Annotated in this window: 61 protein-coding genes, 1 tRNA gene, 1 other RNA gene and 1 other annotated feature (2 of these 64 cut by a window edge); of the genes, 53 read left to right on the top strand and 10 right to left on the bottom strand. The window is 43.4% G+C overall.

Going from position 1 to position 57,671, the window contains the following annotated elements:
• From IWT5_RS09100 to IWT5_RS09060, 9 genes are all read left to right on the top strand, one after another.
• On the top strand, positions 1-663 hold the 3' portion of the coding sequence (locus IWT5_RS09100) for a cation-translocating P-type ATPase (protein WP_089109643.1). 1,989 nt of this gene lie to the left of the window's left edge; the window shows 663 of its 2,652 coding nt (coding positions 1,990-2,652); its start codon lies off the left edge, out of view; its stop codon occupies positions 661-663.
• A 12-nt stretch (positions 664-675) separates the two neighbouring features.
• On the top strand, positions 676-1,110 hold the full coding sequence (locus tag IWT5_RS09095) for a hypothetical protein (RefSeq protein WP_089109642.1): 435 nt from the start codon (positions 676-678) through the stop codon (positions 1,108-1,110).
• A gap of 121 nt (positions 1,111-1,231) precedes the next feature.
• Complete coding sequence (locus IWT5_RS09090) at positions 1,232-3,397, top strand: Tex family protein (RefSeq protein WP_089109641.1); 2,166 nt, start codon at positions 1,232-1,234, stop codon at positions 3,395-3,397.
• Positions 3,390-3,854 carry a SprT family protein gene (locus IWT5_RS09085; RefSeq protein ID WP_089109640.1) on the top strand — a complete coding sequence of 155 codons (465 nt, stop codon included), beginning with the start codon at positions 3,390-3,392 and terminating at the stop codon, positions 3,852-3,854. The genes IWT5_RS09090 and IWT5_RS09085 overlap by 8 nt, the downstream gene beginning before the upstream one ends.
• Positions 3,855-3,965: 111 nt before the next feature.
• Entirely contained in the window at positions 3,966-4,847 is an 882-nt protein-coding gene (gene thrB, locus IWT5_RS09080; protein WP_089109639.1) for a homoserine kinase, read from the top strand.
• Between the two features lie 66 nt (positions 4,848-4,913).
• Positions 4,914-4,998 (top strand) — tRNA-Leu (locus tag IWT5_RS09075).
• Between the two features lie 82 nt (positions 4,999-5,080).
• Positions 5,081-5,707, top strand: a complete 627-nt coding sequence (locus IWT5_RS09070; protein WP_089109638.1) for an HAD family hydrolase — start codon at positions 5,081-5,083, stop codon at positions 5,705-5,707.
• 106 nt (positions 5,708-5,813) lie between these two features.
• Entirely contained in the window at positions 5,814-6,221 is a 408-nt protein-coding gene (locus tag IWT5_RS09065) for a PTS sugar transporter subunit IIA (protein WP_089109637.1), read from the top strand.
• A gap of 5 nt (positions 6,222-6,226) precedes the next feature.
• Positions 6,227-6,730: a PTS sugar transporter subunit IIB gene (locus tag IWT5_RS09060; protein ID WP_089109636.1), complete on the top strand. Its 504-nt coding sequence runs from the start codon at positions 6,227-6,229 to the stop codon at positions 6,728-6,730.
• A gap of 58 nt (positions 6,731-6,788) precedes the next feature.
• Here the strand turns inward: IWT5_RS09060 and IWT5_RS09055 are convergent, their stop codons facing one another.
• A complete protein-coding gene (locus IWT5_RS09055; RefSeq protein ID WP_089109635.1) occupies positions 6,789-7,862 on the bottom strand; it encodes an LCP family glycopolymer transferase in 1,074 nt (357 codons plus the stop codon).
• A 354-nt stretch (positions 7,863-8,216) separates the two neighbouring features.
• Here IWT5_RS09055 and IWT5_RS09050 point away from each other — a divergent pair, with 354 nt between their 5' ends.
• Together IWT5_RS09050 and IWT5_RS09045 are read left to right on the top strand one after the other, a co-directional pair.
• Positions 8,217-9,164 carry an AEC family transporter gene (locus IWT5_RS09050; RefSeq protein ID WP_089109634.1) on the top strand — a complete coding sequence of 316 codons (948 nt, stop codon included), beginning with the start codon at positions 8,217-8,219 and terminating at the stop codon, positions 9,162-9,164.
• 112 nt (positions 9,165-9,276) lie between these two features.
• Positions 9,277-9,948, top strand: a complete 672-nt coding sequence (locus IWT5_RS09045; protein WP_089109633.1) for a 2,3-bisphosphoglycerate-dependent phosphoglycerate mutase — start codon at positions 9,277-9,279, stop codon at positions 9,946-9,948.
• 89 nt (positions 9,949-10,037) lie between these two features.
• Here IWT5_RS09045 and IWT5_RS09040 read toward each other — a convergent pair whose 3' ends face one another.
• A complete protein-coding gene (locus IWT5_RS09040; RefSeq protein ID WP_439959097.1) occupies positions 10,038-11,357 on the bottom strand; it encodes a C1 family peptidase in 1,320 nt (439 codons plus the stop codon).
• Positions 11,358-11,524: 167 nt separating this feature from the next.
• Here IWT5_RS09040 and IWT5_RS09035 point away from each other — a divergent pair, with 167 nt between their 5' ends.
• The 16 genes from IWT5_RS09035 (at position 11,525) to rplL (ending at position 24,056) form a co-directional block, all read left to right on the top strand.
• Positions 11,525-12,061, top strand: coding sequence for a dCTP deaminase/dUTPase family protein (locus IWT5_RS09035; RefSeq protein WP_089109631.1), 537 nt, complete (start codon positions 11,525-11,527; stop codon positions 12,059-12,061).
• Positions 12,062-12,169: 108 nt separating this feature from the next.
• Positions 12,170-13,543 (top strand): DNA repair protein RadA, encoded by a 1,374-nt coding sequence (radA, locus tag IWT5_RS09030; protein ID WP_089109630.1) that lies wholly within the window; start codon positions 12,170-12,172, stop codon positions 13,541-13,543.
• 20 nt (positions 13,544-13,563) lie between these two features.
• The gene (locus IWT5_RS09025; protein WP_089109629.1) at positions 13,564-14,739 is read left to right on the top strand and encodes a PIN/TRAM domain-containing protein; all 1,176 of its coding nucleotides are present in this window, start codon (positions 13,564-13,566) and stop codon (positions 14,737-14,739) included.
• Positions 14,740-14,903: 164 nt separating this feature from the next.
• Complete coding sequence (gene gltX, locus IWT5_RS09020) at positions 14,904-16,391, top strand: glutamate--tRNA ligase (protein WP_089109628.1); 1,488 nt, start codon at positions 14,904-14,906, stop codon at positions 16,389-16,391.
• A gap of 172 nt (positions 16,392-16,563) precedes the next feature.
• Positions 16,564-17,988: a cysteine--tRNA ligase gene (gene cysS, locus IWT5_RS09015; protein WP_089109627.1), complete on the top strand. Its 1,425-nt coding sequence runs from the start codon at positions 16,564-16,566 to the stop codon at positions 17,986-17,988.
• Positions 17,985-18,407, top strand: coding sequence for a Mini-ribonuclease 3 (locus IWT5_RS09010; RefSeq protein WP_089109626.1), 423 nt, complete (start codon positions 17,985-17,987; stop codon positions 18,405-18,407). The genes cysS and IWT5_RS09010 overlap by 4 nt, the downstream gene beginning before the upstream one ends.
• Complete coding sequence (gene rlmB, locus IWT5_RS09005; protein ID WP_089109625.1) at positions 18,397-19,164, top strand: 23S rRNA (guanosine(2251)-2'-O)-methyltransferase RlmB; 768 nt, start codon at positions 18,397-18,399, stop codon at positions 19,162-19,164. Before IWT5_RS09010 ends, rlmB begins: the two co-directional genes overlap by 11 nt.
• An 18-nt stretch (positions 19,165-19,182) precedes the next feature.
• A complete protein-coding gene (locus tag IWT5_RS09000; protein ID WP_089109624.1) occupies positions 19,183-19,722 on the top strand; it encodes an NYN domain-containing protein in 540 nt (179 codons plus the stop codon).
• A gap of 199 nt (positions 19,723-19,921) precedes the next feature.
• Positions 19,922-20,503 carry a sigma factor gene (locus IWT5_RS08995; RefSeq protein ID WP_089109623.1) on the top strand — a complete coding sequence of 194 codons (582 nt, stop codon included), beginning with the start codon at positions 19,922-19,924 and terminating at the stop codon, positions 20,501-20,503.
• A gap of 71 nt (positions 20,504-20,574) precedes the next feature.
• On the top strand, positions 20,575-20,724 hold the full coding sequence (gene rpmG / locus IWT5_RS08990) for a 50S ribosomal protein L33 (RefSeq protein WP_089088234.1): 150 nt from the start codon (positions 20,575-20,577) through the stop codon (positions 20,722-20,724).
• Positions 20,725-20,754: 30 nt separating this feature from the next.
• On the top strand, positions 20,755-20,931 hold the full coding sequence (gene secE, locus IWT5_RS08985; RefSeq protein WP_089109622.1) for a preprotein translocase subunit SecE: 177 nt from the start codon (positions 20,755-20,757) through the stop codon (positions 20,929-20,931).
• A gap of 116 nt (positions 20,932-21,047) precedes the next feature.
• Positions 21,048-21,596 (top strand): transcription termination/antitermination protein NusG, encoded by a 549-nt coding sequence (gene nusG, locus IWT5_RS08980; RefSeq protein ID WP_089109621.1) that lies wholly within the window; start codon positions 21,048-21,050, stop codon positions 21,594-21,596.
• Positions 21,597-21,725: 129 nt separating this feature from the next.
• Positions 21,726-22,151 (top strand): 50S ribosomal protein L11, encoded by a 426-nt coding sequence (gene rplK / locus IWT5_RS08975; protein WP_089109620.1) that lies wholly within the window; start codon positions 21,726-21,728, stop codon positions 22,149-22,151.
• 96 nt (positions 22,152-22,247) lie between these two features.
• Entirely contained in the window at positions 22,248-22,940 is a 693-nt protein-coding gene (gene rplA / locus IWT5_RS08970) for a 50S ribosomal protein L1 (protein ID WP_089109619.1), read from the top strand.
• Positions 22,941-22,992: 52 nt separating this feature from the next.
• Positions 22,993-23,118 (top strand) — a sequence feature (ribosomal protein L10 leader region).
• Between the two features lie 21 nt (positions 23,119-23,139).
• On the top strand, positions 23,140-23,643 hold the full coding sequence (rplJ, locus tag IWT5_RS08965; protein WP_089109618.1) for a 50S ribosomal protein L10: 504 nt from the start codon (positions 23,140-23,142) through the stop codon (positions 23,641-23,643).
• 47 nt (positions 23,644-23,690) lie between these two features.
• Positions 23,691-24,056 carry a 50S ribosomal protein L7/L12 gene (gene rplL / locus IWT5_RS08960; protein ID WP_089088228.1) on the top strand — a complete coding sequence of 122 codons (366 nt, stop codon included), beginning with the start codon at positions 23,691-23,693 and terminating at the stop codon, positions 24,054-24,056.
• A 284-nt stretch (positions 24,057-24,340) separates the two neighbouring features.
• Here rplL and nrdF read toward each other — a convergent pair whose 3' ends face one another.
• The 3 genes from nrdF to nrdH form a co-directional block, all read right to left on the bottom strand.
• Entirely contained in the window at positions 24,341-25,297 is a 957-nt protein-coding gene (gene nrdF / locus IWT5_RS08955; protein ID WP_089109617.1) for a class 1b ribonucleoside-diphosphate reductase subunit beta, read from the bottom strand.
• Between the two features lie 50 nt (positions 25,298-25,347).
• Complete coding sequence (nrdE, locus tag IWT5_RS08950; RefSeq protein WP_089109616.1) at positions 25,348-27,519, bottom strand: class 1b ribonucleoside-diphosphate reductase subunit alpha; 2,172 nt, start codon at positions 27,517-27,519, stop codon at positions 25,348-25,350.
• Positions 27,520-27,617: 98 nt separating this feature from the next.
• Positions 27,618-27,845, bottom strand: coding sequence for a glutaredoxin-like protein NrdH (gene nrdH, locus IWT5_RS08945; protein ID WP_089109615.1), 228 nt, complete (start codon positions 27,843-27,845; stop codon positions 27,618-27,620).
• Positions 27,846-28,040: 195 nt separating this feature from the next.
• On the opposite strand from nrdH, the gene tadA reads away from it, so the two are divergent.
• The 16 genes from tadA to tsaD all read left to right on the top strand — a co-directional run bounded on the left by tadA (position 28,041) and on the right by tsaD (position 38,973).
• Positions 28,041-28,538: a tRNA adenosine(34) deaminase TadA gene (gene tadA / locus IWT5_RS08940; protein ID WP_089109614.1), complete on the top strand. Its 498-nt coding sequence runs from the start codon at positions 28,041-28,043 to the stop codon at positions 28,536-28,538.
• Between the two features lie 62 nt (positions 28,539-28,600).
• Positions 28,601-28,687, top strand: an RNA gene (gene ffs, locus IWT5_RS08935) — signal recognition particle sRNA small type.
• A 161-nt stretch (positions 28,688-28,848) separates the two neighbouring features.
• Positions 28,849-30,591, top strand: coding sequence for a DNA polymerase III subunit gamma/tau (gene dnaX, locus IWT5_RS08930; RefSeq protein WP_089109613.1), 1,743 nt, complete (start codon positions 28,849-28,851; stop codon positions 30,589-30,591).
• Between the two features lie 24 nt (positions 30,592-30,615).
• Positions 30,616-30,930 carry a YbaB/EbfC family nucleoid-associated protein gene (locus IWT5_RS08925; protein WP_191981303.1) on the top strand — a complete coding sequence of 105 codons (315 nt, stop codon included), beginning with the start codon at positions 30,616-30,618 and terminating at the stop codon, positions 30,928-30,930.
• A gap of 26 nt (positions 30,931-30,956) precedes the next feature.
• Positions 30,957-31,556, top strand: coding sequence for a recombination mediator RecR (recR, locus tag IWT5_RS08920; protein WP_089109612.1), 600 nt, complete (start codon positions 30,957-30,959; stop codon positions 31,554-31,556).
• Positions 31,557-31,568: 12 nt separating this feature from the next.
• Positions 31,569-31,811, top strand: coding sequence for a YaaL family protein (locus IWT5_RS08915; protein ID WP_089109611.1), 243 nt, complete (start codon positions 31,569-31,571; stop codon positions 31,809-31,811).
• 205 nt (positions 31,812-32,016) lie between these two features.
• On the top strand, positions 32,017-32,649 hold the full coding sequence (tmk, locus tag IWT5_RS08910; protein WP_089109610.1) for a dTMP kinase: 633 nt from the start codon (positions 32,017-32,019) through the stop codon (positions 32,647-32,649).
• A 23-nt stretch (positions 32,650-32,672) separates the two neighbouring features.
• The gene (gene darA, locus IWT5_RS08905) at positions 32,673-33,002 is read left to right on the top strand and encodes a cyclic di-AMP receptor DarA (protein WP_089109609.1); all 330 of its coding nucleotides are present in this window, start codon (positions 32,673-32,675) and stop codon (positions 33,000-33,002) included.
• 18 nt (positions 33,003-33,020) lie between these two features.
• Positions 33,021-34,040, top strand: a complete 1,020-nt coding sequence (gene holB, locus IWT5_RS08900) for a DNA polymerase III subunit delta' (protein ID WP_089109608.1) — start codon at positions 33,021-33,023, stop codon at positions 34,038-34,040.
• Between the two features lie 63 nt (positions 34,041-34,103).
• Positions 34,104-34,439, top strand: a complete 336-nt coding sequence (locus IWT5_RS08895) for a DNA replication initiation control protein YabA (RefSeq protein ID WP_089109607.1) — start codon at positions 34,104-34,106, stop codon at positions 34,437-34,439.
• A 14-nt stretch (positions 34,440-34,453) separates the two neighbouring features.
• Positions 34,454-35,341, top strand: a complete 888-nt coding sequence (rsmI, locus tag IWT5_RS08890; protein ID WP_089109606.1) for a 16S rRNA (cytidine(1402)-2'-O)-methyltransferase — start codon at positions 34,454-34,456, stop codon at positions 35,339-35,341.
• Positions 35,342-35,361: 20 nt separating this feature from the next.
• Positions 35,362-36,126 (top strand): acyl-[acyl-carrier-protein] thioesterase, encoded by a 765-nt coding sequence (locus IWT5_RS08885; RefSeq protein WP_089109605.1) that lies wholly within the window; start codon positions 35,362-35,364, stop codon positions 36,124-36,126.
• 68 nt (positions 36,127-36,194) lie between these two features.
• Entirely contained in the window at positions 36,195-36,917 is a 723-nt protein-coding gene (gene tsaB, locus IWT5_RS08880) for a tRNA (adenosine(37)-N6)-threonylcarbamoyltransferase complex dimerization subunit type 1 TsaB (RefSeq protein WP_089109604.1), read from the top strand.
• On the top strand, positions 36,901-37,485 hold the full coding sequence (gene rimI / locus IWT5_RS08875) for a ribosomal protein S18-alanine N-acetyltransferase (protein ID WP_089109603.1): 585 nt from the start codon (positions 36,901-36,903) through the stop codon (positions 37,483-37,485). Before tsaB ends, rimI (IWT5_RS08875) begins: the two co-directional genes overlap by 17 nt.
• The gene (gene rimI, locus IWT5_RS08870) at positions 37,472-37,948 is read left to right on the top strand and encodes a ribosomal protein S18-alanine N-acetyltransferase (protein ID WP_159459314.1); all 477 of its coding nucleotides are present in this window, start codon (positions 37,472-37,474) and stop codon (positions 37,946-37,948) included. The genes rimI (IWT5_RS08875) and rimI (IWT5_RS08870) overlap by 14 nt, the downstream gene beginning before the upstream one ends.
• Positions 37,945-38,973, top strand: a complete 1,029-nt coding sequence (gene tsaD, locus IWT5_RS08865) for a tRNA (adenosine(37)-N6)-threonylcarbamoyltransferase complex transferase subunit TsaD (RefSeq protein WP_089109601.1) — start codon at positions 37,945-37,947, stop codon at positions 38,971-38,973. Before rimI (IWT5_RS08870) ends, tsaD begins: the two co-directional genes overlap by 4 nt.
• A 74-nt stretch (positions 38,974-39,047) precedes the next feature.
• On the opposite strand, the gene IWT5_RS08860 is transcribed toward tsaD, so the two are convergent.
• A complete protein-coding gene (locus IWT5_RS08860) occupies positions 39,048-41,006 on the bottom strand; it encodes an ABC-F family ATP-binding cassette domain-containing protein (protein ID WP_089109600.1) in 1,959 nt (652 codons plus the stop codon).
• A 247-nt stretch (positions 41,007-41,253) separates the two neighbouring features.
• Here IWT5_RS08860 and IWT5_RS08855 point away from each other — a divergent pair, with 247 nt between their 5' ends.
• From IWT5_RS08855 to kimA, 4 genes are all read left to right on the top strand, one after another.
• On the top strand, positions 41,254-41,892 hold the full coding sequence (locus IWT5_RS08855; protein ID WP_089109599.1) for a redox-sensing transcriptional repressor Rex: 639 nt from the start codon (positions 41,254-41,256) through the stop codon (positions 41,890-41,892).
• A gap of 257 nt (positions 41,893-42,149) precedes the next feature.
• The gene (gene groES, locus IWT5_RS08850) at positions 42,150-42,434 is read left to right on the top strand and encodes a co-chaperone GroES (protein ID WP_089109598.1); all 285 of its coding nucleotides are present in this window, start codon (positions 42,150-42,152) and stop codon (positions 42,432-42,434) included.
• 60 nt (positions 42,435-42,494) lie between these two features.
• Positions 42,495-44,123 carry a chaperonin GroEL gene (gene groL, locus IWT5_RS08845; protein WP_089109597.1) on the top strand — a complete coding sequence of 543 codons (1,629 nt, stop codon included), beginning with the start codon at positions 42,495-42,497 and terminating at the stop codon, positions 44,121-44,123.
• 326 nt (positions 44,124-44,449) lie between these two features.
• Positions 44,450-46,285 carry a potassium transporter KimA gene (gene kimA, locus IWT5_RS08840; protein WP_089109596.1) on the top strand — a complete coding sequence of 612 codons (1,836 nt, stop codon included), beginning with the start codon at positions 44,450-44,452 and terminating at the stop codon, positions 46,283-46,285.
• 421 nt (positions 46,286-46,706) lie between these two features.
• Here the strand turns inward: kimA and lrgB are convergent, their stop codons facing one another.
• Together lrgB and IWT5_RS08830 are read right to left on the bottom strand one after the other, a co-directional pair.
• Positions 46,707-47,471 carry an antiholin-like protein LrgB gene (gene lrgB / locus IWT5_RS08835; RefSeq protein ID WP_089109595.1) on the bottom strand — a complete coding sequence of 255 codons (765 nt, stop codon included), beginning with the start codon at positions 47,469-47,471 and terminating at the stop codon, positions 46,707-46,709.
• Positions 47,472-47,508: 37 nt separating this feature from the next.
• Positions 47,509-47,952 carry a CidA/LrgA family protein gene (locus IWT5_RS08830; protein ID WP_089109594.1) on the bottom strand — a complete coding sequence of 148 codons (444 nt, stop codon included), beginning with the start codon at positions 47,950-47,952 and terminating at the stop codon, positions 47,509-47,511.
• Between the two features lie 277 nt (positions 47,953-48,229).
• Between IWT5_RS08830 and IWT5_RS08825 the strand changes: the two genes are divergently transcribed.
• Positions 48,230-49,324 (top strand): glycosyltransferase family 4 protein, encoded by a 1,095-nt coding sequence (locus IWT5_RS08825; RefSeq protein ID WP_089109593.1) that lies wholly within the window; start codon positions 48,230-48,232, stop codon positions 49,322-49,324.
• A gap of 72 nt (positions 49,325-49,396) precedes the next feature.
• Here the strand turns inward: IWT5_RS08825 and IWT5_RS08820 are convergent, their stop codons facing one another.
• Positions 49,397-50,455, bottom strand: a complete 1,059-nt coding sequence (locus IWT5_RS08820) for an acyltransferase family protein (protein WP_089109592.1) — start codon at positions 50,453-50,455, stop codon at positions 49,397-49,399.
• A 58-nt stretch (positions 50,456-50,513) separates the two neighbouring features.
• On the bottom strand, positions 50,514-51,170 hold the full coding sequence (locus IWT5_RS08815) for a YigZ family protein (protein ID WP_089109591.1): 657 nt from the start codon (positions 51,168-51,170) through the stop codon (positions 50,514-50,516).
• 54 nt (positions 51,171-51,224) lie between these two features.
• Between IWT5_RS08815 and IWT5_RS08810 the strand changes: the two genes are divergently transcribed.
• The 5 genes from IWT5_RS08810 to prfB all read left to right on the top strand — a co-directional run.
• The gene (locus IWT5_RS08810; protein ID WP_089109590.1) at positions 51,225-52,571 is read left to right on the top strand and encodes an ATP-dependent helicase ComFA; all 1,347 of its coding nucleotides are present in this window, start codon (positions 51,225-51,227) and stop codon (positions 52,569-52,571) included.
• A 196-nt stretch (positions 52,572-52,767) separates the two neighbouring features.
• Positions 52,768-53,244 carry a ComF family protein gene (locus IWT5_RS08805; protein WP_159459313.1) on the top strand — a complete coding sequence of 159 codons (477 nt, stop codon included), beginning with the start codon at positions 52,768-52,770 and terminating at the stop codon, positions 53,242-53,244.
• Between the two features lie 158 nt (positions 53,245-53,402).
• Positions 53,403-53,960 carry a ribosome hibernation-promoting factor, HPF/YfiA family gene (gene hpf, locus IWT5_RS08800; protein ID WP_089109588.1) on the top strand — a complete coding sequence of 186 codons (558 nt, stop codon included), beginning with the start codon at positions 53,403-53,405 and terminating at the stop codon, positions 53,958-53,960.
• Between the two features lie 213 nt (positions 53,961-54,173).
• Complete coding sequence (secA, locus tag IWT5_RS08795) at positions 54,174-56,537, top strand: preprotein translocase subunit SecA (RefSeq protein WP_089109587.1); 2,364 nt, start codon at positions 54,174-54,176, stop codon at positions 56,535-56,537.
• A gap of 113 nt (positions 56,538-56,650) precedes the next feature.
• A protein-coding gene (prfB, locus tag IWT5_RS08790; RefSeq protein ID WP_143443097.1) for a peptide chain release factor 2 occupies positions 56,651-57,671 on the top strand; the annotation gives its coding sequence in 2 pieces (ribosomal slippage) (positions 56,651-56,710 and positions 56,712-57,671; 1,116 coding nt in all); it runs 96 nt beyond the window's last position.

Genomic DNA, 57,671 nt, shown 5'->3' with positions numbered 1-57,671 from the left:
GAAGAGGGACGTAAGGTTTTCGCTAATATTCAAAAAGCATTGCAGTATCTCCTGTCTGCTAACATTGGTGAAGTGTTAACGCTGTTTGTCATGACCTTGTTAGGCTGGCAAATTTTAGCGCCCGTACAGATTCTTTGGATCAACCTGGTGACGGATACTTTCCCAGCCATTGCCTTAGGCCTAGAACCTGCAGAGCCTAACATCATGAAGCGTAAACCAAGAGGACGGACATCCAACTTCTTTTCTGGAGGCGTCTTTGGCAATGTCATTTATCAAGGGCTATTAGAAGGGCTGATTACGCTTGGCGTATATGGTTTGTCTATTCAGTTCCCAGTACATGCCAACCCTCAATTAGCTCACGCGGATGCTTTAACCATGGCCTTTGCGACACTGGGACTAATTCAGTTGTTCCATGCTTTTAACTCTAAGTCGATCCACGAATCAATTTTTAAAATTGGTCTCTTCAAAAATCGGGCACTTAATTGGGCGGTCTTAACGGCATTTTTATTATTGGCAGTCACAATTGTTGTTCCTGGTTTTAATACCGTTTTCCACTTAACAGAGCTTAATATACTCCAGTGGGGGATTGTATTTGGTGCTGGTATTTTGATGATTGCGCTTGTCGAAATCGTCAAGTTAGTGCAACGACGGATTGAGAAATAGGAGGAATCTTTTATGAAACCCAAAACGATGGCAAGTTATTTACCCGCTTTAAGTAAAGTGATCGAAGATACGGAAAAAACCGGTTCAGATATGAATCCGGATTTTGAAAAACTTCGCCAAGCAATTGATGACAATGCAGTTGCTGATTTAGGAACAGCTACATTGGCAGCCACAAAGGCAACCTTCCAAAAGGGAACGGACGCTTACACCGAAAACTTAAATCGGTTGCAGCAGGCCTCTGTGCCCGTTCGAATCCTTGGTCGGCACAAGCAATTAGTTGCGGCCTATCGGAATTACTCACAAGCTTGTCAGGCAATGGTGGATTCAATTGATCCAGAAAACCAGACAGTGGACGTCGAAACTTTTAACGATTCTGAACATGAACAAGAAAACATGATGGAAAAAATCACTTCAGCAGCGCAACGCATTATGTCGATGGTGATGTAGTTAATCAATTTGAAAATAGAGCATGTAGCGGTCTTTTGACGTTTACGTGCTCTATTTTTCTGGCGTTGATTTAGTGGCTGCATGGTATAATAAACACACTGATACGTAAGGATGTTGAGAAATGGATAATGAAACGTTAACACTGATTAAACGGGCACTTCCAGCCTATAAGGGCCGTCAAATTGACGTCACCTTAGATTTGTTAAATGACAATAACACGGTGCCTTTTATTGCGCGCTACCGAAAAGAAATGACTGGCAATCTTGATGAAGTTGAAATCCGGGAAATTCAGGATGAAGCTCATCGAATCAGCAAATTACAGCAACGAAAACAAGAAGTTTTGAACCAAATTTCAGAACAGGGTAAATTAACAGCGCAGTTGTCTTCAGCCATCAAAGCTGCCACTCAATTACAGCAGGTCGAAGATTTATATCTGCCTTATAAGCAGAAACGGCGGACAAAGGCAACGATTGCTAAGGATGCGGGATTGTTTCCACTTGCTCAGTGGGTCATGCAATTTAAACAGGAACCGTTTGAAACAGTAGCCAAACAGTATGTTAATGATCAGGTTCCTGATCTTCAAAGTGCACGTGAAGGTGTCCATGAAATTTTAGCCGAAGCGATTGGCGAGCGGGCGGAGTTTCGTGAATGGATTCGCCGTTATACTCAACGCAATGGTATCTTGACCAGTAAATTAAAACGCAATGGTCAGGAAAAAGATGATCAGCAAATTTATAAGATCTACTACGATTTTCAGTCTGCCTTCAAAAAAGTGAGTCCCTATCAGACGTTGGCCATCAACCGTGGCGAAAAAGCGGGCATCCTAACCGTTAAAATTGGGGTTGATGATTCGGCCATCGAGCGCTACCTCAAGTTTCAACTGATTGCGCAACATCAAGGTCCTGCAGTGGAAATCGTGGAATCCGCTTATCAGGATGCATACAAGCGGTTTATTGGACCGGCTATTGAGCGTGAATTAAGAAAGGCGCTGACTGAGACGGCACAGGATCACGCTATCCAAGTTTTTGGCAACAACCTTTATCACCTATTGATGCAGGCACCCTTAAAAAATCACATTGTCATGGGCTTTGATCCGGCTTATCGGACGGGCTGTAAATTAGCGATTATGGACGGTAACGGTAAGTTTTTAGCGAAGCAGGTCATTTACCCACATCAGCCAGCTTCGGAGGCTAAACGGCAACAGGCCATGCCAGCGTTCATCAAATTGCTGAACGATTATCAAGTCGATATGATTGCCATTGGTAATGGAACCGCCAGTCGTGAATCCGAACAGTTTGTGGCTGAAGCAATCAAGCAGATCAATCGGGATGTTAGGTACACGATCGTCAATGAAGCTGGTGCGTCCGTTTATTCTGCCAGTGCGGTAGCCCGAGCCGAGTTCCCTGATTTTAACGTTGAGGAGCGGTCAGCTGTCAGCATTGGTCGACGGCTGCAAGACCCACTCGCTGAACTGGTAAAAATTGATCCCAAGTCAGTCGGTGTTGGTCAATATCAGCACGATGTCCCTGAAAGCGGCTTAGACGAACAGCTAGACCGGGTAGTTGAGACAGCGGTTAACCAAGTAGGGGTAGATTTAAACCGCGCAAGTATTGAACTATTAGCTCATATTTCTGGTTTATCTAAACAAACCGCTATTAATATTGTGACTTATCGGGAAAAACACGGCAGCTTTAATAGTCGGCCGGAATTAAAAAAGGTGCCCCGGTTAGGACCAAAAGCTTACGAACAGTCCGTTGGTTTTTTACGGATCATTAATGGCAAAAATGTTTTGGACAATACGGATATTCATCCCGAAAGTTATCCGGTAGCCAAAAAAATTTTGGCGAGTCTCGACCTGAAACTAACCCAGGTGGGCACGCCAGCAGTTGCCAGTGCACTTGAAAAGCTCAATGTTGACAGGCTCAGTGGCCAGTTGAATGTGGGCAAGTCAACACTGCAAGATATTCTTAACAGTTTGCAACGACCAGGGCGTGACCGCCGTGATGAGATGCCCGCTCCAATTTTACGTACGGATGTCTTGCAGATGAGCGATTTGAAACCGGGAATGAAATTACAAGGAACGGTTAGAAACGTTGTGGATTTCGGCGTGTTTGTTGACATTGGTGTCAAACAAGATGGTCTGGTCCATATCTCGCACCTGTCTAAGTCTTACGTTAGCAGACCAGCTACAGCTGTTTCGGTGGGTGATATCGTGACTGTCTGGGTTTTAGAAGTTGACGAACAACGCCATCGTATTCAGCTAACCATGGTGTCGCCTAATGACTGACAGAGAACTCCAGCACTTAGTAGAGCGTGTTTCGCTTCAATCCTTTGGCAAGCCGTTCAAACATCAAGCTTTTTTTAATGCGCGCCTTAGAACCACTGGTGGGCGCTATCACCTAAAAGATCATCATATTGATATTAACCCACGGATGCTCACAATGTTTGGCGAAGAAACGCTGATTGGCGTGATTAAACATGAGTTAGTGCATTATCACCTGCACTTAGCGGGACAGTCCGGCCAGCATAGGACAAAGGCGTTTAAACAGCTGCTACAGGCGGTTGGTGGTCTTCGTTATGCACCGAGTCAACCGCAGCAAACTAAGCCGACCAAAGTGCTGGTTTATCGCTGTCAGCAGTGTGGCCAGCTATACCGGCGTAAACGACGAATTAATACAGCCAAGTTTGTCTGTGGGAAATGTCACGGCAAATTGGTTTTTCAGAAAAGTGAACGTGTATCATGACATTTGAGGGTATCCGTGGCATTGAATTTTGCGTGAAGGTACTTGATAATGGTTAAGGACAACTGAGCTTGTTTCTATGAGCGTTACAATTCCGTATTGGAGGATAAACTTATGGGTAAAATTGTGATTCGAGTTCCAGCGACATCAGCCAATCTAGGACCAGGATTTGATTCGCTTGGTGTTGCACTGCATTTATATCTGACAGTAATCGTAGAAGAAAAGACGGAACGGTGGCGGGTTAACCACGCATTAGGTCCAGATGTGCCAACGGATGAGCAAAATTTAATTGTTCAGTCGGCCTTGAAGGTGAACCCTAATCTGCAGCCCCACCAGTTAACGGTGATGTCAGATATTCCGGTCGCCCGCGGTTTAGGCAGTTCATCCACCGCGGTAGTAGCTGGGGTCAAGATCGCTAACGAATTAGGTGAGATGGATCTTACTTTAGCTGATCAAGTGACCGCGGCTGCCAAAATTGAAGGCCACCCCGATAATGTGGCGCCAGCGCTGTTAGGCGATGTCGTCGTTGCAGATTATGACGGTGAAACGGCTACGACAGTTAAGCTTGCTATGCCGGAGGGATTGAAGATGCTGGCGTTCATTAAAAACCAGCCGTTGCTGACTTCGGAAAGCCGGAACGTTTTATCTAAAGAGCTACCTCGTAAACAAGCAATCATTGGTAGCAGTGTGGCTAACGTGATGATTGCTGCTTTGGCCACTAATAATTGGCAATTAGTGACACACATGATGGAACGCGACCAATTTCATGAAACTGCCCGGACAAAACTAGTACCAGAACTGCCAATGATCCGCGAAACCGCCCATCAATTTGGTATCTACGGCACCTATCTAAGTGGTGCTGGGCCTACGATTGGCACCTTTGGTACTGAACCGCAGCTGATTGTTTTACGTCAGAAATTAATGGATCTAGATGTGAAGGGTAGCCTGCGGATTTTTGATATCGACCGGCAAGGTGCAACGGTAAATGCAGAGTAAATATGAATATTTTACAAATAACCATTGAAAACAAGTTATAATTCTGGTATATTATTTCTTGTTGATGCGGCCATGGCGGAACTGGCAGACGCGCAAGATTAAGGATCTTGTCGGGGTTTTCCCGGTGGAGGTTCGAGTCCTCTTGGCCGCATACGTAAACTCGGAATGTTTGACCAGTTTTGGTTGAATGTTGCGAGTTTTTTTGTTGAATAATGATTTGGAGGTCGGGTTTGATGAAAAATTTTATTTTCGATGTAGACGGTACCTTGCTTGATACGGAAGCAATGTATATGAAGGCCTTGGACAAGGTCCTTCGTCAGCACGATATTAAGCACCCTTACGATGAGTTAACGAAAACCTTTGGAATTACTAGTCTCGACGCGTTAAAGCAGCTAAAAGTGCCAGCAAGCCTTATACAGGTGATTTTGAACGAATGGGCTGAAACCATCCCAGAGTTTCAATCAATGGTTCACGTTTATGACGGTGTCGAGACGATGTTGAAGAAACTCGATCAGCATCCAGGGACTCAGCAAGCCATTATGACTTCCAAGCAAACCTATGAGTTTAAGCGGGATGTAACGCCACTTGGATTAGACCAATATTTTAGTCAGTTTGTTTTCTTTGAGGATGCCAAGCGTGGTAAGCCAGCACCAGACCCAATTTTAGTGGCTATGGATCGCTTGAAGGCGGATCCGGCTTCAACGGTTTACATTGGTGATACGACCTACGATCTTCAGGCAGCGCATGCTGCGGGAGTTAAGTTTGGTTTAGTCGCTTGGGGAAACAGTCATTTAACAGAGAAGGTAGCGGCCGATTATACGTTTAAAGCACCGGCCGATATTTTAACCTTGGTCCGTTAATCTTTCCAAATGTAAAGGCAAGAGCTGAATGGGTGTGCTAAGATGAAAGCAGTTAAGAGTCGCTAATGACCAGAATTTATTTTGTTAATAATGAGGAGGCAATGTCGTGATTGCCATTGTGATTGCTAGTCATGGAGATTTAGCCAAGGGGTTGTTACAGTCTGCAACGATGATTTTTGGCAAGCAGGCTAATATTGCCACCGTGACGTTTAATGACCATGAAACATCGGATGACTTGATGATTAAATATCAAACTGCCCTGAGTAAATTGGATGCTCCAGATGCCGTGCTTTTTTTGGTGGATCTTTGGGGCGGTTCGCCATTTACCGTTGCCAGTCAAATTGTCAGCCAGCAGCCTGAAACGATGGCCATGATATCGGGGGTCAACCTGCCGATTATTATGGACGCATTTACGATTCGGGATCAGCCATTAGATAAAGTTGTCGAACATTTAAAAAGAAGCGGCCAAAAGGGCATCCGGAGTTTTGAACCGGAACATGACGAAAGAGATTAACCGTTATGACAATGCATATTCAGTTTGCACGAATTGGGAGTCGCGTGTTACCTCGCCAGGTTGTGACCGGTTGGGTAAAAACGACTATGCCAAACCAAATCTTAGTTGTCTCAAATCGGCTGGTTAAAGATCCTCTAAGGCAGACGTTAATCTTGCAGTCGGCACCTTCAGGGGTCGAGGCTAACGTCCTTACGGTCAAAAAAATGATCTCGATTTATCACGATCCGCATTTTGAAACCTATCGGCCGTTACTGCTGACCGAAACCGCCAAAGATATGGCCAAACTGGTGAAGGGCGGCATTGATTTAACTGAAATCGGCGTCAATATAGGCCTCCTTGCTTATCAAGACGGGATGAAGATGCTGACGGACGGTGTGGCAGTGGATGAATCTGAAGCCGAAGCGCTGCGTTATTTAATCCATGGTGCTGGGTTAAAAGTGGCCATCCAGGAATTGCCAACTGACCGAAAAAAAGACATTGAACCATTTTTGAACAAACTTACTTTTTAAAACGGCAAAAAAGAGCTTAACGCTGATCAGCGTTAAGCTCTTTTGATTAGTTTTTAAATTAATAACTGCTGCTTGATGAAGCATAGTTGCTGTCATCACCCGTACCTGTAGAACTTGGTGATAATTTAGTTGAGTCACTAAGACCTAATGTACGACGAATGTTATTGGAAACTTTCTGCAGTTCTGAAAGTGGTGCCACTTGATAAGAAACACCATCAATCATTGCGTCTTGCCCCTGTAACGTTTGCGATTTAATGTGGTGACTGGCATCGCCGTATTTAGTGCGGATGGCAAGCATATCATTAAAAGTCATATCGGTTTTCATATTGCCATTTAGCGAAGTCAAAATTTGCTTGTAACGAGGGATAGAAGTGATTCCTACACCCTTAACGACCAGTTTTTGCAGGACTTGCCGCTGCCGCTTTTGCCGGCCGTAGTCACCCAGTGGATCTTCTTCACGCATCCGTGAGTAATCTAAAGCCTGCTTACCGTTCAAGTGAATCTTTTGCCCCTTGACGACATTAGCATGACCATATTGGAAGGTCATTGGCGGCACAACGTCAACGCCACCCACGGCATTGACCATTCGCTCTAAGCCACCCATGTTGACAATGGCATAGAAATCGATTGGAATATCAAGCAAGTTTTCAACGGTAGAAACCGAACCTGCTGCACCACCAATGGTATAAGCCGCGTTGATTTTTTCGTATGGCTGCGAGTCACCCTTAACTTGTACTCGGGTATCACGTGGAATACTGGTCAAGTAAGCGGTCTGCTTCTTGGGGTTGACAGTCGCAACGATCATCGTATCTGTTCGACCCACGTCGTTTCTGCCAAGGGCACCAGTATCAGTCCCTAATAACAGGATTGAAAACGGCTTTCCCTGTCTAATGACGTCATCGACGTTTCTCAGCTTATTGGTTTGACCAGCTTGGAAGGTACTGTCGAACGTTTTTTTAGCTTCGTTATAAGCATGGTAGCCATAAGCAACGCCACCCGTGAGTAATATCAACACGATAATCAGAATGCTCCAAAGCAAGCCATGGTGCTTTTTTCGGGTTTTAAAGTGTGAATAATCACTACGCCGTGTTGGTTGGTTATTTTGATTTGGATCGAAATTATTTGATGCCATAAGTTTCCCTCGCCTCTGTAAAATCTCTATGAATTATAAGTCTATTGGTTTAGATTGTGTGTTTTTTCAATGAAGTTTAAGTCGAATTTAAGAAAAAAAGTGAGCTTCGTTTCTCTGTCTAACTGTACTATTACATCACAAATTGTAGTTCTCGTAAACCATGTAATGAAGAAAGCCACTCTAGCCGTGGAAAAAGTGCCTAAAAAAACGATGCCAAAATGGCTAAACTTCTGAGACGGATGGCGTTAGTCTCTATTTCAATTGAGGACAAGTTAATGATGTTGTAAAGTCAACGTTTGAGAACTATGCTATAATGAATATTAATTTTTGATGTGAAAGAAGGGTTAACACACAATGTTGCTATTATTCGCCCGAAGCGTTGCGGGCGTCGTTGAAATTTTACTCATGATTGCCTTGGGCTATTTATTAACTAACCTTGGCTGGTTTAATGAATCGGCCAGTAAGCTGATTGCACGGTTAGTCACTCAAGTGGCCCTGCCAGCTTACATGGCGTATACGATCATCAGCAAGTTTACGTTTAAGCGTTTAATCGAAACGCTTCCTGACTTACGTTTCCCGGTGGTTTCAATGATGGTGTTATTTGGTGTTTCAATCATCGTTGCCAAAGTTCTACATATTAAGAAAAGTCATCGCGGGCTTTTCGAATCCATGTTTTTTAATTCAAATACCGTGTTTGTCGGTTTACCCGTTAATGTGGCACTGTTTGGTGCTGCTAAAAGTCTGCCCTATGTGCTGGTTTATTACATGGCTAACACGACGATTTTTTGGACGTTAGGGGTTTACCTGATTCAGCGCGACGGTCAAGGTGACTATCATTTTAGTTTGGGTCAAACGCTCAAAAAGGTATTTTCACCGCCATTGCTGGGCTTTATGGTCGGTGTCGTTCTGGTGTTACTCAAAATTCAGTTGCCGAAATTTATTATGGCAGACTTAAATTATATTGGTGGTTTGACCGTGCCACTTTCCATGATTTTTATTGGGATTGCCATTGCTAACGTTGATCTCCACGATTTAACCATTAATCGAGGTAGTTTAGGGATCCTTTTCGGCCGGTTTATTCTTGCACCAGCACTGATGGCGCTTCTGGTTCTGCCGACCGCAATGCCCATTATGATGAAACAGGTCTTCATTATTCAATCAGCAATGCCCGTTATGACGAATGCGCCCGTTGTGTCGAAACTCTATGGTGCTGATTCCAGCTTTGCTGCCGTCATGGTCACGGAATCGACTTTGCTTAGTTTGCTTGTGATTCCAATTCTGATGTTGTTGCTGAACGCTTAGTTTTGAATTCAATAAAGGGACTTCGTCGTAATGACGGGGTCCCTTTATTGAATGAAGTACCGGTGATATACTGTTATGTGAATAAAAGAGCATGAGAAGAGAGGGTTATTTTATGGTTAAATTAGTCATTTTGCGTCACGGTGAAAGTCAGGCCAATCGAGATGGCGTTTTTACTGGCTGGAGTGATGTGCCGCTCACTGAAAGGGGAATTGCTCAAGCCCACCAAGCAGGTAGAGCAATCAAACAGACAGGGCTGCAGTTTGACCATCTGCATACCTCTATGTTAAAGCGAGCGATTATGACAGCAAACATTGTTCTGGCGGAAGCTGACCAGCTTTATATTCCAGTGACTAAATCCTGGCGCTTGAACGAGCGTCACTACGGGGCGTTGCGGGGCAAGAAAAAAGCGGCGGTGAAAGCCAAGGTCGGTGAGAAACAGTTTAAGCTGTGGCGCCGTAGTTATCATACAGTACCGCCGCTGTTAGACAAACCCGATCAGGACCGAAGATACGAACCATTGGGCGTTACCGAACCTAAAGGTGAAAGTTTGGAGATGGCGTATGATCGGCTGATGCCATACTGGCAGGATCAAATTGCACCACGGCTGTTAGATGGCCATAATCAATTGGTGGTCGCTCATGGTAGCACCTTAAGGGCGCTAATCAAGTATATTGATCGAATCAGTGATTCAGATATCGATCATTTGGAAGTGCCAAACGGCATCCCGATTGTTTATGATTTTGATGGTCAGCTAAACGTACAGCATAAAAAAACGTTAGATTAGCTCTGAATGGGTAAATCATTCTAATTCAAAAACAGCCTAATGATTAGTCAGCTAAGACCGATCATTAGGCTGTTTAACTATTTTAATCGTTAAGCTAAGGCTCCCATTGGATCCCAAGGTGCTAATACAGTTGGTGTCTCTTCTTGTGCCTTGCGCAGTTCAAGGCTAAGGTACTTCTTGTTCACAACAACTTGATAACAGTATTCTTCCATCCAGCTGTCGCTCATGACGAAGTAGCCTTTAGTGCCGACTTTTTCACCCCAGCTGTTCTCGACTTTCCATTTGGTTGGTTTGCCGTCAACTAAGTCAACACCAGTAATAACCATGGCGTGAGTCATTAGACTTTCAGCGTAATCTAGTCGTTCTGCTTTTGTCATGGATAAGTCCATGTCCAATAACTCGTTTTTGTTATAGGCGTTGGTGTCCATGATGCCTTTTTGACGGTCTGAACTTTGGCCAACATCACAGCCGAACCAAACGCTTTGACCGTCCTTTAACTGAGCAATGGCCAGTTGCTTGAAATCGTCCATGGTGACGTTTAAATGCTTGACGGCTCGGCCACCCAGCACGTTACCTAGCATTTCAATGGTATAAGTCTTGTTGTAAGGCTTGTCATTCGTTGGTGCGTTGATGACCGAAACGTAGTCGTCTAAGTTCCAGCCAACGTACTTATCATAAAATGATTTTGGCGTTAAGCCACGATCAATATGGTAGTTTTTGTTATCATCACGGTATTCAAAATCAAATTTTTGCGCAGGTTCACCAAGTGTGTAGCAAAGCAAGCGGTAAACTTCACCTAGCATTTTATCACGGGCAGCAGCAATGTCATCGCTGCTGGCGTTCTTAGCCGCTAAGTCACGAAGGGTAACGGCATCTTTACGTAATTTTTTGTTCAAGGTACCGTTTAATTCGCTAGATTTTGAACTGCTGTAAGTTTCAGGCATGACTGACTTTGGCACGATGCCGTACTTTTCAATGATCGCACAGAGCATGTCCCACTGGCCACCATCCTGTTGCGGTGTGGTCATGAGAAAGGCAACTTTTCGGCTGTCTAACGGCTGGTCCGCCGTGTTGAGGACGTTTTGATAAAAGTAGTTGGCTTTTTCAAACTTATCCCAAAAATAGGTGTAGTTTTGGGATAGTTCAAAGTCACTGAGCTTAAACAGGTCAGCTAAGTGATGCCGCATGGTGTTTAAGGCAGCAAACATCCAGCAACGGCCACTCTGTTTTTGATTAGAGACCTTACCAGTATCCAAGTCAATTGAAAAAACGGGGGTCATATCTGTGTCGGAAGCAAAATCAGCGCTGGTCGCCAGAATTCCTTGATGGGTCACTGCACGCTCAACTACCTTGGCATCTTTTCGGTCGTTAAATAAAGTCTGATAACGGGTAATTTGATCGCTGCTGATAGCAGCTTTAGTTTCATTACTCAAATGGATCACACTCCTTCTCGTTCGATAGTCATTATTGTACAACATTTTGACGTTTAAAGTGAGTCACTAAGTGTCACTTTTGGGGTGTTTTAAAACGGGCTTATAGTGTAAGATAAAACACATGCATGAAAGGGGAGAATCAAATGACACGAGGATTTGAAGTTGTTTCTTCATATGCTGATAAGGGCCTTCATTTACCGTACCGAACCACCAAAAGAGCGGCGGGGTATGATTTTGAAAGCGCCGTTGATTTTACGGTGCCAAGTATTTGGAAATTAGATTTCTTAAGAATTTTGTGGGCGATCAGACACCAGGAAAACGTACCCGAGGAAACACAGGCAAAAGCCAAAAAGATACTAAAACCCTTCTTAATTCCAACTGGAATCAAGGCTTACATGGGTGATGATGAGGTACTGATTTTAGCTAATCGGTCGAGTAATCCGCTAAAACGAAGCTTAGTCATTCCCAATGGAATTGGCGTTATCGATGCTGATTATTATAATAATGACAGTAACGAAGGCGAGATTTTCATGCAAGTGCTTAACTTTGGTCTAACGGATGCTAAAATCGCCAAGGGTGATCGCATCGGCCAGGGGATTTTCATGCCTTACTTAACTGCTGATAACGAACGGAAACCACAACAGAAACGACAGGGTGGTTTTGGTTCTTCGGGCAAGTAATTTAAAAAGAATTAAAGGTCACTAGTCTAAGACATCAGAAGTCCTAGACTATGCTAAAATAAGATTGGTTAGTAATAGTCAGAGCATCATTGGGAAGGATTGAATCGATTGGCTAAAGAAAAGACACAGTTTGTCTGTCAGGAATGCGGTTATCAAGCACCGAGATTTTTAGGCCGCTGTCCCAACTGCGGCAAGTGGAATACTTTCGTTGAAGAAGTGATCGCACCGGCAACTACGCCAGCTAAAACGGCAACTAGTTTGAGCGGTGGTATCGTCACTAAGCCTGAAAAATTGGCTGAAGTCTCAATGAAGAAAGAACCGCGAGTCAAAACGCAGCTGGGTGAGCTTAACCGTGTTCTAGGAGGCGGTGTCGTGCCGGGCTCTTTAGTCCTGATTGGTGGGGATCCCGGTATCGGTAAATCGACGTTACTTCTCCAAGTCTCTGGTCAGTTGAGTCAAACTGGCGGTAAAGTGCTCTACGTTTCTGGCGAGGAAAGTGCTAACCAGATTAAAATGCGGGCTAACCGTTTAGGCGTTGCTAGTGAGAACCTTTACTTATATCCTGAAACCGATATGAGCCGGATTCGGGCTAATATTAATGAAATGAAACCCGATTATGTAGTGATTGATTCTGTGCAGACCATGTCCGAACCTGAAATTACATCGGCGATCGGCTCGGTTTCACAAATTCGCCAGGTCACTGCAGAACTCATGCGGATCGCTAAGTCACAGGGTGTGACGATTTTTGTTGTGGGCCACGTGACTAAGGGCGGCGCAATTGCTGGTCCTAAAGTTTTGGAGCACATGGTGGATACTGTCCTTTATTTTGAAGGAGACCTGCACCATACGTATCGAATCCTGAGAGCTGTCAAAAATCGGTTTGGTTCAACTAATGAACTGGGAATTTTTGAGATGCAGGAAACGGGATTAAAGGAAGTTAAGAATCCTTCGGAAATTTTTCTTGAAGAACGCTTGAAGGACGCGACTGGTTCCGCAATCGTGGTCTCAATGGAGGGATCAAGGCCGATTTTGGTTGAAATTCAGGCTTTACTGACACCTTCCGTGTTTGGCAATGCGCAACGGACAGCTTCCGGACTCGACCGAAACCGAGTATCATTGATCATGGCAGTCCTGGAAAAGCGCGCTAATTTGATGCTTCAAAATCAAGATGCCTATCTGAAAGCGGCTGGCGGTGTTAAGCTGGACGAGCCAGCAATTGATCTCGCTTTAGCTATTAGCATTGCTAGTTCTTACCGGGATAAAGGGACGAACCCCAATGAATGCTACGTCGGCGAAATTGGCTTAACCGGTGAAGTTCGCCGGGTCAACCGCGTGGAAGATCGGGTGAAGGAAGCATCAAAGCTTGGCTTCAAACGGATTTACATTCCCAAAAATAATTTGAAGGATTGGACACCGGCAACGGACATTGAAGTTATTGGTGTAGCAACGCTTGGAGAGGCCCTGCATAAGATTTTAGCTTAGTGGATTTGGAGGTGAAGTGAATGAATAGAAAAAGAATCATTATTCAAGGAATTTTTGCGTTTATTGGTATCGGTCTTGGCGTTGTTTATTCGCCACTTATTTGGGCGGTTTTTGGTTATTCATCCCAGACTTGGTTTAACAACGAGATTTCAAATGCGATTATTGGCGCGCTAGTTTTTTGGCTATTATCCTTTATTTTTTCTGGTTACATCGAGCGCTTAATCAATCAATTTGAGAAATCGTTAACGTCTAAGAGCCCGGCGTATTTATTATTTGGCAGTATGTCGACCATCGTCGGATTAGTTTTTGCAATTTTAATTTCCACCCCGCTTTACAGGTTGAACTCACCAATCTTTAGTGGTGTCGTTCCGATTATCCTCATGATTTTATTTGGTTGGTTGGGTTTCCGCTTAGGAACCACCAAACGCGATGAATGGCGAAAACTGTTTGTTTTTCGGACCAAGAAAACTGAGGATGACAGTGAAAGCATCATTGATCGGCCAATTGATGAAAACTACCACCATTACAAAATATTGGACACGAATATTTTGATCGACGGCCGAATTTATGATTTGGTCAAGACTGGTTTTATTGAAGGGACACTATTAGTTCCGAACTTTGTTTTATATGAACTGCAATATATTGCCGATTCTAGTGACAGTATCAAACGGGTTCGCGGCCGCCGCGGTTTGGATATTTTGAATAAGCTGCGCGAAGAAAACATCATCCCAGTTGAAATGTACGAAGGGGACTATGATGACATTGCCGAAGTTGATAGCAAACTGATTCGCTTGGCAAAAGAAGTCAATGGTGTCATTGTCACTAACGATTACAACCTCAATAAGGTCATTGAATTTCAGAAAGTCCAAGTGCTCAATATCAACGCCTTGGCTAATGCATTGAAGCCGCGGGTTATCCCGGGTGAACACCTGGATGTCATGGTGGTTAAGAACGGAACGGAGCGTCAGCAAGGTGTTGCTTACTTAGATGATGGGACAATGGTTGTTGTAGAGGACGGCCGGTTCTATCTAAACGAGCATCTGGATGTCATTGTGACGTCAGCTATCCAAACGGATGCAGGGCGGATGATCTTTGCTAAGCCTGCGCATTCAACTCATGAAATCAATGAGGAAAACGAAAATTTGAATCAAAACGGGTCCGGTAAGCAAAAAAATAATAAGAAGAAGTCGAACTAACTTTTCTTTTTTGAGGTTCCATTGTACACTTAAAAAGAGTTTGATTCTTTGGTACACTGAAATACTGTATGCAGTGTGCGTTAACAAGGGGATGCATCAATCGGTGTATCCCTTTATTGACGGACCAAGTCTAATCGAAATATTTGAAAGAGGCGGAATAGATATTGGCAAATGATTCAATTCGCGTTCGTTATGCTCCTAGTCCTACAGGACATTTGCATATTGGTAACGCACGGACAGCACTATTTAATTACTTATTTGCGCGTCACTACAAAGGCAAGTTTATTATCCGAATCGAAGATACCGATACGAAACGGAATGTTGCTGATGGTGAAAAGAGTCAGCTAGACAATTTGCGCTGGTTAGGACTTGATTGGGATGAGGGTCCTGATAAACCAGGTGACTACGGTCCATATCGTCAATCAGAACGGTTTGATATTTATAAACCTTATATCCAGCAGTTGTTGGATGAAGGTAAAGCTTACAAGTCATACCGCACTGAAGACGAACTTGAAGCAGATCGTGAAGCGCAACGTGCTCGTCACGAAATGCCTCACTATGAATATGAATACGCCGGTATGTCAGATGATGAGATCAAAGCTAAAATGGCTGAATCTGAAGTAAAAGGCTTAAAGCCAGTTATTCGTTTTCACGTTCCAGAACATAAGACTTATGCTTGGGATGATATGGTGAAGGGTAAGGTTTCCTTTGACTCCGACACGATTGGTGGCGATTTTGTCATCGTTAAAGCGGATGGTATTCCTACTTACAACTTTGCCGTTGTTTTGGATGACCATTTGATGAAGATCTCACACGTTTTCCGTGGTGATGACCACGTGGCCAACACCCCTAAACAATTAATGATTTACGAAGCCTTTGGCTGGGATGCGCCTAAGTTTGGACACATGAGTTTAATCATTAGCAAAGACACGGGTAAAAAGTTATCCAAGCGTGATGAAACGGTTCTTCAATTTATCGAACAGTACCGTAAGTTAGGTTACCTGCCAGATGCACTGCTGAACTTTATTATCTTGCTTGGCTGGTCACCAGTTGGTGAAGACGAAATCTTCTCACTCAAAGAATTTGTCAAGATGTACGATGAAAAGCGGTTAAGCAAATCACCAGCTACTTTTGATAAGAAGAAGCTGGAATGGATCAACAACCAATACGTTAAATCTTCTGATGAAGACGTTGTAGTTGATCTAGCACTGCAACAGCTGATTCAAGCTGGTAATGTACCGGAAAATCCAGATGCTAAGACCCTTGAATGGGCCCGTCAATTGATCAATCTTTACAAGCAGCAAATGAGTTATATGGCTCAGATCAATGACATGGCAAGTGTCTTCTTTGAGGAACCTGAAGAAGTGAGTGGTGAGGCGCTGGAAGAAATTTCCAACGAGACAGCACCCGTTGTTTTGAAAGAATTCTCTGAACGAATTAAACAGTTGCCTATTTTTGATAAGGTTCAAATTTTAGCAACGATTAAGGCCATTCAAAAGGACACTGGTATTAAGGGCCGAAAGCTTTGGATGCCAATCCGAATTGCCGTTACTCACGAAATGCATGGACCAGAATTACCAGAATCAATTGAATTAGTTGGTCGTGACAAAACCTTAGAGCACGTCGCTCAGACTTTGGCACAACTGAAATAGCAACTTAGAGGGCTTGATTGCAGGTGAGCAGATCTGCAACCAGCCCTCTTGTCGTTTCTGGACGTTTTGAGGGCAGGATTCCTAATTAATTGTAATGATGTCGTTAAAAATGTAGGCACATGGCTTAATTATGATAAAATATACTTACGATTAACCAGAGAGGAGTCCGCACATGCTTAAGGTATTCAACACACTGACACGACAAAAGGAAGTCTTTACACCGATTACTTCAGGAATCGTAAAAATGTACGTCTGTGGTCCAACTGTCTACAATTACATTCATATTGGCAATGCGCGCAGTGCTATCGCATTTGATACCATTCGGCGTTACTTTGAATATAAGGGTTATCACGTTAAATATATTTCTAATTTTACGGATGTTGACGACAAAATGATTAAAGCCGCTAAGGAAGCTCACACGACGGTTCCTAAAATCGCCGAACGCTTTATTGCGGCCTTTATGACGGATACAAAAGCGCTGAACATTGAACCAGCCACTAAGCATCCCCGGGCCACTGAAAACATTAAAGATATTATTGAATTTATTCAGGACTTAATTGGTAAGGGCTATGCCTACGAATCCGAAGGTGACGTTTACTATCGGGCCCGCAAATTTGCCCATTACGGTCAACTGTCCCATCAAAACATTGATGACCTTGAAGTTGGTGCTAGTCAGCACGTTGATCCAGAGGAAGTCGATCGTAAAGAGGATCCCGTGGACTTTGCCCTTTGGAAGGCGGCTAAGCCAGATGAAATCTCCTGGAATTCACCGTGGGGTAAAGGCCGGCCGGGCTGGCACATTGAATGCTCAGTGATGTCGACGAAGTATCTAGGCGATACGTTTGATATTCATGGTGGTGGCCAGGATTTAACTTTTCCACACCATGAAAACGAAATTGCGCAGAGTGAAGCAAAAACCGGCCAGAAATTTGCTAATTACTGGCTGCACAACGGTTTTGTAACCGTCGGCGATGACAACGAAAAAATGAGTAAATCGTTGGGTAACTTTGTCACCGTCCACGATATTTTGAAGACGGTCGATCCTCAAGTTCTGCGGTTCTTTATGGCGACTACCCAGTATCGCCGGCCAATTCAATATACCCAGGGCAATTTAGATGATGCTGCCAACAATTTGAAACGGCTACAAACTGCCTTCAATAATTTAACGTATCGACTAAAGGATGCAGAACCGGGCAGTGATCCTAAAGTTGAACAAGAAATTCGGCAAATTGAAGCTGACTTTGTTGATCAAATGGACGATGATTTCAACGTCCAAAACGGGATCACCGAAGTTTATGAACTTGCTAAATTTGGTAACGTTTACGCTGAACGGCCAGTTGTCTTCAAGGATAGTTTGACCTTTATTCTGAAGACGCTGACGGAATTAGTGAATATTTTTGGCATTAAATTTAAGCAAGAAACACTAAATGATGACGGAATTGAAGCACTGATCAAGGAACGGATAGCTGCACGTCAGAACCGTAACTTTGAACGCAGTGATGAGATTCGTGAACAGTTGAAGGCTCAGGGGATCATTCTTGAGGATACGCCTCAGGGAACCCGCTGGCACAGAGACGATGGGAAAGGAAACGAATGAGCGAACAAGCACAACAAGATTATCGGCAATTGAATGGCGTCGTACTGGCTTACATGGGCGATGCAGCCTATGAAGTTTTTATCAGACGTCATTTGATCGAACAGGGGCTAACGAGGCCGAATAAGTTACAGCACAAGGCAACCATGTATGTTTCTGCGAAAGCGCAAGCTGGACTGATTGCACTGATGGATGCAGATGGCTTCTGGACTGAAGAAGAGGAATACTATTTTAAGCGCGGCCGTAACGCTAAAAGTTACACGCATGCTAAAAACACCAGTGTGATGACGTACCGAATCTCAACGGGATTTGAAGCCGTTTTTGGCTATTTAACGTTGAGTGACCAACAGGACCGGTTAGCTGAAATGGCACAGTGGTGCATTGAGCAGGTAGAAGCAGGGAGATTACCAAATGAGAAATAATGAACAGACACCAGAAGAACCTTCTGAATTTATTTTCGGCCGCCATCCAGCAATTACGGCTTTAAAAAGTGATCAGGAAATCAACAAAGTCTTTATTCAAGACGGTTTAAAGAACGAACTGATCGGTGAAATCATCAAGTTAGCTAAAAAGCGATCGTTGGTGATTCAAATGGTGCCTAAGTCAAAGCTTGAACGACTAGCACCGCGTGAGAATCATCAAGGCGTTGTGTTAGCTGTTTCAGCGTATAAGTATGCCAGTATCGATGATTTATTCGAACGCGCAAAGGAGAAGGATGAAGCACCATTTTTCCTTATTCTGGACAATATCAATGATCCGCATAACTTAGGGTCGATCATGCGAACTGCTGATGCTGTAGGAGCGCATGGGATTATTATTCCTAAGCGGCGTTCGGTTGGCCTAACTGGAGTGGTTGCGAAAACTTCAACGGGTGCTATTGAACACGTTCCGGTTGTTCGGGTTACTAACTTAGTCAACACGGTCAAAGAATTGAAAGACCGCGGGCTTTGGGTATTTGGTACGGATATGAATGGGACCGATTACCGACGCTTTGATGCTAAGGGACCAGTTGGCATTATTATCGGTAATGAAGGTAAGGGAATTTCTCCTCTGTTGAAAAAGACAGTGGATGAGATGCTAACAATTCCAATGGTAGGACACGTTCAAAGTTTAAATGCCAGTGTGGCAGCTAGCCTTTTGATGTATCAAGCCTTTTCTTCCCGTCACCCGCTGAATTAAACGAATTGGGTGAGGTTATTGAAAAAAGATATCTTAATTGTTGATGCCTACAATATGATTGGTAACTGGCCGGATTTAAATCGCTTAAAGCTGTCGGGACGCTTGGAAGAAGCTCGCGATAACTTATTATCGATTTTATCGGAATATCATAAGTACCAAAGAATTGAAATGATCGTGGTCTTTGATGCCATGTACGTTCCCGGGATGTCCAAAAAGTACGACCATTACGGACTTGAGGTCGTTTGGACCGGGCAAGACCAGACTGCTGATGAGTATATTGAGGCGTTGACCAAGCAAAAACAGACACGGTTTACGCAGGTGACTGTCGCTACCAGTGATCAGGCTGAACAGTGGACCGTTTTTTCGGCGGGGGCGCTGCGAATTCCAGCGGGAGAATTGCTGACTGATATTAATCGGACCCGCAAGGAAGTTCACACCCAGGCCGTTAAATTTGCCGACCAAGGGCAGGTCCGCCGTTCGCCTTGGGATGACGGCCAGCTATCAAAATTAGAACAATTGCGTGATCATTTGGGCGAGAATCATCACCCAGATAATTAATTGGAAAAAAGCTCATCAATCACAACCGGTTTAAGATTTTGGACTAGCTCTATAAATAGTGATGCAGTCGCATTACTGGTCTAAAAGTCGAAACCGGTTGTGTTTTTAATGTATAATTGGGAATTCTGTTTGGTATACATCAGTTCACTCGCCTGTTATATTGTTTCCAATGCTTAACTAAGCCAACGGAGGAAACAACATGCTCGTCAAAGATCAAGCGGATTGGACACTGGTAGAAATGGCACGTGAAGGTAGTGAAAGTGCGTTACAAGAGTTGATGGACCGGTATAAGCCGCTGATTTTAAGCATCCAAAAGCGCTTTTATCTACAGGGATTAGAGCTTTCAGATTGGATGCAAGAATCAAGAATTGTGATTTGGGAAGTTGTGAATCGCTTTGACGTGACAAGGACACACGCTTTTGGTTCATATCTGAAGGCGGCGTTGCTTAACTGTCGGCGTGATTGTGCTCGGCGACTCAATGCCAAAAAGCGGAAAGCAACGGGACCAGTTTCTTCAATTGATGCTAATCCGAGTTATTTTGCAGATACTTTAGCGGATGAGCAACTATTTTCCTCTGAAGGATTAGTCATTTTTAAGCAACAGCTGTTTGAAACGGTTAAGAAAGATATGTCAAAGATGGAAAGATCGGTTTTAATCGCTTTATTATCTGGTGAGACTGAAGCGCAAATCTGCGAACGGTTTCAGCTTGATGGCATACAGTTTCACAACGCCAATGAACGGATCAAAAGAAAGCTTCGTTTACGTAAGCAGGCTGACTAGAACTGTGACATTGCTTGACACGCGCTTTAAGTAAATGCTATCATGAAGCTTGCTATAAGGAGGTGTTAGACGTGGCTCAAAAGAAGGTTGCGTTAGCATGTTCTGTCTGTGGATCCCGGAACTATACTGTCCCGGCTAGTCCTAATCGTAAAGTTCGACTTGAAGTAAAAAAATACTGTAAGTATTGTGGTAAGCATACGTTACATCGGGAGACCCGGTAACGCGTTGTTACCCGGTGTAAGGAGGGGCTCATGCACTTTTTTAGATTTTTAGTTGCTGTTAAAGACGAAATGAAACAGGTCTCTTGGCCTGATGCTAAACAGACCCGAAAGGATACCAGCAGCGTGATTGTTGTTGCTGTGTCCATGGCGATCTTTTTAGGGATTATTGACTATCTGGTTCAAATCGGATTAAAGTTCTTGGCTTAATGCCACTAGACGGTAATCTATGCTATAATAGGTTTTGTTGAAAACTTCGCGCGGTCGGAGTTTTTTTATTTTGATTAATTGACTGTATTAGTCCCTTTAGGAAAGGATGGAACAAAATGGTTGAATCAGCTGAAAAGCAATGGTATGTCCTTCATACCTATTCTGGCTATGAAAACAAAGTAAAGATGAACTTGGAATCACGTGCCCAATCAATGGGAATGCAAGACTACATTTTCCGGGTAGTTGTCCCAGAAGAAGAGGAACGTGAGGTTAAAAACGGTAAAGAAAAAATCAAGATGGATAAAACCTTCCCTGGTTACGTTTTGGTTGAAATGGTGATGACGGATGATGCTTGGTATATCGTTCGGAATACACCAGGTGTTACCGGATTTATCGGTTCTCACGGTCAGGGCTCAAAGCCAACCCCGTTGCTTCCTGATGAAGTTGAACTAATTTTGAAGCGATTAGGCATGAGCAGCCGTCATGAAGATCTTGACGTTGATGTTGATGATACGGTTAAGATCGTCGATGGTGCCTTTTCAGGCATGGAAGGTAAAATTACCGAGATCGACCATGAAAAAGGTAAGCTCAAGGTTAATATCAACATGTTCGGTCGTGAAACTAGCGCTGAACTGAATTTCGACCAAGTTGATCCAGTTATTTAAATAATCTGAAGAATTGCTTGGCAAGTCACTATAATTGTGGTAGTTTATATGAGTATGTTCTGCATACACGTGTGGGAGGAGAAATCTGCTCTCCATTTACCACAACACGGACTCAAGGAGGTATGTCTCGTGGCTAAAAAAGTAGCTAACATTGTTAAATTGCAAATTCCTGCGGGAAAAGCAACACCAGCTCCACCAGTTGGTCCAGCATTGGGCCAAGCCGGGATTAACATTATGGGCTTTACGAAGGATTTTAACGCTCGTACAGCCGATCAAGCTGGAATGATTATTCCTGTTGTTATCACGGTTTATGAGGATCGTTCATTCGACTTCATTACTAAGACTCCGCCAGCAGCCGTTCTTTTAAAGAAGGCCGCCGGTGTTGAACACGGTTCAGGCGAGCCTAACACGAAAAAGGTTGCTAAAGTAACCAAGGATCAAGTTAAGCAAATCGCTGAGACCAAAATGCAAGACCTAAACGCTGCTGACGTAGAAGCAGCTATGCGCATGGTTGAAGGTACTGCTCGTAGCATGGGCTTCACTGTAGAAGGTTAATCCCAGCTACTAACACTACGGATACTTTGTTAAAGCAAATGTATCAAGTGGGAGGCCAAGCCGTTATAACCACATTTGCAAGGAGGAATTCACAAGATGGCTCATAAAAGAGGTAAAAAGTATCAAGACGCTGTCAAGCAAGTAGAAGCTGAAAAGAACTACTCGCTTGATGAAGCTGTTGATTTAGTTAAGAAAATTGATTTTGCTAAGTTTGATGCAACTGTTGAAATTGCATTCAAGCTTAACGTAGATACAAAGCAAGCTGACCAACAGCTCCGTGGGGCAGTTGTTCTGCCTAACGGTACTGGTAAAGATCAGACTGTTGTTGTATTTGCAAAGGGTGACAAGGCTAAGGAAGCTGAAGCCGCTGGCGCTGACTTTGTTGGTGAAGACGACTTAGTTGCCAAGATCCAAGATGGCTGGTTGGACTTTGATGTTGCAATTGCAACACCAGATATGATGGCCCAAGTTGGTCGTTTAGGTCGTGTTCTTGGACCTAAGGGCTTAATGCCTAACCCTAAGACTGGTACTGTTACCATGGACGTAACGAAGGCTGTTAACGATTCTAAGGCTGGTAAGGTTACTTACCGGACTGACCGTGACGGTAACGTTGCAGTTCCTGTGGGTAAAGTATCATTCGATTCTGACAAGTTAGTTGAAAACTTGGAGACAATTGCGAACGTGGTTGTTTCAGCCCGTCCTGCAGCTGTTAAAGGGACTTACGTACAACACGTATCCATTTCATCAACCTTTGGCCCAAGTGTCAACGTTGATGTTGCTTCCCTTTAATTAAATAGGAAATCCCGTATTGACTTTTGTTCAAGTATTCTGTATGCTTAACAAGTTGATATTTGTTCTGCCCAAGACTCAGGTGGCGAAAGCCTCAATCTACCTGCCGAGGAAGATGTGAATTTAGTTTTACATTTCTCTCTATGCCTGGCGGACATAGGGATTTTTTATTCCTAAAAGAATTCAGGAGGTGAAACTAATGAGTAAAGAAACTGTTGCAATCAAAGCTAAGGCAGTCGAAGAAGCCACTGAACGTTTTAACAACGCTCAATCAGCTATCGTCGTTGACTACCGTGGTTTAACGGTTGCCGAAGTCACTGACTTGCGTAAGCAATTACGTGAAGCCGGTGTTACGATGAGTGTCATCAAGAACAAGATTTTGACCCGTGCTGCAGAAAAAGCCGGTTATGCAGACTTGAACGATACGTTTGTTGGCCCAACTGCTGTTGCCTTTTCTGATGAAGATGCAATTGCACCTGCCAAGATTTTGAAGAAGTTTGCTGACAGCCACGATGCCTTGAGTCTTAAGGGTGGTATGGTTGAAGGTAAAGTTGCTACTCTTGATGAAATCAACGAATATGCTACGATGCCAAGCCGTGAAGACTTGTTGTCAATGCTTGCTAGTGCCTTGTCTGATCCTATGCGTAAAATTGCGCGTGCGGTTAAGGCAATCGCTGACAAGGGTGAAGGTGAAGCTGCCTAACTCTGTAACACAACTAACTATTTCAATATAAAATGGAGGAAACAAAAATGGCTTTTGATAAAGATGCTATCATCGCTTCATTAAAAGAAGCGTCAATCTCAGATTTAAACGACCTTGTTAAGGCAATCGAAGACGAATTCGATGTTTCTGCTGCTGCTCCAGTTGCTGCAGCTGCTGGTGGTGCCGATGCAGGTGCTGCTAAGGATTCATACGACGTTGAATTAACTGAATCAGGTGACCAAAAGGTTAAAGCTATCAAGGCTGTCCGTGAGATCACTGGTCTTGGTTTAAAGGATGCTAAGGGTCTTGTTGACAACGTACCTTCAGTTATCAAGGAAGGCGTTTCAGAAGACGAAGCCAACGATCTTAAAGCTAAGCTTGAAGAAGTTGGTGGCGTGGTTACCCTTAAGTAATTTAAGGCAGCCCGTTTTAAAAGCACTGTGCAATTGCACAGTGCTTTTTTGTATTCTTTCGTATCAAAGAGGCTAAAATTTGGCTGTGCTTGAGCTTTACAAATAGTTAGAGCACTATTGCTCAGCTTCAGCTTTGAAATTGCTCGAGAATGGATTTCTGGCCTTACAGAGCTAATCTAGTTTGAAGCGATGCCCATCCATTACTTATCGTGATAATCAAAAATCAGGGATGATGCCCTTATTTCAAAGGCATCATCCCTGATTGGGTTTTTCTATCTTGAAACTTAAATATCGTAGTCACTATCTTGCATGGCTTCCACGTTACCAAGCAGGTAACCATTACCGACTTGAGAGAAGAAGTCATGGTTAGCGGTTGACGTTGAAATACCGTTCATGACGATTGGATTAACGTCATCAGCTGTATCGGGGAAGAGCGGATCTTGACCCAGGTTCATGAGGGCTTTATTGGCGTTATAGCGAATAAAGGACAGCACTTCATCAGTCCAGCCGACTTGATCATAAACAAGGTGGGTATACTTCTCTTCATTCTCGTAGAGTTCGTACAAGAAGTTAAACATCCAGTCTTTTAGTTCTTGCTGTTCATTTTCACCTAGTTGATTGAAGCCAATTTGAAATTTATAGCCAATATAAGTGCCATGGACAGATTCATCCCGGAGAATGAGTTTGATAATTTCGGCTACGTTAGCTAATTTATTGTGGCCGAGGTAATAAAGTGGCGTGAAAAAGCCGGAGTAAAAGAGGAAAGTTTCCAAGAAAACGTTGGCGATTTTTTTCTTTAGCGGATGATTATCGTCATGATAGAGATCCCGGATTCGTAACGCTTTGTTTTGAAGAAATTCTTCAGTATCGCTCCAGTTAAAAATTTCATCGATTTCATCTGGCGTATTTAAGGTTGTGAAGATTGAAGAATAACTTTTAGCGTGGACTGATTCCATGAATTGAATGTTATTTAAAACGGCCATTTCATGTTGAGTTTTCGTATCTTTTCTGAGTGAGGCCATGCCGTCTTGAGACTGCAGGGTGTCCAGAAGGGTTAAACCACCAAAAACGTGACCAACGACCCATTTATGATTATCATCAAGCTCCCGCCAATCGTCTAAATCGTTTGATAGGGGGATTCGGGTGTCTAGCCAAAACTGCTCCGTTAACTTTTCCCAAGTGGCCTTATCAATTTGATCGTCCACAGCATTCCAGTTTATTGCGTGATATGATTCTGTCATTATTAAGCTCCTTTAACGTCTAATTACGTGATGATGCTTGCTAGTAAGATTTAAATGACGCAACTCTCACATTGATTGGCACCAATTTCGCCTTCGTCATCCGTAAATGTTCGAACATAGTAAATTGACTTAAGGCCCTTTTTATGGGCGTAGTTTCTTAAAATGCTTAAATCACGAGTTGTCATTTTATTAGTTCGGCCATTTTTCCATTCATATAGGCCTTCAGGAATGGTCGAACGCATGAAGAGCGTCATACTCATTCCCTGATCCACGTGTTGCTGAGCGGCAGCGTAGACGTCAATAACTTTACGCATGTCAGTGTCATAAGCTGACTTATAGTAAGGCATCGTTTCGTTTGATAGATAGGGTGCTGGGTAGTAAATATTACCAATTTTCTTTTCTTGACGTTCTTCGATTCGGTTGATAATGGGGTGCAGGCTGGCCGTGGTATCGTTGATGTAAGAGATGGACCCATTAGGCGCGACTGCTAAACGATTTTGATGATACAAACCGTCTTTCATTACTGCTTCCTTAAGGTTTTGCCAGTCTTCAGCTGTTGGTATAAACGTATCTTTAAAGAGTGCTTTGACTTTATCAGATTGAGGGATAAAGTCACCTTTTTGATTGGTGTATTTGTCAAAATAACTGCCGTCTGCATACGCGCTTTTTTCAAAGTTATAGAAAGTCGTGTGACGTTCTTTAGCAATCTGATTAGAGGCAACTAACGTCCAGTAATTCAGCAGCATAAAGTAAATATTAGTAAATTCAACGGTTTCTGGGTCACCGTACATCATCTGGTTTTTAGCAAAGAAACTGTGAAGTCCCATCGCACCGAGGCCAATCGTATGGCCAAGCTTGTTACCATTTTGGATGGATGGCACAACATCAATATCAGAGTGATCAGTGATGAAAGTGAGTGCCCGAACCATCGTTTCAACCGAGTGACCAAAGTCTGGACTTGCCATTAAATTAACGATATTGGTTGAGCCTAGATTGCAAGAAATGTCACGGCCTAATTGAACGTAAGTCTGGGTATTGTCGACAGTTGATGGTGTTTGTACTTGGAGAATTTCGGAGCAAAGATTGCTCATCACGATACGGCCATCAATGGGATTATCCCGGTTGGCTGTATCAATGTTAATAATGTAAGGATAGCCAGATTCTTGTTGCAGTTTACCAATTTCAGTTTCTAGTTCACGGGCAGGTAACTTCTTTTTGTGAATGGCGTCATTGGCAACCATCTTGTCATATTCTTTGGTAATATCGACGTAGCTAAATGGGACACCATATTCGCGCTCCACGTCATAAGGACTGAAGAGATACATCTCTTGATTATCCCGGCACAGTTCATAAAATTTGTCAGGCACAGTGATCCCAAGTGAAAGGGTCTTAAGCCGAATTTTTTCATCGGCGTTTTCTTTTTTAGCAGATAGAAAAGCGACAATGTCTGGATGGAATACGCTGAGATAAACAACACCGGCACCTTGACGCTGGCCGAGCTGATTAGAATAGGAAAAACTGTCTTCTAATAACTTCATAACGGGAACAACACCGCTGGCAGCACCCTCAATATTCTTGATCGGATCACCGGCGCCACGTAAGTTGGATAAGTTAATCCCAACACCGCCGCCAATTCGGGAAAGTTGCAACGCTGAGTTAATTGTTCGACCGATGGTGTTCATATTATCGGTTGTTTGAATTAAGAAGCACGAGACTAATTCGCCACGTTGCTTACGGCCAGCATTTAAGAAGCTGGGAGTAGCTGGTTGATAACGCTGATGGATCATTTCGTCAGCCAAATCCATGGCTAACTGCTCGTCGCCGTCAGCAAAGTACAGTGCGTTTAGCGCAACGCGATCAATATAGTTTTCTAGGTAATAGTCGTTATCGTTTGTCCGTAAGGCGTACTGCGCATAAAATTTGTAGGCTGCCATGAAAGACTTAAAATGGAAATTTTCTGATTTTAAATAGTCGTATAATGATTCAATAAAAGAAAATTTGTATTTGTTGTAGAAACCCGTTTCAATATAATTGTTTTCCAAGAGGTAATTGAAACGGTCCTGCAATGAATCGAATTTTTTGGTATTTGGTTCAACATTTTGTTTTAAAAAAGCCTGAAGGGCTTCTTGATCTTTATTCAGTGGGATCTGGCCCTTTACTGGAATGTTAATTTCATTGTTAAGATCATAATAAGTGACATCTTGAAGGTCTTTTAAACTCATTTACAAACTCACTCTTTTCTATTAAGGTCAAATTAAGTAAAATAAAAAAGGTGACGTTTTCTGGTATCCAGAATACGCCACCTTAACACCTGCGTATGTTAAATGGCCAGTTTCTGTAATTTATCTGGTCTAAAGCCGCTAAACTGTGTATCAGCAGTTTCAATGACGGGCAGAGATTGAAAGCCGCGGTCCTTGAGATAATCAACGTACTGCGGATTTTCGTTAATGTTGTGTTCAATAAAATCAACGTGATGTTCAGTTAAAAATCGCTTTGTCATTTTGCATTGCATGCAATTATTCCGTGAATAAATCGTTACTTTTGTCATGTGAACCACACTCCTATGTAATCTCGATAAATAGAGTTTACACCAGTCAGCAAAAAATTCAACCTAAAGACCCCCATATTTGGTGTTTGGGTAAAAACGCAAACACCAAATATGGGGTAGGGACGGTAATCACGGTTACTTTAAGTCAGCAAAAAAATATTTTTTTAATAGGGATAGTGGTTAAAGGAGGTCGGCCTGATCGAAACGGATGAAGTTTATATGCGAGAAGCACTGTTAGAAGCCCACAAGTCAGCCCTGATTGGGGAAGTCCCAATTGGTGCGGTGATCGTCCATGAGGGCAAGATTGTCGGGCGCGGTCACAATCTACGGGAACATAGTCAATTAGCTGCTGATCATGCTGAGATGATGGCGATTACTGAAGCTAACCAAAAGTTGCACAGCTGGCGATTAGTGGACTGTACCCTGTACGTGACCTTGGAACCTTGCATTATGTGCAGCGGCGCCATTATTAATTCACGCATCGACAGAGTTGTTTTTGGTGCCCGCGATCCTAAGGCTGGGGCAGTGACGACGCTGTATGGTGTGTTAGGGGATTCACGGCTAAATCATCAAGTGGCCGTAAAAGAAGGCGTGCTAGCCTCTCAGGCTGGGGCAGTGTTAAAAACCTTCTTTAAAGCGGCTAGAAAACGAAACAAGCTAAGAAAAAAGCAACAGCGGGCTAATAAACCATAACCTTAATCGGATTTTGGCTGGCATTCGGTTTTTAAATATGGTAAAGTAGAAATTGCCGCAAGGCCTTGGGGCAAGGGTGACCTTACGAATCGTGTCAGGTCCGGAAGGAAGCAGCACTAAGTATGAGTGACTTTGTGCTCCAAGTTGATATGATTTTAACGAGGGCGGAACAAAACGTTTAGTTTTGTTACCGTCCTCTTCTTATACAATTTTTAACGGTCCGAATGTGTAGTATTTGATGAATAAACACTATATAATGTTTATCAGTGAGTTCTAAGAGATAACCCAAAAAGAATCGAGGGAAATAGTCATGAGTTACCAAGCCTTATACCGGGTGTGGCGGCCACAGCGTTTTGATGAAGTTATTGGACAAACATTAATTACCCAAACTCTGAAAAACGCCGTTAAAACTAAACAAATTAGTCATGCCTACCTGTTTGCCGGGCCGCGGGGAACGGGTAAGACCTCGATGGCAAAGATTTTTGCCAAGGCGGTGAACTGTCAGCACCAAGAAGACGGTGAGCCCTGCAATCAATGTGAAACTTGTAAGGCAATCACAAAGGGAACACTCAATGATGTGATTGAGATTGATGCTGCTTCCAATAATGGGGTAGAAGAGATCAGGGATATTCGTGATAAGGTCAAGTATGCACCAACAGAAGCGGAGTATAAAGTTTATATCATTGACGAAGTTCACATGCTCTCCACGGGGGCCTTTAACGCTTTGCTAAAGACTTTGGAAGAACCGCCAGCTAACGTCATTTTTATTCTTGCGACTACTGAACCGCATAAGATTCCCGCAACCATCATCTCGCGGACTCAGCGGTTTGACTTTAAGCAGATTCAAGCTAAGGATAGTTTGTCACGGATGGTTTATATTCTAAAGGAAAAGGGCCTGTCCTATGAAGACGAGGCACTGAAAGTGATTGCCAAAGCTTCTGAAGGCGGCATGCGTGACGCGCTTAGTATTTTGGACCAGGTTATTTCCTTTGGTGATGATAAGGTCACACTAGATAATGCCTTGCTGGTGACCGGTGCGGTTCGAAAACAATTGTTGGTGACGTACTTAACTCAAGTCAACCATCAGGATACTCAAAAAGCACTGATGACGATTCAAGAGATCTTAGATGAAGGTAAAGATCCAGAACGATTCACCGAAGACCTGGTCAATCTGACTCGGGATCTATTGCTGTACCAGCAATCACCAGAACTGGTGACTCAGATTGAGATGGATCAAGTAGATTCTGATTTCAAGCAGCTGGCAGCTGAGATAAAGCCGCAACAGCTGTACGATATCATTGATGACTTAAATGATATTCAACAGCAAATGCGGTTTACGACTCATGAAGATGTTTATCTGGAAGTCCTTACGGTACGGCTAGCAGGGCGCCAGAGTCAACCGACAGCCGTTGCGCAAACAAGTCAGGTGGACAATGATGCCATCACTCGCCTAGAAGCAGAAGTCAGCAGTTTGAAGAAAAAGGTGGCCAATTTACAGCAGGCACCGGTTGCTAAGACAGCACAAGCTAAGCGCCCAGCGGTAGTGAAAACAGTCGCCAAGCCAAAGCGGACGCAAGTTAATTTGAGTCAGGTATACCCGATTTTAGGGGCGGCAACCCGTCAGGATCTTTCTGCTTTACAAGAAGTGTGGCCGGATCTGATGAATATTTTATCGATCCCGCAACGTTCCATTATGGGCGTGTCGAAGCCGGTGGCGGCTAGTCCAGATGGTGCAATTATTGCCTTCGACTATGCTTTCCTGCAGCAGCGTGCTAATGCGGATCAAGAACTAAACGATGCCCTTGAAAATGGGTTAGATCGCCTAACACATAAGGTACCAAATTTAGTATTCGTGCCGACTGATCAATGGCCGCAAATTCGCAAGACTTACTTGGAGCAACATCAAGTGGCGGGTCAAGAGAACCAGGACACAGAGTCGCCGGAAGAAGAGAACCACGACAACGCCGATGCATCTCAATCGAACACGACGCCCGTTGTCGATAAGGCGAAAGCGTTGTTCGGTGATGATGTGGTCGACATTAAATCAGATTAAACTAACAGAGGATGGTAATTAACTATGATGCGTGGAATGGGTAACATGGGCAATATGATGAAGCAAATGAAGCAAATGGAAAAGAAGTTGGCTGAAGAGCAAAAAGTGATGGAAGCTAAGACCTACACCGGTGTTTCTCCTGATGAGATGGTTAAAGCGACTTTTAGTGGTAAACGTGAAATGACCGACTTATCAATTGATCCTAAGGCAATTGACCCTGACGATCCTGATATGTTAAGCGATCTCGTTTTAGCCGCGGTTAATTCGGCGCTTAAACAAATTGATGCGGACGGCAAGCAAACCTTAGGTAAGTACACGAACAACATACCAGGTATGTAGTTGACTTAAAGGAGTGAACGGCAGCAATGCAATACCCAGAACCAATTGCACAACTTATTGATAGTTATATGAAGCTGCCAGGAATCGGGCAAAAAACGGCTACACGCTTGGCCTTTTATACTATAGATATGGCTAATGATGATGTTACCCGCTTTGCAAAATCATTGATTTCAGCTAAGCGCGACCTGCATTTTTGTTCGATCTGCGGTAACATAACTGAAAATGACCCATGTGATATTTGTCGTGATAAAACCCGTGATCAGAGTCAGATTTTGGTGGTTGAACAAGCTAAAGATATTATGACCATGGAAAAGATGAAGGAATATCACGGCTTATACCACGTTTTAAACGGTGTTTTATCGCCAATTGAGGGCAAGGGGCCTGAAGATTTAAATATGTCCAGCTTGCTGAAACGGTTGCAGACCAATCAAGCCGTCAAAGAAGTTATTGTGGCCACAAACGCTACGCCGGAAGGTGAGGCAACGGCGATGTACTTGTCGCGGTTGATTAAGCCTGCAGGGATTAAAGTAACTCGGCTGGCTCATGGCCTTTCAGTGGGATCAGATATTGAGTATGCCGATGAAATGACATTGTATAAAGCAGTGGAAGGCCGAACTGAAATGTAAGGAAGTGACGACATGTTTGGTGCACGAAAGCAACACATTAAACAGCAGTTCGATGACAAATTATTGATGACGATCGAACGGGCTAAAGAAGAATGGGATCAAGCAAAGCAAACTGAAATTGCGGTTGCAGACGTCGATGAAGAAATTACAGCGCAAACGGCGTTAGCTCGACAAAAATACCTTTTCTTATACCGAGAAGCACGTCTACGTCATGTCCGTGGCGATCATATTCAGGCATCAGTCTTTGACCATTAAAATAAAAGCTGTGGTTTTACCGATTTTAAGTCGGTAAATCTCACGGCTTTTTTCGTTGTTTCAAAGCCAATGATTCCCCTGCTAAGCGCTTGATTCCCCTGCTCTAATCAAGTACAATTGCATGTGTCGCACCAACTGAGAGAGTGGCTGTGCGTTACTATTTTTAGCCCCCTCACCACAATTTATTGTAATCGAGGTAACCAACTTGACAGGATTATTTATTTCATTTGAAGGACCAGATGGCGCCGGAAAAACAACGGTTCTAACTGCGATTGCTGAACGGTTTGAAGCAGCAAAGCGGCATGATATTTTGGTTACCCGTGAACCGGGAGGTAATCAGATTTCGGAAGCCATTCGAAACATTATTTTAGACCCTCAAAATACGCAAATGGACGTGCGCACCGAAGCCCTACTATACGCAGCTTCGCGTCGCCAACTTATTCAAGAAACGATTCGCCCCGCTTTAGCAGCTGACAAGATCATTTTGTGTGATCGATTTGTCGACAGTTCAGTTGCCTATCAGGGGGCTGGACGGCAAATTGGTGAAGAGGCGGTTTACCAGATGAACCAGTTTGCAACTGAGGGACTGACACCTGATTTAACCATCTATATCGATGTTCCATCTGAAGTTGGGTTAGCCCGTATCAAAGCTCATCGTAAAAACGTTGATCGGCTTGATGCAGAAGCACTTAGTTTCCATAAGCGTGTCCGGGCAGCTTACCTGCGGCTAGCAGAGAAGTTTCCAGAACGGATCGTAACAATCGATGCTACCCAACCAGTGGCAGATGTTATCGATCAGGCGATGGCCTTGATTACAAGTAAAATGAACCAGCGTTAGTCTGAGAGAAAGAGGGATCGTGTATGAAGTTAGTGATTGCAATCGTACAAGATAAAGATGCTAACCGTCTCCGCACTGAATTCGTTAAAGCTGGTATTGGGGTGACTCGTTTATCAACAACAGGCGGTTTCTTGAAGTCCGGTAACACGACTTATATGATCGGAATTGAAGATAAACGGGTGCAGGAAGTTCTTGACCTTATTCATGAAACGTCAAGAACGCGCCAGCAGTTTATGACGCCACCCGTTAATATTGATACCCAGCTTGAAGCGACTTCGGGCTACCCAGTTGAAGTTCAAGTGGGCGGTGCCACCGTTTTCGTTTTACCTATCGAACAATTTCATAAATTCTAGGATTAGTGGAGGCAGGTTTTGACAGAACAAAATCTAATTGAACAAGCTGAAAATAAACAGCCACATTTAATGAAGCATTTTATTCACCTTGTGACCACTAATCGACTCAGCCATGCTTACCTCTTTTCCGGGTTACCCGGCTGTGGCAAAAGAGCAGTTGCACAGGTCGTTGCCATGCGGTTATTTTGTGAAAACCCGAATGCAGATGGTATGCCATGCGGTCATTGTCCAGAATGCGGCCGTATTTTGGCGGGGGATAATCCTGATGTTGTGACTGTAGAACCGGATGGCCAGCGGATCAAAGTCGATCAGGTTCGTTATATTAAGGATGAGTTCTCTAAAAGCCCAGTGGAGGGGTCCACTAAGGTATTTATCATTGAAGGGGCGGAAACGCTGACGACTAATGCTGCTAATGGATTGCTGAAATTCATTGAAGAGCCCGTGGCTAACCGGGTCATTTTTTTATTAACGACCAATAAGAGCATGATGTTAGCTACCATTCTATCCCGAACGCAGATTGTCGAATTTCCGCCACTGTCTTCAAAGGCGTTCGCAGAGACGCTGCGTGAGCATCAAATTTCCGAGAATCAGATTCCATTACTGACGGGGCTGACCAATAGTCTGGATGTTGCTCAGCAGCTTATGACGGATGACTGGCTGGCTAATTGTCAGCACGAATTGAGTCGTTGGTTTGGGCAGCTTGCCAAGCATGATGATATGGCTTTTGTGACGGTTCAAACGGGTCTCATGCCACTGGCTCATGACCGGGATCACCAAGCGGTGATTTTGGATGCAATCGTACTTCTTTGGCAATATACATTGCAGATCAAGTACCACGCTGATGCTGCTCAATCAGCATTTCCGGAACTGCAGGCAGCAATGACCGCAATGGTACAATTACTGACTAGAAGCCAACTATTAGCGATTTTAACAGCCGTGCTGGAGACTAAAAAAGCCCTGGCGGGGAACATGAATATTCAAAGCATTTTAGAAACTCTGACCCTGCGAATTCTGGGTGATATGAAACAAGATGCCTAGAAATAGCGGATGTTCTTTAAACAGGACATTCAGTACATATTGAATAATTAAAGAGGTGCAATCTTGGCAAAGCGGGATGTTTACGAAGAGTTGAAAGACCTACAGGCTGAAATGGTAAAGATGATCTCGAAGTTTGAGCAGGTTCAAGACGAAGTGACCCAAACATTAGAACAGAACGCTGAATTAAAAATTGAAAATCAGCATTTGCGTGAGGTGTTGCGTTCGGAGCATAACGAAAGTCTCAATAACAGCGCCGAGCCGCAATTGTCAAAGTCACGGCAAAATTTGGAAAAACTATATGAAGAAGGGTTTCACGTCTGCAATTTTGAATATGGTAAACGACGAGAAAATAACGAACCCTGCGCTTTTTGTTTAGATGTTATCTATGGTGAACGGTAAATAGGAGGATCAGCTTGCAATCGCAATTAAGTTTTTCAAAGCAGAATCAAACGGGCACACTTTATTTAGTGCCGACCCCAATCGGTAACTTGGGTGATATGACGTTCCGGAGTGTTGATGTGTTAAAGCAAGTTGATCTGATTGCGGCAGAGGATACTCGAAATACGCAAAAGCTCTTAAATCATTTCGAAATTGAAACACCGCAAATCAGTTTTCACGAACATAATACTCAGGAGCGAATTCCGCAACTGATTAGTAAGCTAGAAGCGGGCGTGAACCTTGCTCAGGTAAGTGATGCTGGCATGCCGTCAATCAGTGACCCTGGGCACGAATTGGTAGTGGCTTGTATTGAAGCTAACATTCCGGTCGTGCCGCTACCCGGTGCTAATGCAGGATTAACGGCATTAATTGCCTCGGGACTAGATCCGCAGCCGTTTTATTTCTATGGCTTTTTGGATCGTAAACCTAAGCTTCAAGTGACTGAATTAGAGGCGCTTAAAAATCGCTCCGAGAGTCAGATATTCTATGAAGCACCGCACCGGTTGGCCAAGACGCTGCAACACTTAGTTGATGTTTTTGGGGGTGACCGGCAGGCTTCTCTTTGCCGTGAGCTAACGAAAAAACATGAACAGTTTATCCGGGGTTCTTTGACTGAGCTCTTGGAATGGGCTAAGCAATCAGACCAGGTTCGCGGAGAATTTGTCATGATTGTGAGTGGAAATCCCGAGGGCGACGAAGAAAACGAAGAGCCTGATTATAGTGGTCTTAGCATTGAAGAACACGTTGATCATCTCATTGAGACTGGGTTAAGACCAAATGACGCTATTAAACAAGTGGCTCATTTGCGTCAATTAAAAAAACAGGAAGTTTATCAAATTTATCACCATCTGGATCAGAATTAAAAGAAGTAGGGGAAAACCAAATGGGCGCAAATATCTTTTCAGAAAAACATCAAATTATTTTTTACGAAACAGATGTCACAAACACTGTTACACCAGCCATGCTGATTAATATGATTATTTTGGCTTCGGAGGATCAAACCGACGCGTTGGGCGTTGGTGCTGAAGAAGTCGCCAAATTCGGGATCGGCTGGGTCGTAACGCAATACAAAATGGATATCACTCGTCTGCCACGGCAAGGCGAAACCATCAAGATTTCAACGCAAGCTACTTGTTATAATCGCTACTTTGCCTTCCGAGAATTTTGGGTGCATGACAGTGATGGTCAAGAATGTGTTCACGTTGAAAGTATCTGGGTTACGATGGACCATGAGACCCGCAAAATTGTGACAATTCCGGATAATATTATTGCGCCATTCAATTCGGAGCAGGTTAAAATGATTCCACGGTTACCACGGCCTAAACGTCTAGCTGAAACGGATCAATTGATGACTAAGGCTTACCGAGTGCGTTATTTTGATATTGACGGCAATGGTCACGTCAATAATTCACGCTACTTTGATTGGCTATTAGATGCGCTGCCAATGAGCTTTTTGACGCGGCATAACTTAACCGGAATCAACATTCGGTTTGAAAATGAGGTTCAGTACCACCATATCGTGACGAGTGAGGCCACGTTGATGACTGACGTTTCTGATGCAATTGTTACAAAGCACCGTATTACGATGGAAAATGGTGATGTTGCGACAGAAGCAGAGTTCCACTGGGAGCCAATTATTAACCGTTAAGTGGCGGCTAACGGGGCTTAGGTGTATGATGATGGCTGAAGAATCAGAAGAAGAGGGTTTAATACGAAATGAAAGTACTGGCGCTAGACACGTCTAATCAAACACTAACTGTAGCGGTGATGTCAGATGACCAGGTTTTAGCAACAACGACGGTCACCACCACTAAAAAACATGGGGCGCATTTGCTGCCAATCATTCAAGATTTGATGCAGGTTGCCAACTTAAAACCGGCTGATCTGGACCGAGTGGTCGTAGCGGATGGGCCGGGCTCTTATACGGGCTTGAGAATTGGGGTCACAACGGCCAAAACATTGGCTGATACGTTAAACATTGAACTTGTTGGTGTTTCTAGTTTAGCCACAATTGCGGCTAACATTATCAGTGAGACGCAGTTGGTTGCGGTTTTATTTGATGGGCGCAACGATAACGTTTTTGCTGGCGTTTACCGGATCAAAAACGGGATGCCGGTTTCGGTGATTGAAGATCAGCATATTCCGTTTGAAAAGTTATTGCCTCAAATTAAGGCGCTGAACGAACCGGTTGTTGTACTGGGTGATCTTGATGCGTTTACTGAGCGATTAAAGACAGCCCTAGAGGCAGACTTTATTCATTATCCAATCGAACTGAGCCTGCCAAGTGCGGCGGAATTAGGCCGGTTGGGGCAGAGACGCACTCCTGTAAGTGATGTCAAAGATTTTGTGCCACGGTATCTGCGCTTAACCAAAGCAGAAGCTGACTGGCAAAAGCAACACCCAGAAGAGGATAGTAGCGACTATGTTGAAAAAGTTTAAAAATTGGTATCAGCAATTATTTCAAATTCAGGATACTAAATTTCAAGATGTATTAGACATTAAAAATCATGAAGTTCATATTCAAAATGTTGCCTATTTTTTAGCCAAAGCACAGTTCACGGATATTCCTGAAATGCTTGGTATTGAGCGAGCAGTCTACGGGGGTAAAACGCCCTGGGATTCAGCTGCGTTTGCAAGTGAGCTTCGCCATGAAACGGACCGGTTATACTTGGTTTTGCGTCGTCACGACCGATTGCTTGCTTTTATTGGCTGTACTTTTAACGATGTCAAAAGCGATGCCCACATCACTAATATCGCAGTGGTTCCGGATTATCAAAATCGTGGTCTCGGCCACTTCTTAATTGCGGTAATGATAAAAAAAGCACGGCAACTGGAGCTGAAACAAGTCTCCTTAGAAGTTCGTTTGAGTAACGTGAGAGCTCAGTCGTTGTATCAAAGCTTGGGCTTTGAGAAGGCTGGCATTAAGAAGGGATACTATTTTGGCGACCACGAGGATGCCGTCGATATGGTCATTGCTATTGGAGATTCTGATAATGGCGAATCTTAAAATTCAGATTGTCACAGAAGCAAAGTTAGTCCCGTTAATCGAAGCCTGTGCGCAAATTTCTGAGCGGGCTTATCCGTCGGGAACAGGGTGGAAACTGCAGGCCTTTCAAGCAGATATGGTTGCGGATCACCGGGTTTATGCTGTTATCCATGATGGCGAGCAATTGATTGGGTACGTTGGCGCTGTCCAGGTACTGGATCAAGTTGATATAACCGGTGTCGCAGTTGACCCAGCTTATCAAAAACAGGGTCATGCCATTCGGTTGATTGAAGCCTTGATAGCCTCACTGGAGGTTAACACCCAGGTCTTTTTAGAGGTGAGAGAATCGAATTTAGCTGCTAAGCATCTCTACCAGCGGGTAGGTTTTTCTGCTATTGGCGTGCGGAAGGCTTACTATTCTCAACCAGATGAAGATGCAATTTTAATGAAGTTAAGCGTATCAGGCGCGAAGGGAGAGTATTGAACGTGGAACGTAATTTAATCTTGGCCTTCGAGTCAAGTTGTGATGAAACCAGCGTAGCAGTGATTGAAAACGGTGAGAAAATTTTATCAAACATTGTTGCGACACAAATAAAAAGTCATCAGCGGTTTGGTGGCGTAGTGCCAGAAGTTGCGAGCCGGCACCACATTGAGCAAATTACCGATTGTATTGATCTGGCGCTGTCGGAAGCTGCGGTAACATATGCTGATTTGTCAGCAGTTGCTGTGACTTATGGCCCAGGGCTGGTTGGTGCGCTGTTAATTGGCGTCACTGCCGCTAAAACGGTGGCGTATGCGCACGATTTACCTCTGATCCCAGTGAACCATATGGCAGGCCATATTTACGCCGCTCGCTACGTGAAACCGATTGAATTTCCGGCTTTAGCGCTTTTAGTATCAGGTGGTCACACTGAGCTCGTTTACTTAGCTGGTCCAGGTCAGTTTGAAATTATTGGCGAGACTCGCGATGACGCCGCCGGTGAAGCCTACGATAAAATTGGTCGGGTACTCGGTATTAACTACCCAGCTGGGAAAGAAGTTGACCGTCTGGCACATATTGGTAAGGATACCTTTAACTTCCCACGGGCAATGGATGATTCCGACTCATTTGACTTCAGCTTTAGTGGCTTGAAGAGTGCGTTTATCAACACCGTTCATCATGCGGATCAGATTGGCGAAACATTGAGTCGTGAAGATCTGGCCGCTAGTTTTCAACAAGCAGTTGTGGATGTGTTAGCGGATAAAACGGTTCGTGCACTGGATGCTTTTTCGGTCAAGCAGCTGATTTTAGCTGGTGGTGTTGCTGCCAATCAGGGTCTGCGTGAGCGGTTAGATTCTGAATTAAAGGCCTTTCAGGATGTTGATTTTATTAAAGCGCCCCTGAAACTTTGTGGTGACAACGCGGCAATGATTGGTGCGGCCGGCTACGTTGGCTATCAGTTAAAGCAGTTCGGTGATATGAGTTTGAATGCTGATCCTAGTCTAGAATTTGACTGGATAGCGTCATAAATTGAAGATCTTACAAACAAAAAAGACAGATTCTTCCACTTGTTGGAAAAAATCTGTCTTTTTTGTGTATGAGGCTAGTCGGACATATCCTCGAGGGCTAATGAAGCCTCTTCCCAGCCACTTTCAGTTGTCTCAATTTGTTGTGAAATTTCTTCAAGTTGCTGCTGCAAATCAGCCATTTTAGCCTGATCTGAGAATACTTCAGGCTTGGTCATGGTGTTTTCTACCTGAGTTTTCTTTTCGGTTAGAACATTTAGTTGCTGCTCTAACGTTTCAACTTGACGGGTTAATTTCCGTTCTTGTTTTTGTCGTTCCTTTGACTGTTGATAATTTTGCTTTTTCTGACTAACTGACTTAACGGTCAGACTAGGATCACGTTCTTCAGCTTCTGCTTGTTTTTTCTCAGCGACTGCGGCCTGTTCCTGTTTCTTCTCAATAAAGTAATCATAGTCGCCAAGGAAGAGTTCTGATCCCTGAGCTGAGAGTTCCACTACCGAAGTAGCAACTTGGTTAATAAAGTACCGGTCATGAGAAACAAAGAGGATGGTGCCGTCAAAGTCATTTAGCGTATTTTCAAGTACTTGACGACTATCAATATCCAAATGATTGGTAGGTTCATCCAAAATCAGAAAATTATCATGCTTCATCGCTAATTTGGTTAACAGCAGCCGGGCTTTCTCACCGCCACTTAGACTGTGAACCATTTTATCCACGTCTTCACCAGTGAATAAGAAACTCCCAAGAATGGTACGAATATCTTTTTCCGGGGTGGTGGGATGGTCGTCCCAAAGCTCGGCTAACACGGTTTTATTGCTATGCAGTGATTTTTGCTCTTGGTCATAGTAGCCGGTGTCGACACCAGTACCGAAAACGACACTGCCGGCTAAAGCCGGTATTTTACCCAGAATAGTTTTTAAAAGGGTTGATTTACCAACACCGTTGGGACCAACGATTGCAATTGCTTGATGTTTTTTGACATCAATATTGACCGGTTCGGCCAGTATTTTACTGGGATCATAGCCAACAGCCAAGTCTTTGACGGTTAAAACGATATTGCCGCTTTGCCGATGTGGTGTGAAGGCAAAATGGGCCACTTTGTCATCGGATTCTGGCCGCTCAATTCGGTCCATTTTTTCAAGCTGTTTGCGCCTAGCCTGTGCCCGTTTAGTGGTCGATGCTCTAACGATATTGCGGTTAACAAAATCTTCTAACTGAGAGATTTTATGCTGCTGTTTGTCGTATTCTTTCCACTGACGTTGCAACTGGGCTGCTTTTTGAGTGACATAAGCCGAATAATTGCCGTGAAAATGCGTCACTGTCCCCATAGACATCTCGTAGACTTCCGTGACTAAACGGTCGAGAAAGTAACGGTCATGGGAAACGATTAATAAGGCACCCTTGTAGGATTGAATATAACCTTCGAGCCAGGTAAGGGTTTCCACATCCAAGTGGTTGGTAGGTTCGTCAAGAACTAAGAGGTCGCGTTTTTCGAGTAGCAACTTGGCTAACGCTAGCTGGGTTTTTTGCCCACCAGATAGTTCATCGATTGAACGGCCATAGTCTTCTTCACCGAATTCAAAACCATGAAGGACACCGCGTATTTCAGCACGATAGCCGTAACCATTATTATTCTTAAAAGCGGTTTGCCGTTGATCATATGTTTTTGAAAGTTGCTCAAATTTTTGTTGATCGTTGATGATTTCTGGTTCGCTCATTTGCTCTTCCAGACGGTGTAATTCTTTTTCTTGATCTTGTAAGTCCTGGAAAACACTGGCCATTTCTTCCCAAATGGATTTGTTCGAATCAAGACCGGTATCTTGAGCTAAATACCCAATGGTCATTCCTTTTCTGTAAATGATCTGCCCTTCATCAGGAGCGTCGATTCCTGTAATCATACGGATCAGAGTTGATTTACCCGCGCCATTCCGGCCAACCAGAGCAACTCGGCCGTGTTCAGGGACATCTAGACTGACATTGTCAAAAAGAGTATCCGCGCCGAACCGGCGTGTTACTTGCTGAACCTGTAATAACATGTCGTATCAGCTACCTTTCTATTGTGAAACTATTCTACCATTAATTGATGAGATTCTCATAGGGCCATCGTGATGTTCAGCAGATTTTTATTGAAAATTATTTCACAAATAAGCTCAATATGCTACAATTAACTAGAATGATGATTTCACAAGCTTAGTATTTTTATGAAATTACAATTAGTTAAATGATTAAAAAAGTGGTTTTTAAGTGATTTTTAATCAGATAGTTCACAAGGAGGAAGAAAAATTGACGGAAACAAAGATTCCGAAGGCTACGGCAAAACGCTTGCCGATTTATTATCGCTATCTGAATATTTTGCATGATTCCGATAAGAATCGGGTCTCATCGACAGAACTTTCAGAGGCTGTTAAAGTTGATTCGGCTACGATTCGTCGTGACTTTTCATACTTTGGGGCACTTGGAAAACGTGGCTATGGCTATGATGTAGATAGTTTATTGAAGTTCTTTAAGAAGATTTTAAACCAAGATAAACTGACAAATGCAGCTTTGATTGGTGTCGGGAATTTAGGCAACGCACTTTTGAACTTCAACTTTCACCAGAACAGCAACGTTCGGATCAGTGCAGCATTTGATGTCCGTCCCGATTTAGCCAACACGGTTCAAAGTGGTGTGCCGATCTATCCAATGTCAGAATTGCGTAAACAACTTGAAGACCAGCAAATCAAGATCGTCATCTTAACAGTGCCTGAAAACGTGGCTCAAAACGTTACGGATGATGCTATTGCGGGCGGTGTTCGGGGGATTTTGAACTTCACGCCGCTTCGGGTATCTGTGCCCGCCAACGTTCGGGTTCAAAACGTTGATTTAACAAATGAACTCCAGACTTTGATCTATTTCTTGGATCACTACAATGAAGAAGAATAATTTGGTATGACGGTTCAAAACGTTAACAAAACTAAAAAGCAGTTTAATGACCAGTGAGATATTGGCCGTTAAACTGCTTTTAGTTTTGCCTGGAAGTTGGTTTGTCGTTCAATTTTTTAATTTTGAGTAAATCATGGTTTTTTTAGGTAAATGACTTGCAATTGAGTGGGAATAATTTTATAGTATTAATTGTGATTAGCACTTATGTTAGATGAGTGCTAATAGTGCTAAACTTTATATTTATTGGAGGGATTCAAGTGTTAAAACCATTAGGAGACCGTGTAATTTTACAAGCACAAGAAGAAGAAGAAAAGACTGTTGGTGGCATCGTGCTAGCAAGCAACGCTCAAGAAAAGCCACAGACTGGTAAGGTTGTTGCCGTAGGTGATGGCCGTGTGCTTGACAATGGTGAAAAGGTTGCGCCAAGTGTTAAAGAAGGCGACACTGTCTTATTTGATAAATACGCAGGTACTGAAGTTAAGTATAACGGTGACTCATATCTAGTTGTCCACGAAAAGGATCTTGTCGCAATCGTCGACTAATTCAGGTGTCAACTAGAACTAAATTTTTAAACTAAATAATTTATGAGGTGAAGTGAAACTATGGCTAAAGAACTTAAGTTTTCTGAAGACGCTCGGTCAGCAATGCTTGCCGGTGTTGATAAATTAGCAAATACTGTTAAAACAACGATTGGCCCTAAAGGCCGTAACGTGGTTTTGGAACAATCATACGGTAACCCAACGATCACTAATGATGGTGTTACGATTGCTAAGTCAATTGAATTATCAGACCACTTTGAAAACCTTGGCGCTAAGTTAGTTGCTGAAGTTGCTTCAAAGACTAACGATATTGCTGGTGATGGTACCACTACTGCCACGGTATTGACTCAAGCAATTGTTAACGAAGGTATGAAGAACGTGACTGCCGGTGCTAACCCCGTTGGCATTCGTCGTGGGATTGAAAAAGCAACGAGTGCAGCTGTTAAGGCTTTGCATGATATGAGCCACAAGGTTGCTACTAAGAGCGATATTGCTCAAATCGCTTCTATTTCATCTGCTGACAAACAAGTTGGTGACTTGATTGCGGATGCTATGGAAAAGGTTGGTAACGATGGGGTCATCACCATTGAAGAATCTCGTGGTGTTGATACCAGCTTAGACGTTGTTGAAGGGATGCAATTCGATCGTGGTTACATGTCACAATACATGGTAACTGATAACGACAAGATGGAAGCTAACTTGGACAACCCTTACATTTTGATCACTGATAAGAAGATTGCTAATATCCAAGACATCTTACCATTGCTGCAATCAGTTGTTGAACAAAGCCGTTCACTCTTGATTATTGCTGATGATATTACCGGTGAAGCATTGCCAACACTTGTTTTGAACAAGATGCGCGGTACCTTCAATGTAGTTGCTGTTAAGGCACCTGGCTTTGGTGACCGTCGTAAGGCTCAACTTCAAGATATTGCTGTATTGACCGGTGGTACTGTTATTACCGATGACTTAGGCTTGAACTTGAAGGATGCTACTCTTGAACAACTTGGTCAAGCTAACAAGGTTAACGTTACAAAAGACAATACAACCATTGTTGAAGGCGCTGGTGCCAGGGAACAAATTCAAGAACGTGTCGCAGAAATCAAGACTCAAATCGATGCCACTACTTCAGACTTTGACCGTGATAAGTTAAAGGAACGTTTGGCTAAGATGGCTGGTGGTGTTGCTGTCATCCGTGTTGGTGCCGCAACTGAAACCGAATTGAAAGAGCGTAAGTACCGTATCGAAGATGCTTTGAACGCTACTCGTGCTGCCGTTGAAGAAGGCTTCGTTTCCGGTGGTGGTACTGCCTTGATCAACGTCATTCCAGAAGTTGAAAAGATTGAAAAGGATACTGAAGGCGATGAAGCAACCGGTGTTGCTATCGTTCGTCGTGCTTTGGAAGAACCAGTTCGTCAAATCGCTGAAAATGCGGGTGTTGAAGGCTCTGTTATCGTTGAACACATGAAGACATTGAAGCCTGGCGAAGGTTACAACGCTGCTTCTAACAAGTACGAAGACATGGTTAAAGCTGGTATTGTTGACCCTACCAAGGTTACCCGTTCAGCACTTCAAAACGCTGCCTCAGTTTCAGCATTACTGTTGACCACTGAAGCCGTTGTTGCTGATGAACCAAAGAAGGATGATGCACCAGCCGCACCTGCACAACCAGGTATGGGCGGTATGATGTAAGCTTCAACTCAAACGATGACTGTTTGACTATTGAACGAAAGTATCTGAAATGGGAGACTATTTCAGGTACTTTTTTATTGCGTTAAAGTTAAAATCAGGGCATTATTCATCACAGAATGAATCGTTTATACCAGTTTAATTATCAACGTTTTCAGATTGTTTTCGGACAGCTTGCTTTCGCTTGATAGTTTGTTGTACAATACCAATTGATTTTGCATACCCAATGCGGCATTCACTTATTTTAGATATTAATTTTCGAAAAGAGCTATCGGCCACTGAGATCTCGTGGTTGATAGCTGTTATTCGTCGATAAAGGAGTAAAAATCATGTGGCGTTATTTGAAACGGTTACTTATTGGTAAACCGTTGAAGACGACGGATGAGGGTGGACAGGCTTTAACTAAGTTTAAAGCGCTGGCTTTACTCTCTTCTGATGCGTTATCTTCAGTCGCATATGGGACTGAACAAATTACAACAGTTTTAATCACACTTTCTGCAGCAGCTTTAATGTATCAACTTTGGGTTGCCGCTTTAGTTCTGGTTTTACTGTTCGCAATCACGTTGTCATACCAACAAATTATTCATGCTTATCCATCAGGTGGTGGTGCATACGTTGTTGCAACGACTAATTGGGGGCAGCCAGCGGGGTTAGTTGCTGGTGGTTCACTGTTGGTTGATTATATGCTGACCGTGGCGGTTTCTGTTACTTCAGGTACCGATGCTATTATTTCTGCCATCCCCGCTCTCAGCGCGCACCAAGTCGGTATTTCAATCGTCTTAGTCCTACTGATCATGGGACTCAACCTTCGGGGAATGCGTGAATCAGCTTCGATGCTGACTTTGCCAGTCTATTTCTTTATCCTGATGATTTTTATCATGATTGGTTGGGGAATCTTTGAGATTGCCTCTGGACGGATCGTTTATCACGCTACAGCAGCCGTTGGGGCACCTGTGCAGGGAATGACACTCCTGTTGTTCTTCCGTGCGTTCTCCAGTGGTTCTTCCTCTCTGACAGGGGTTGAAGCGATTAGTAATGCGGTTCCTAATTTCCGTAAGCCTAAGAGTCATAATGCCAGTGCAACATTAGCTATCATGGCTTCAATCTTGGCTTTCTTCTTCGGTGGCATTACGTTTCTGAGTTACTACCTTGGGATTCATCCAATGGCAGATAACACGGTTCTTTCTCAGATTGGTGAAGCAATCTTTGGTCATGGCTTAATTTACTATCTGTTGCAACTAGCTACTGCCGCAATTCTGGCAGTTGCCGCAAACACTGGTTTTTCTGCCTTTCCAATTTTGGCTTACAACCTAGCGAAAGATAAATTTTTACCTCATGCTTACCTAGATCGTGGTGACCGTTTAGGGTATTCAAACGGGATCATTTCGCTTGCTATTGGGGCGATCTTCCTGATCATCATCTTCCACGGTAAGACGAGCCTGTTGATTCCGCTTTATGCGGTTGGGGTTTTCGTGCCATTTACGTTATCTCAATCCGGTATGATCCGTCACTGGTTTAGGGTTCGTGAGGGTAAATGGGGCTGGAAAGCTGTTATTAACTTCCTGGGGGCCTTTATTTCCTTCTCACTTGTGGTCTTCTTGTTCCTGCTTCATTTTGGTAATGTCTGGCCTTACTTAATCGTCATGCCAGCTTTGATTTACATGTTCTACCGTATTCATCGGCATTATATCAACGTGGCACACCAACTGCGAGTGAGTGAAGATAGTGATGCCGTTAATCACCATTACGATGGTGCAACGGTGATTGTCTTAGTTAGCGATGTGACTCAAGTAACGGCGCATGCTATTGACTACGCCCGTTCAGTAGGGGACTACGTGATTGCCATGCACGTGTCCTTTGATGAGAATCCACGTAAGGAACATAAGACAGCTCAGAAATTCAAAGTGGAATTTCCGGATGTTCGGTTTGTCGATATTCATTCCTCTTATCGATCAATCATTACACCGACATTGCGGTTCTGTGATGTGATTGCTAAGCGGGCTGCTGAACGGAACTTTACGACCACGGTCTTAGTTCCTCAATTCGTACCACGACGGCCATGGCAAAATGTTTTGCATAACCAGACTGCTTTGAGACTGCGTTCGGCATTGAATACGCGTCAGAACATTATTGTTTCGACGTATAGTTATCACTTAAAGAGATAATTGAATCAAATCTTAAAGATAGTAAAAAGCCTAAATCAATTGATTTAGGCTTTTTGTGTTATGTGGAACTTTTACTTTGTAGAAGGGTGAACAACACGGCTTTTTAAACGTTCAGGCAGCGATCAATTCAACCCGATTGTATGATTGGGCGGAATAACATTAGAAGAGCCTCTTAGGGCATTTAGTGGCTTGTAAAGCGGGATGTGACAAGACTTATCTCAGCTATTCAATGAAAACCATTGGTTGAGCGTTAATAACGCAATCGATTAGGATTGCTGGATTGATTGACATTCTAATGTAGGGGAACAAGAAAAGCCGCCAGAACTTAATCTGACGGCTTACTTGTTAAGATAGGATATGGCATCCTAAATCTTATTTATAGTTTGTAGTTGAAAAAAATTTTTTAATTTAACTGTTTTATCTAGAACAAGCCCATCATGTGTGCAAATGGTGGAACGACGATGTCGACAACGATTGAGATGACAACAACGGCGATAGAAGCCATAGCACCTTGGACAGAACCGAGTTGAACGGCTTTAGCTGAACCAACCGTGTGTCCTGCGGTACCTAAACCTAAACCAGCACCAACTGGATCACTGTTTAAGCGGAAGACTTTGATCAAGACATCAGCTAAGGCGTAAATCAAAACGGCGTTTAAGATACATGCCATCGCAGTAACGGCTGGAATACCACCAGTAGCACCAGAAATAGGCATTGCAATAGCAGTCGTTGCAGCTTGTGGCAACATTGAAGCAATCATCTGGTTGTTTAAGCCGAAGATCTTTGATACGTAGTAGATAACGAATAATGAAATAATCATACCAACGATCAATGACAAAACAATTTCTAACCAGAACTTCTTAACAACATCATTCCGACGGTACAGTGGAATGGCAAACGCAATAGTGGCAGGGTTCAAGAACCAGAATAAAATGTCACCACCTGGCTTGTATGCTGACATGTAGAAGGTTGGCAGTGAAACACCAAACCACTTAGCCATAAGCCAGAGAATGAAGATACCTAGAACCATACCAACGAATAATGGCTGGAATAAGAAGAAACCATTTGAAATCTTAAATAAATATTGGCCAATGAGAAAGACAGCTAATGATAAGAAAATACCAAAGAAGGCTATCCCACCGACTTTCGGATCTAAAGCATTACCGAAAAAGTTTACCCAGGTCATATAACTCAATCCTTTCTATAATTGGGAGGGTACCGAATTATTCAACATCAGTTGATTTGTGGAATACCTTACGACTGATGGCCATGAATCCGGCAGTGGTATATGCGATAACAACTAACAAAATAATAGTAGCTAAGATGATAGTAACAATCAACATAACACCAGTCATCGCGCCGTCATCTGTAAAGACGTTCAATGAGTTAGCCATTTGAACTCCAGATGGGACGAATAAGAAAGCAATTAAGCTGATCAAAAAGTCAGCCATCTTCTCCACTTGATATAGTTTAATGATGTGTGATGCTAAAAGCACATACATCAAAACAAGACCAATAACCGGAGTTGGAACTGGGAATGACTTAGGGAATAATGGTGAGATTAATGAAGAAACGAATAATACAGTTGCGAAGATGCACATTTGTTGCAAAATAGGTGCCGCTTCGTGCTCAGTTCCCTCAGTCTTGGTAGCTTGGTTACTTGCCATAATTAAACACTCCTTTCAGAAATTATAAAAAATTTTTCACAAACTAGTAAAGCGCTTTCGCTTCACAAACTTAGTATACCCATTTTCAAAAAAAAACGCAAGACCGTAGTCATATCTGTAAACGCTTACCCTTAAAAAAACTTGTGTAGTAAAGTGATATTTTAGTAAGCTTGCTCAATTTGTTCAATATTATCTGAAAAAAATTGGGTGAGTGATTGTGTTTACTGAAAGCCATTTGTATAATAGTACCAATGTGTCATGAAGAGAGGAAACTATTATGAAATTCGAAATCATTGTCAGTTTAGTTGCGACTATGATTTTATCCGCGATCCTGACACCGTTCGTCCGAAAATTGGCGTTCCGGGTAGGCGCAATTGATAATCCAAATGCAAGAAGAGTGAATAAGGTGCCAATGCCGACAATGGGCGGTTTGGCGATTTTTCTTTCTTATACCTTTGCGACAGTCTTCCTATTAAGGTTCCAGATTCCAACGCGTCAGCTATGGGGTGTACTTGCCGGTGAGTGTGTCATCATTGCGACCGGCATCATTGATGATATTTTTGAACTCAAGCCCCGTCAAAAAGTGATCGGTATCTCGATTGCTGCTTTAGTGGTTTACTTTGCGGCGGGCGTCAAAATGAGCCACATTACGGTTCCGTTTGTTGGCTTAGTTTCCTTGGGCTGGCTGAGTTTGCCGATCACTTGGATTTGGATATTAGCGATTACCAATGCGGTTAACTTGATCGATGGTCTAGATGGTTTGGCAACAGGCGTGGGCATCATCGCACTATCAACCATGGGGATCACCGGTTTGTTTTTTCTAAACGTTGCTAATACCTTTGTTGGTATCAGTATTTTTGCATTAGTTGCTGCAATGATTGGCTTTTTACCCTATAACTTCTTTCCTGCCCGTATTTATCTCGGGGATACCGGTTCACTGTTCATTGGGTTTATGATGTCGGTCTTTTCGTTGTATGGTTTGAAAAACGTGACGTTCATTTCGGTTGTTATTCCAGTGATCATCATGGGTGTCCCCATTACGGATACCGTTTATGCCATTTTACGGCGGATGTTAAATCGGCAACCCATTTCGCATGCTGATAAGCATCACTTGCATCACCGGTTAATGCAAATTGGACTCACCCACCGGCAAACGGTTTTAGTTATCTATGGAATTGCCTTGATTTTCGCATTCATTTCATTGATGTACCCAATTTCGCCAACTTGGGGAACGATTTTCTTAACCATCGCTAGTTTGATTGGCTTGGAGCTATTCGTGGAAGCCATTGGCTTAGTGGGCGTTAACCGCCAGCCCCTTTTGGATTGGATCAAGCGGCTGGTTAAGGGCACAACTTCGAAAAATTCACACTGAAATTAATAACATTACAAAGAACGGTCATCATTCTAATGAGGGAATGATGACCGTTCTTTTAGTTTGGTGAAATTAACGGGCGCTAGTCTTGTGTGTTAAGCGTAGCAGTAAATGGCCAATCAAATGATCAAATAACCAGCCGAGGGCCAGGGTCGTTATTAGCACCAGAATAAAGGCAATAATAGGTGTTTTCATTAAAGACGTTTTTTGAAGCAACATCATGGGGATCCTTTGCAGAATGTATAGTGAAAACATTGCGCCGCCGCCAACGTATTTTAGGAAACGATTTTTAAGGGCCATTTTCATTGTCAGTAAAACAAAGAGGAATGGAAACGAAATGGCAGCCACTTGGTAAAAGGCATAATGAAGTAGCCCCTTGCTAAGTGCACTTAATAGGTAACTACTTAAAAATAAAAGCAGTGTTACAAAGCCGGTTGTCACATAATGGCGCCAATTTTTATTAATGAATGAACACCATTTCGACTGGTTAAGGGAGAAAACGGCACCCGCAAAGTAGCTGAGAATGGTTTCGTGATACCAGCTAGGTAATGACAGGCTAGCGATGATGATGTAAATCGCTAAACCGGCTAGTAGGTAAAAAAGCGCGTTTCGATGGCTTTTGGGCGCCAATTTAAAGGCTAAATAGGTCAGGCAGTAAAGCAATAAAATAGCGAAAATATACCAGCCACTGTTACCGATAGTCGTTAGGCCAAAGTAAGTCAGTAAAATTCGTGGGAATGAATAGGACTGATGTAAGCAGAAAGCTAGCAACAAGAAGAGTGAGACGGCAAAAAAGAACTTAGCCCAAACAAATAAAATTCGTTTAACTGGGAAGGTATTGATATAAGCTGTTCCACGTTTCTGGAGCTGTTCCATAATGCCAAACCCAGAAAAGAAGAGGAAAGTCGTTACAATCAGTTCTCCCTTAGTTGTCATCCAAAGCGTTGTGAGCCGCCCCAGACTTGATGCTGGTAAGTAAGTATTAAAGTGGCTGAACATGACTAGCAGTAAGAAAAAACCATTGATCGTAGCTGTGGTATCACGGTTCAGATAGCCGGCAGAAGGACCAGCCAAATTTAAACGCAGGCTGGAAATAAAGAGTAATAGTAAAATAGCTAGAACAATATCCAAAAAATAAACCTCCAAGTTGTGCTGTAGCGTCAATGAATGAATTCAAAACCGCTTAGGGCTATTCCTCAGTGTCGGGATAAACCGGCACTGCAACCTCATGATAATGCTCATCAGCAGCTTTAAGCGTGACTTGGCCAGAGAGCAAGTTGGTTATTGCTGTTTGAACTTGTTCCACAACCTCAAGGTCAACAGCAATAGTGACTGTAACGTCACTGCCGTAATTGGTATCTAACACATTGATTTGTTGCTGCTCAAGGTGGTAGCTTAATTTTTCATAATTAGCGTATGAAACGGTCAGGATCAGGTCGCGCTGGAGGACTTTTTTAACTAAGCCAACTTGTTCGATCGCGCGTGAAGTTGAATTACTGTATGCCCGAATCAGCCCACCTGCGCCTAACTTAATGCCACCGAAGTATCGGGTCACCACGGCCACAACGTCGTGAATAGCCATCCGTTTTAGAACTTCAAGGATTGGCACGCCGGCAGTACCTGAAGGCTCACCATCATCACTTTCGCGTTGAATTTCATCGTGTTCGCCAAGCAGATAGGCAAAACAGTTATGATTAGCCTTTGGATTCTTCTGACGGATTGACGCAATAAATGCATCGGCTTCTTCCTTGGTTGTGACTCGCTGCAGACTGCAGACAAATCGGGATTTTTTAATTTCTAATTCGTGAGAACCACCCGTTTTAATGGTTAAATAATTTTTCGACATTGGTAGCATTACTCCATTTCTTGCGTATGTATGGTTTATTAGGGGGTAAAAATGATGCAAGTAAGACAGTTATTTGGCCGGCAGGTATTAGCAGACGCCATCTCAGTAACGCCTGATTGGCAGCCAAAGCTTTTACAGCGGCCGTCAATGATGTTGACTGGTCAGCTAGTCATTTGTCAACGCTGTGGCCAATCAACACCGAAACAAACGGTTCGATTACCACAGGGAAATTATTATTGCCCGCATTGTTTTCAGTTAGGGCGGGTGACGTCTAACCAAAATCTGTGGTCATTGCCAGAACCAAACCGGTTTACTAAATTAACTGATTCACCACTGAGCTGGCAGGGTGAATTAACGTCTGCACAAAACGCGTGCAGTCAAGAAATTAGTGCGGTTTTTGCTACTGGGAAAACGCATTTGCTATGGGCCGTGACTGGTGCGGGTAAAACCGAGATGTTATTTCATGGTATTGAGCAAGCTTTAATGAAAGGCTTACGAGTGGCAATCGCATCACCACGGGTTGATGTCTGCTTGGAATTAGCGCCGCGTTTTCAGGCTGCTTTTACAAGTATTCCACAAATCGTGCTATATGGCGAGATGAATCGGCCATATGCCTACAAACAGCTCACAATTTGTACCACGCATCAGCTGCTTAGATTTTACCATGCTTTTGATGTTCTGGTGATTGATGAAGTAGATGCCTTCCCATTTGCTGCTGATCCAGGTTTAAATTACGCAGCCCAACAGGCCAAAAAAGAGTCGGGCGCTTTACTCTACCTCACTGCCACACCCAGTAAGGAACTGAGCCGACTGGAACGGCAAAAACGGCTTTCAGTTAGTTACCTGCCCGCCCGCTACCACGGACACCCATTACCAGAAATCAAGTTTAAGTTAACGAGCCATTGGCGCCAATCATTAATGAAACACCGGTTACCGGTGCCGGTTAAGAAAGGGCTAAGCCAGATGATTTCAAAGCACCGTAAGTTTCTTTGTTTTGTGCCGCACATCAAGGATTTAGCGGCGCTGGCGTCGGTTCTTCATACCGCTTTTCCTGAGCTGAAAACGACAACCGTTTATGCGGGTGACCCCCAAAGGCATGAAAAAGTTCAACGAATGAGAGACGGTGAATTGGATTGTCTAATCACCACAACCATTCTGGAACGTGGCGTGACGTTTTCAAATATTGACGTGATGGTATTGGGGGCGGATGATGGTGTCTTTTCAACTGCTGCTCTGGTTCAAATTGCTGGACGGGCAGGACGTAAATCGGCTTACCCTGATGGATTGGTGGCTTTTTTTGCAGACAGGCAGACTAAAATCATCCAAGAGGCACGCCGTCAGATTAGATTTGTGAATCAAAAAGCTCGCCGAGAAGGGCTGATTGGCGTTACCCATGACTGAATGCCTGCTGTGTCACCGCGAGAATCTTCAGCAGATCACGTTGTGGCAACTATTAAATTTTCAACCCGTAGAACCTTCGCTATTATGTCAAACCTGTCTTGATCGCCTTGAACCCATTCCGCTTGATCAAGCATGTAGAGGGTGCGGTCGTCATTGCTCAACACAACTTTGTCCTGACTGTACCCGTTGGGAAACGTTGACGAACTTTAAGAACCGAGCGATGTTTCAGTACAATGAATTACTGAGACAATTTATGTCGCAATACAAATTTTACGGTGATTACCGGTTAAGACAGGTTTTTCAAGGCAAAATTAAACGCGAGGTCAAACAAATTAAAGCTGATTTAGTGATTCCTATTCCAATTAATCCAATCACCTACCAGCAACGTGGGTTCAACCAAGTTGCCGGTTTTTTAGAAGGCGTGAAAACGACAGCCGCATTGGCGACTATTGAGCACGATAAGCAATTGCCGCAGTCCGCCAAAAATCGGCAGCAACGTTTGCAGATGAAGCAGCCGTTTAAGCTGAACTTAAGCACTGAAAAATTTAATAAAAAACGGATTTTACTTGTTGATGATATTTATACGACCGGACGGACGATCAGGCATGCTGCAACATTGCTCTTAGACGCTGGTGCTAGTGAGGTTGTGGGGCTTACGCTGGCACACGGCTAATTTAATTAGCAGGATAATAATGGTGTTCTAAGCCTTAAAGTATTGTGTATTGTAGCGCTTTCTATTATAATTAAGCTATAAACAAAGCAAGCATTTAAGCCGAGTTCTCTGGTAGGCTTAAACTAACTTTTGTTTGTTGTGGAAGGGAGAGAAGTTCTATGCTCACATTCAATATTCGTGGTGAAAACATCGAGGTCACTCAAGCAATCCGGGATTACGTGCAAAAACGGATCAGCAAGCTTGAGAAGTATTTTGAGCAAAGCGTGGATTCAACTGCTCATGTTAATTTGAAGGTGTACCAAAATAAGGATTCAAAGGTGGAAGTTACAATCCCACTACCTTATTTAACCTTAAGAGCAGAAGAAACATCTCCAGATTTATACGCAAGTATTGATTTGGTTACGGATAAGCTAGAGCGCCAGATCCGCAAGTACAAGACAAAGGTCAACCGTAAGTCCCGTGAAAAGGGCTTCAAGAATCTTGAATTTACACCTGAGGCCGCTGATAATGAAAGCTCTGACGATGACAACGCAAAGTTAGAAGTTGTTCGGACGAAGCGGGTTTCCTTAAAGCCAATGGACAACGAAGAAGCAATCCTGCAAATGGATATGCTGGGGCATGACTTCTTTATCTATGAAGACTCTGAAACCGATGCTGTCAATATCGTATACCGTCGTAATGATGGTCGTTACGGTTTGATTGAAGCTGGAGACTAATGATTTAAAAACGTTATTTTAAAGGGATCGAGACTATATTAAACGTAGCCTCGGTCCTTTTGTAGTCACTTTGTAAAGTGACTGATACGGTAATTTAAAAAATATAACTAGCAGATGAGTTTTAAAAATAGCACATAAATGTTAGACTAATTGTTGGTATGCAATCAAATGAATGATAATAATTGAAAACACATTAACAGAAGGGAATCAAGAATGGCTAACTTTTTAAAGCGCTGGGTCGAAAGTGATAAACGAGAACTACGGCGAATCAGCAAAATTGCAGATAAAGTTAACAGTTACTCAAAGGAATACGAGGCTTTATCTGATGACGAATTAAAAGCAAAAACACCAGAATTTCAAAAGCGTTATCAAGATGGGGAAACGCTTGATGACTTACTACCAGAAGCTTTTGCGGTTGCTCGTGAAGGGGCTAAGCGGGTGCTTGGTTTATATCCGTTCCACGTTCAAATTATGGGTGGAATTGTGCTTCATGAAGGTAACATTGCCGAAATGAAGACTGGTGAAGGTAAGACGCTGACTGCTACAATGCCAGTTTATCTGAACGCACTGTCAGGTAAGGGTGTTCACGTTGTCACGGTTAACGAATACCTGTCATCTCGTGATGCTGAAGAAATGGGTGAATTATATAACTGGTTAGGGTTAAGCGTTGGCTTGAACTTGACTGAAAAATCACCTGAAGAAAAGCGGGAAGCTTATAACTGCGACATTACGTATTCAACCAACTCAGAAATCGGGTTCGATTATCTTCGTGACAACATGGTGGTCTACAAGGAAGATATGGTTCAACGACCATTGAACTTTGCCATTGTTGATGAAGTGGATTCAATCTTGATTGATGAAGCCCGGACACCATTGATCATTTCGGGGCAATCTGAAGGAACGTCACAGCTGTACCAACGGACTGACCGTTTTGCTAAGACGTTACATGAAGACACCGATTATAAGATTGATTTGGAATCTAAGAGTGTGTCACTGACCGAAGAAGGTATCGCTAAGGCTGAAAAGTACTTCAACTTGAAGAACCTCTTTGATACTGACAACACGGCTTTAACTCACCATTTGGACCAAGCTTTGCGGGCTAACTTTATTATGCTCCGTGATAAGGACTACGTGGTTTCCGATGGCGAAGTTTTAATCGTTGATTCATTCACTGGGCGTGTGATGGAAGGCCGTCGTTATTCAGATGGTCTTCACCAAGCAATCGAAGCCAAAGAAGGCGTGGATATTCAAGAAGAATCCAAGACGATGGCTAACATTACTTACCAAAACATGTTCCGGATGTACGATAAACTGGCCGGTATGACGGGTACTGCCCGAACTGAAATTGAAGAATTCCGTGAGATTTACAGCATGGAAGTTATTTCAGTACCAACTAACAAGCCAGTTATTCGTTTAGATGAACCTGATGTGCTGTACCCAACCTTGGAAGCTAAGTTTGATGCAGTTGCTGATCGAATCAAAGAATTACACGAAAAGGGCCAGCCAATCCTAGTTGGTACCGTTGCGGTTGAAACGTCAGAATACATTTCTGAATTGTTGGATAAGGCTAATATTCCGCACGTTGTCTTGAACGCTAAAAACCATGCCAAGGAAGCCGATATCATTATGAACGCTGGTCAACGTGGTGCCGTTACCATTGCCACCAACATGGCTGGTCGTGGGACCGATATCAAGCTTGGACCTGGCGTCCGTGAATTGGGCGGCTTAGTTGTTCTTGGGACTGAACGGCATGAATCACGGCGGATCGATAACCAACTTCGTGGCCGGTCTGGCCGTCAAGGTGATCCGGGTTTGACACAGTTCTACCTGTCACTGGAAGATGACCTGATGCGTCGTTTCGGTACTGATCGGGTTAAGGGCTTCCTTGAACGGATGAACGTTGAGGGTGACGATGCGGTGATCAAGAGCCGAATGATCAGTCGTCAAGTTGAATCTGCTCAAAAGCGGGTTGAAGGTAATAACTACGATTCACGTAAAAACGTTTTGCAATACGATGACGTGATGCGTGCACAACGTGAGGTTATCTATAATCAGCGTAACGAAGTCATCAACGAGGATCAGTCATTGCGTTGGGTGATCAAGCCGATGTTTGACCGGACCATCGATCGAGTTGTTAACCTTCACACTCAAGGTGAACAAAAAGACTGGGATTTGAGTACGATTCTGGACTTTGCTATTTCTGCTTTAGTCAGCCCTGACAAGATTAAGTTAGCTGATCTTAAAAATAAGGATGCTGACCAAATCAAGGCATTGCTTAAAGGCTTGGCTGATGGTGTTTACGAAGACAAGAAGAAACAGCTCTATGATCCTGCTCAAATGCTTGAATTTGAAAAGGTCGTTATTCTTCGTGTGGTTGACTCGCACTGGACTGATCACATTGATGTGATGGATCAGTTGCGGACTTCAATTGGCTTACGTGGTTACGGTCAATTAAACCCATTAGTTGAGTATCAACAAGATGGTTACCGGATGTTTGAAGAAATGATTGCTGATATTGATTACGACGCTACTCGTCTGTTTATGAAGTCAGAGATTCGTCAAAATATTAAGCGCTAAAAAAAACTAGTTGAAAAATCTGTATGACATGTTAGTCATGCGGATTTTTCGTATCTGAAGAAAATAATAGCTTAATTGCTATTGAAGCAAATTTATCGTGGAGGTAACGGATAATGGAATTGAGCGATATTAAACGAGATCTAAAAGCCATGTCAACTGAAATTGATGGCTTTGGGAGGTCTCTTTGACTTAGATGCCTTGAATGAAAGTATTTCAATCAATGAATCTAAGATGGCTGAACCGGGCTTTTGGGATAATCAAGCGAGAGCTCAAAAACTGATTGATGAAACCAATCAGCTAAAAGCTAAATCAGAGTTGTATCAAGATCTAAAGAATCAATTGGGTGACATTTCTGTGGCGGTTGAGTTACTGGAAGAAGGACCCGATGCTGAGGTTCAAAGTGAGCTGGAGGAGAATCTAACTAAGCTCAAAAAGAACCTGCAACAGTATCGCTTAAATCTGCTACTAAATGAACCGTATGATGCTAACAATGCCATCTTGGAAATTCATCCAGGAGCGGGGGGGACCGAATCTCAAGATTGGGGAGCGATGCTTCTCAGAATGTATACGCGATGGGCTGAACAACATGGTTTTACAGTTGAAACCCTTGACTATCAGGCGGGTGAAGTTGCCGGGATCAGTTCAGTGACCATTTTAATTTCTGGCCATAATGCGTACGGTTACCTGCGCTCAGAAAAAGGTGTCCACCGGCTGGTTCGGATTTCCCCGTTTGATTCAGCCGGTCGTCGGCACACGTCCTTTGCCTCAGTTGATGTGTTGCCTGAGTTGGACGATTCCGTTAATATCGAGATCAATCCGGCTGATTTGAAAGTTGATGTTTATCGTGCCAGTGGTGCTGGTGGCCAACACGTTAACAAAACGTCATCAGCGGTCCGAATCACTCACGAACCAACTGGCATCGTGGTTGCCAGTCAAGCTCAGCGATCACAGCTTCAGAACCGTCAAACAGCGATGAATATGCTGAAAGCCAAATTGTATGAGCGCGAAGAGGAAAAGAAGGCTAAAGAAAAAGCGGCCATTGAGGGTGAACAGCTTGATATTGGCTGGGGCTCTCAAATTCGTTCATACGTTTTCCATCCTTATACCATGGTGAAAGATCACCGGACAAATTAC

Source organism: Secundilactobacillus mixtipabuli (assembly GCF_002217925.1).
GTDB classification, from domain to species: Bacteria; Bacillota; Bacilli; order Lactobacillales; family Lactobacillaceae; genus Secundilactobacillus; species Secundilactobacillus mixtipabuli.
The sequence above is the reverse complement of the archived record's forward strand: the minus strand, read 5'-3'. Positions and strand labels throughout refer to the sequence as shown.

Coding starts and splice junctions, on each gene's coding strand:
- IWT5_RS09095 (WP_089109642.1), top strand. CDS start 676: ATGAAACCCAAAACGATGGCAAGTTATTTACCCGCTTTAAGTAAAGTG.
- IWT5_RS09090 (WP_089109641.1), top strand. CDS start 1,232: ATGGATAATGAAACGTTAACACTGATTAAACGGGCACTTCCAGCCTAT.
- IWT5_RS09085 (WP_089109640.1), top strand. CDS start 3,390: ATGACTGACAGAGAACTCCAGCACTTAGTAGAGCGTGTTTCGCTTCAA.
- thrB (WP_089109639.1), top strand. CDS start 3,966: ATGGGTAAAATTGTGATTCGAGTTCCAGCGACATCAGCCAATCTAGGA.
- IWT5_RS09070 (WP_089109638.1), top strand. CDS start 5,081: ATGAAAAATTTTATTTTCGATGTAGACGGTACCTTGCTTGATACGGAA.
- IWT5_RS09060 (WP_089109636.1), top strand. CDS start 6,227: ATGACAATGCATATTCAGTTTGCACGAATTGGGAGTCGCGTGTTACCT.
- IWT5_RS09055 (WP_089109635.1), bottom strand. CDS start 7,862: ATGGCATCAAATAATTTCGATCCAAATCAAAATAACCAACCAACACGG.
- IWT5_RS09050 (WP_089109634.1), top strand. CDS start 8,217: ATGTTGCTATTATTCGCCCGAAGCGTTGCGGGCGTCGTTGAAATTTTA.
- IWT5_RS09045 (WP_089109633.1), top strand. CDS start 9,277: ATGGTTAAATTAGTCATTTTGCGTCACGGTGAAAGTCAGGCCAATCGA.
- IWT5_RS09035 (WP_089109631.1), top strand. CDS start 11,525: ATGACACGAGGATTTGAAGTTGTTTCTTCATATGCTGATAAGGGCCTT.
- IWT5_RS09025 (WP_089109629.1), top strand. CDS start 13,564: ATGAATAGAAAAAGAATCATTATTCAAGGAATTTTTGCGTTTATTGGT.
- cysS (WP_089109627.1), top strand. CDS start 16,564: ATGCTTAAGGTATTCAACACACTGACACGACAAAAGGAAGTCTTTACA.
- IWT5_RS09010 (WP_089109626.1), top strand. CDS start 17,985: ATGAGCGAACAAGCACAACAAGATTATCGGCAATTGAATGGCGTCGTA.
- rlmB (WP_089109625.1), top strand. CDS start 18,397: ATGAGAAATAATGAACAGACACCAGAAGAACCTTCTGAATTTATTTTC.
- IWT5_RS08995 (WP_089109623.1), top strand. CDS start 19,922: ATGCTCGTCAAAGATCAAGCGGATTGGACACTGGTAGAAATGGCACGT.
- secE (WP_089109622.1), top strand. CDS start 20,755: ATGCACTTTTTTAGATTTTTAGTTGCTGTTAAAGACGAAATGAAACAG.
- nusG (WP_089109621.1), top strand. CDS start 21,048: ATGGTTGAATCAGCTGAAAAGCAATGGTATGTCCTTCATACCTATTCT.
- rplA (WP_089109619.1), top strand. CDS start 22,248: ATGGCTCATAAAAGAGGTAAAAAGTATCAAGACGCTGTCAAGCAAGTA.
- rplJ (WP_089109618.1), top strand. CDS start 23,140: ATGAGTAAAGAAACTGTTGCAATCAAAGCTAAGGCAGTCGAAGAAGCC.
- rplL (WP_089088228.1), top strand. CDS start 23,691: ATGGCTTTTGATAAAGATGCTATCATCGCTTCATTAAAAGAAGCGTCA.
- nrdF (WP_089109617.1), bottom strand. CDS start 25,297: ATGACAGAATCATATCACGCAATAAACTGGAATGCTGTGGACGATCAA.
- nrdE (WP_089109616.1), bottom strand. CDS start 27,519: ATGAGTTTAAAAGACCTTCAAGATGTCACTTATTATGATCTTAACAAT.
- nrdH (WP_089109615.1), bottom strand. CDS start 27,845: ATGACAAAAGTAACGATTTATTCACGGAATAATTGCATGCAATGCAAA.
- dnaX (WP_089109613.1), top strand. CDS start 28,849: ATGAGTTACCAAGCCTTATACCGGGTGTGGCGGCCACAGCGTTTTGAT.
- IWT5_RS08925 (WP_191981303.1), top strand. CDS start 30,616: ATGATGCGTGGAATGGGTAACATGGGCAATATGATGAAGCAAATGAAG.
- recR (WP_089109612.1), top strand. CDS start 30,957: ATGCAATACCCAGAACCAATTGCACAACTTATTGATAGTTATATGAAG.
- IWT5_RS08915 (WP_089109611.1), top strand. CDS start 31,569: ATGTTTGGTGCACGAAAGCAACACATTAAACAGCAGTTCGATGACAAA.
- darA (WP_089109609.1), top strand. CDS start 32,673: ATGAAGTTAGTGATTGCAATCGTACAAGATAAAGATGCTAACCGTCTC.
- IWT5_RS08885 (WP_089109605.1), top strand. CDS start 35,362: ATGGGCGCAAATATCTTTTCAGAAAAACATCAAATTATTTTTTACGAA.
- tsaB (WP_089109604.1), top strand. CDS start 36,195: ATGAAAGTACTGGCGCTAGACACGTCTAATCAAACACTAACTGTAGCG.
- rimI (WP_089109603.1), top strand. CDS start 36,901: ATGTTGAAAAAGTTTAAAAATTGGTATCAGCAATTATTTCAAATTCAG.
- rimI (WP_159459314.1), top strand. CDS start 37,472: ATGGCGAATCTTAAAATTCAGATTGTCACAGAAGCAAAGTTAGTCCCG.
- IWT5_RS08860 (WP_089109600.1), bottom strand. CDS start 41,006: ATGTTATTACAGGTTCAGCAAGTAACACGCCGGTTCGGCGCGGATACT.
- groL (WP_089109597.1), top strand. CDS start 42,495: ATGGCTAAAGAACTTAAGTTTTCTGAAGACGCTCGGTCAGCAATGCTT.
- kimA (WP_089109596.1), top strand. CDS start 44,450: ATGTGGCGTTATTTGAAACGGTTACTTATTGGTAAACCGTTGAAGACG.
- lrgB (WP_089109595.1), bottom strand. CDS start 47,471: ATGACCTGGGTAAACTTTTTCGGTAATGCTTTAGATCCGAAAGTCGGT.
- IWT5_RS08830 (WP_089109594.1), bottom strand. CDS start 47,952: ATGGCAAGTAACCAAGCTACCAAGACTGAGGGAACTGAGCACGAAGCG.
- IWT5_RS08825 (WP_089109593.1), top strand. CDS start 48,230: ATGAAATTCGAAATCATTGTCAGTTTAGTTGCGACTATGATTTTATCC.
- IWT5_RS08815 (WP_089109591.1), bottom strand. CDS start 51,170: ATGTCGAAAAATTATTTAACCATTAAAACGGGTGGTTCTCACGAATTA.
- IWT5_RS08810 (WP_089109590.1), top strand. CDS start 51,225: ATGCAAGTAAGACAGTTATTTGGCCGGCAGGTATTAGCAGACGCCATC.
- hpf (WP_089109588.1), top strand. CDS start 53,403: ATGCTCACATTCAATATTCGTGGTGAAAACATCGAGGTCACTCAAGCA.
- secA (WP_089109587.1), top strand. CDS start 54,174: ATGGCTAACTTTTTAAAGCGCTGGGTCGAAAGTGATAAACGAGAACTA.